We start from the raw sequence: 57,671 nt of genomic DNA on the forward strand, positions 1-57,671 counted from the left end.
GCAATTTCCTATCCTAAGCTTTAAAGTTTTGGGTAAAAATTCAATAGAAGTGGTGCCCATGGGCAGATTTGAACTGCCGACCTCTCCCTTACCAAGGGAGTGCTCTACCCCTGAGCTACATGGGCGGATTATACATATGGAGCGGGTGAAGGGAATCGAACCCTCACCGTAAGCTTGGAAGGCTTCTGCTCTACCATTGAGCTACACCCGCATACTTACCGTAATCTCTGCTCCAAGTAAGATTGGATTTGGTGGAGGGAGAAGGATTCGAACCTTCGAAGCTTTCGCAACAGATTTACAGTCTGCCCCCTTTGACCGCTCGGGAATCCCTCCAAAAGAGAAACGCAATCTTAGATAGTTCTCTAAAATACGTCAAGCTGCTTTTGTTGTTTTTTTAATATTTTTTTTTAACACAATCATTTTAAATGATTTTATTTTCCAGCAATAATCCGCTCATACTTAGCCTGCAACTCTTCTTGAGTTTCAGGATTCTCTTCATCTATCAAAATACAATCTACCGGACACACTTGCTGACATTGTGGCTCATCATAATGCCCCACGCACTGAGTACACAGATTAGGATTGATTTCATAAATCTCATCACCTTGAGAGATGGCATCATTAGGACACTCTGGTTCGCAAACATCACAGTTAATGCACTCGTCTGTAATAAAGAGCGACATTGTTTTTCCTTTACTTATTCCAAAACCGAATTTTATCGATTATAGCACACACTATTTCAGACACTTCGGCTCCATAACATCCATACACACTATAAATTTCATTATCAAATTCACAGGCCGTCTGAAATTTGCTTCAGACGGCCTACATTATTTATAAAACTTACTTAATAATAATCTCGTTTTAAAATTTATAGTTATATTGCACCCCTACAATGTGCGCATGGCTTTTGAATCGCGCAAAAGAAGAGACATTACTATCAACTGTATTAACTTCGGCATTGGAAGATTTTGCTTGCACATTTGCTTTGGCATTTTGCACATGAATATAGCTGTAAGCGGCATTAATACTATGCTTTTTAGCAAAATCATATTTACCGCCCAAAGAATACCAGATACGGTTGTTATCAGGCATAGTTACCAAACGATCGGTAGCATTTCGCACTGGTGATTGATCATAAGCCATGCCAAATCGAAATTGCAACGGATCACTATACTGATAGGTTGCGCCTAAAGCTACTTTATAAGTATCCCGCCAATTAGGTGTTATAACAGTTTGATTCGAAGGCTGCCCACTTACTGTACGCTTAGCATTTTCAAAATTCAACTCTGCTCGGCTGAAACGCGAATGACGCGTCCATGTTACATCACCGAAAAGATTCCATTTTTGCGAGGCTTGATACATACCATGCAAAGATAGGGACTCTGGCGTTGTAATCTTTAAATTGGCTTTTTCATGAGGAACATAACCCAAACCGCCCTCTGCAATGGTCTTGCCAATCCGTCCTGCATAAATTTGTTTTGCAGCAGCACCATCTGCAGTCCAATCTGCCGTTCCTTCCAAGTTATGTTTTACCCGAGAACGGTAATTAACACCTACACGAGTACGATCATTGATATCCCACATCCATGCCAAATGATAACCATACCCCCAATCTTTCCCCTTTACTTCGGCATGGCCATCCATTAAACCGACACCATTAGGATCAATAGGCATACTGGGGCGAAGAGATGCAGCCCAATCCGCATATTTACGCAATCCCGCGGTACTGTACTGTGCAATAGCACCTACTGCGACCGAATGTTTTTCATTTAATTTAAAGGCAATGGCCGGTTCAACAGCAATAGTTGTAAGTTCGGTTTTATTTAAGTTATAACGCAACGCTGAATCAGCTGCATATTCGGTTTTTGAACCAAATGGTACATACACTCCCAAACCGGCTGTTACATTATCATTAACTTTATATGCACCATAAAGATGGGGAGCAAAAACAAGATCTTTAGCAATTTTGCCACTACTACTGCTGTTGGCGACCGTTGTACCGCCATTATATTTAGCTTTACCTTCACTGTATTTCACGCTTGGAGAAACCAGATTTAATGAGGCAGAAATTTCATGCCCATCCAATTTCGTTAAACCGGCCGGATTATAAAATAATATAGAAGCGTCTGATGCTTCAGCAGCAGATGAATTTGCTGTTCCCTGTGCAGCTACGGATTGTGTACCAAAATGATAACCGGATGCTTGGGCTGTTTGAACAGCTAACGCCGTACTAACAAATAAAACGAGATAACGAAATGTGTGTTTCATATAATCAAAACTTAGGTAAAAAGTGAGGAATATTCATTCAAAAGGCTGCCTAAAAGCAGCCTATGAACACTAAAATATTTAATCAACATTTAGTACATATACTCAATTTTACAATACTTCACTTTAATAGTTGTAATATTTTTTATTAGCAACAACCTTACTGTGCAAAATATGTTGCTTTTTAAGCCTATTTTCCAATTTTGCTAACAAAGTTGGATTTTATTGCTTTCAAGTAACCCATATAAAAAGGCCGTCTGAAAAAGCGTTTTCAGACGGCCCGATAAATCTAACTTGATGGCTCATCCCCATTTTTATCCCCGCCTCTTCGGGAAAAATTAATGCCGAGTTGTTTAAGTTTACGATATAAGTGTGTACGCTCTAAACCTACTTTTTGCGCTACGCGACTCATATTGTGATTTTCTTGGACAATATGGTATTCAAAATAACGGCGCTCCAACTCCTCGCGCAATTCACGCAACGGCATATTAAAGTTAAACCCTCCAACCATTTCGGAAACAGGCATCCGAGTCATTTGACCTAAAATATTATTAACCGCCTGTTCTTCCACTTCACTGTTGTCTGTGGTCAACGCAAGGTTTTTCACAACGCTGCGTAATTGTTCCAAATTACCCGGCCAATCATATTGACGGAGGATATTCAATGCTGCCGTACTAAATTTGACCATGGGGATCTTTTGGGTTTCAGCCAATTCGGTCAGTATTTGGTTTACCAAGAATACAATATCATCCGGTTGGCTGCGCAAAGGTGGAATTTGAATGGTAAAAGCAGAGAGTAAATCAATTAACTTAGCATCCAGCATGGTATTTTCAGCCGGATCAGTTTGCGGATGGCTGGTAGCGCATACGATACGTACATTATTACGCTCGGCTTTACTCAACAAAAAAGCAATGCCTTGCTGGATACTCTTACTATATTGTGCAATATCACCCAGATACAGAATACCGCCAGTAGCCTTCTGCAACAATTCAATAGGGATATCGACGATATGTTCGGTTTTACCGGGTTCTACCCATGGAGTACCGTTTTTATGGAAATAACGGGCCACTAATTCAAACGGAGAGCCGGGCTCACCACTCAATAAAACAGGCTTACTCTGCTTAACAGCAGCTTCCAATGTACGGTTAAGTTCTTGAATGGAGGGGCTATTACCTAACTTATCAAGTGACAAACCTGAAGCCGCCTGCATTTCACCATATTTTAAAGCACGATCAACTGTACTTAAAAGCTTCTGTAATGCAATCGGTTTTTCCAAAAAGTCTAATGCACCGATTTTAGTGGCTTCGACCGCAGTATCAATACTGGCATGTCCGCTCATCATTACCACAGGCATGTTGAGCTGACCGTTTTTAGCCCACTCTTTCAAAAGGGTAATACCGTCACAATCAGGCATCCATATATCAAGCAGCACCATTGCAGGGCGTGTTTGATGGCGAAGTTGGCGGGCTTCTTCGGCATTCTCGGCAAGTGTTACTGTGTAGCCTTCATCTTGAAGGATTTCCGATAATAAATCACGGATACCAACTTCATCATCTACGATTAAAATATCACTACTGCGCATAAGCTTCTACCAGTTCGGGTAAGACTATTCTGACACACGCGCCGCCTTCCGCAGGATTACTCAAGCTGATCCGGCCGCCGTGCTCTTCAATGATTTTTTTCACCACCGGCAAGCCTAAACCTGTACCTGTAGGTTTGTCGGTTACATAAGGCTCGAATGCGTGATGCAGCATTTCTTTGCTGAAACTTTTACCGTTATTGCTAACGATTAAGACGGCCTGCCCGTCATCAGACTGCCGCGTATTCACTTGAACATGTGGTGAAGGCGCATCTTCCGCTGCTTCTGATGCATTTTTGAATATATTATGCAATACCTGCCTCATGGCAGTAGTATCGGCAGCGATGAAAATGGGTATATTACTCAAATCGGCGGTAAATGTACACTTACTGCCCTCATATAACAGCAAAACTTCTTCGACAATCTTGTTCAAATCATGCCGCTCCAATTTAAGCGAAGGGGCGCGGGCATAATTGCGGAAAGCTTCCACCATTTCTTTCAACGCAGCAACCTGTTTGATAATCGTATCGGTAGATCGGGTTAAAATCTGCGCATCTTGCTCGGCGAGTTTATCATGCAATTTCCATGCCAATCTTTCCGCAGAAAGCTGAATAGGTGTGAGCGGATTGCGGATTTCATGCGCCAACCGCTTAGCCACTTCCCCCCATGCGGCTTCTTTTTGGGCGCGCACCAATGCGGTAATATCGTCAAACACCATCACAATGCCGTTATCGTTATCATCAGGTAACAACGTTGCTTTTGCCAGCAGAATACGGGCATCATCAGGAGCCGCATAGCTAAGCTGAACGGGTTTGTCGGCCAACGCCGTATCCACGATTGCAGCAAAAGTTTCGGCCAGCACCGCTTGCTGTGGTTCCTGCTTCGGCCAATCATACCAGTTACTGCCAATCAAATTTTCCAAAGTAATGCCCAAAATACGCTCGGCACTCTTATTATAAGTTTTCAGACGGCCTGTATCATCTAAGGTGATCACGCCGGTAGTCAAACTTTCCAGCACACACTCTAAATAATGGCGCGCCGCTTCTTGTTGCTGGCGGTTTCGCTCAGACGCTGCTTGTGCGATGCCAAGCTGTTCGGTCATATGATTAAACAGATGAGTCAACCGGCCAAACTCATCATTACGGAAAATCGGCCGCTTTTGCGAAAAATCGCCTTGCGCTACCGCGCGGGCTCCCTCGGCTAATGACAAAACCGGTTCGACAAAACGACGTGCGAAATATAAAGCCATTACCAATGCCAGCATGATTGCCAACAGCGTTGCCACCAGTAACGTAACCAAGAAGAATGTCTGCAAACCTTGTTTGGCGTAACTTAATTCAGCATATTTAGCCCGCGCCGCTTCAATCAGCGTGGCATCTTTTGCTACATTTTCAGGAATAGGTTGTCTGAAAAACAGCGCACGGCGTTGGTTTTGCCGACTATCCAACATCAACCAGCCTTGCGCATAGAGAATATTGTTCAGATTTTCTATATCGCGGGCAGATCCTGATTGCTCAAGCACTTCACGGGTAGCATCATCCAACACCGGCGGAGGCAATTTGCGCGGATTACGTACGACATTGCTTCTTTTACTATTGAAATCATAAATGGCAAGCTGAGTGAATTCTTTAGCATGTGGTGAAGACGTTAAGGCTTTATGCAGACTGTTGCCTAAAGATGCGGTACTAATCAAATCTACCTGAATCGGTGTAGCATTGCGCACTGCATTATCCAAAGCCAGATTCAAAGCGGACTTACTCAGATTCAAACCGCGCTCAAGCGCCTCGTGTGTATCGTTTCCAAACCAAGAGTTGATGCTATTAGAAATAAACTGTGCCGACACACCGAAAAGAAACAATCCCGGCAGAACCGCTACCAATGTGAACATTCCGGCCAAACGGCGGGCAATTTGCGAACCGAAAATCCGGCGACGGCTGTCACGCAGCAAAAGCCACAGATAACGCAACAATACTGCCAACAATAAACCGATTAATACGGCACACGCTGCAATAATCCACCAGAAATAATCACCCAAGCTGCTGGTATAACCGGTTGCGACGGTAAGCGTGTAGAGAAAAACTACTGCGAGCAGGCCGGCAACAAGGAGAAAAGACCGCATAAGGCTTACTCCTTCGAGATATCCAAAGGTTTCCAGCCCGAATCAAGCTGCCAGCTTTTTGAAGTCAATGCATTGATTTGAAAAGGCTTCGGCAATTGTGAAGTACTTAGCTCCAAGCGGATTTCAGCCTTAGCTTCGGTGGCGGGCACCCCTCTCAGCGTACCGCCGCCCAATACTTTCCAATTGGCGATCGCTCCGATACCGCGCAAAGCCGTTTCGAGCGAATTGTATTCGGTAGAAAATGTGCCGACCGTTACGCGGTAACGGTTGGTTAACGGATGATATGACAATTTGTACTGTATGGAATTATCGTTGCCGACAATTTGACCAAGTTTGAAACGGTAAGCAGCTACCGTTGGTGCAGAAAGCTGGTAACTCAACGTGAAATTCAACGGCACCCCTTGGGAAAGTACTTCTTTAAGCTGATCAGGCAAATTAATTTGAAAGCGGCTGCTAACCGACAACTGGCCCGACGATGTGAGTTTAGCCTGCGCACGGGTTGCACTGATGCCTTCTGCGGCCGTCTGAAAAGACACGGCCAGCAAAATAGGCAACAGCAGCAATCTACTGTTTCTGAATAAGCGCGTAATAAAAGCCATCTTGGTGTTTATTCGGTAAAAGCACATGTGTTTCCAAACATTTGGCATCAACATGGCGGTTTAAAAATTTCTGTAATTGTTGTTCGTTTTCTTCCACAAAAATAGAACAAGTCGCCAACAGCATCCTGCCGTTTTTCGTCAAGGTATGCCAGAGTGCGTCTAACAGGGCTTCCTGCTGACGGGCCGTTTTGGCTGCATCGCCCGGACGGCGTAACCATTTGATATCGGGATTTCGCCGTACAACACCGGAAGCCGTACAAGGCACATCGGCTAAAATGGCATCAAACGGTTTTCCATCATACCATGCACCCAAGTTTTGCGCGTCGGCACAGCTCAAAGAGGCCGTCTGAAAACCCAAGCGATCAAGGTTGCTTTGCACTCGGGCAAGGCGGGTTTCATCAATATCCAATGCCGTAACATGACAGTCGGCCAACTCTAAAATATGGCCTGTTTTTCCGCCGGGTGCTGCGCAAGCATCAAGAATCCGCTCGCCGTTTTGCGGATTCAAAAGATAAGCAGCCTGCTGCGCACCGAAATCTTGTACGGAGACGAGGCCGTCTGAAAAACCGGGCAGTTTCCCAACCGGCACAGGCTCCAGCAACGTTACTGCATAATCATCCAATGCCTTGGCCTCAATGCCGACAGCATTCAAAACCGCCAAATAACTTTCAGCATTACCTCGGCGGCGGTTAACGCGCAGGGTCATCGGTGGATGTTGTTGCAACACAGCGGCAATATTGTGCCAATGTTTCGGATAATGGCTTTGCAGATAATCTATCCACCATTCAGGAAGATTATGCTTGGCTGTTGCATTTTTGTTACACAAAGCCGTCAATTTTTCACGTTCGCGTAAAAAGCGACGCAAAATAGCATTGGCAAACGAGCGGTATTGCCCCTTCCCTATTTTTGCAATGGCATCCACCGCTTCGTTTACAACAGCATGGGGCGCATTGCGGGTGTAATGCAGTTGGTACAGCGCTGCCAACAATAAACTTTCAAGCTGTGGATCGGTAATCGGTTTATTGAGCATTTTGCCAAGCATAAAACGCAAACTGCCGCCGTAACGCTGGCAACCATAGGCAATATCTTGCAACGTACCGCTTTCCTGCGAGCTCAGATCGGGACACCTGTCTCGGATTTCAGCCAATACGTCTTGCAAATTCCGACCGGCAGCAACTGCGGCAACGCTTTCTGCGGCAAGCTTTTGCGCCAGCGCCATACTCATAAAAAAGTTCCTTCTTCAATTCGGTTTCCGGCAGCAAAAGCCGCCACTGCCATCCGTTTGCTGCCGGCAGGCTGCAATTCTGTAATACGCAAGGCTTTTTCTCCGCAAGCTACCACCAGGCCGTCTGAATTACATGACAACACTTCTCCAGCCTTACCGTTTTGCGATACCACTTCCGCTTGCCAGATTTTCATCGGTTTACCTTGATACTCCGTCCAAGCTGCCGGAACGGGATTGAAAGCACGAATTTTGCGTTCGATGGTTTCGGCAGATTCGTTCCAATTGATTCTTGCCTCTTCTTTGCTTAATTTTTGTGCATAAGTTACGCCGTTTTCAGGCTGTGGTACGCTTTTCAGACGGCCTCTCTGTTGAAGTTGTTGCAAATCAGCAACAATCGCTCGTGCTCCCAATTCGGCCAATGCATCATGCACATTTTGAGCCGTATCCGTTTTCTGAATCACATAACGATGCTCGCTAACCACACCTCCCGTGTCCAATCCGGCATCCATTTGCATGATACACACGCCGGTTTCTGCGTCGCCTGCCTCAATCGCACGCTGGATGGGTGCCGCACCGCGCCAGCGCGGGAGCAAAGAAGCATGGATATTCAAACAGCCGTAGCGCGGGATATTTAAGACGGCCTCAGGCAGAATCAGCCCGTAGGCGGCCACGACCATCACGTCTGCATGCTGTTCGCGCAGCAATGCCTGTGCTTCTTCATGCCGCAACGAAGGCGGTTGGGCGACAGTCAGCCCCAACACTTGCGCCGCCTGCTTTACAGGGCTGGCCTGAAGCTGCATTCCCCGTCCTTTCGGACGGTCGGGCTGAGTTAACACCAGCGGAATTTCAAATCCAGCAGCGGCAATAGCTTCCAATGCGGAAGCTGCAAAATCGGGAGTTCCTGCAAAAATAACTTTCATATCAATACAATAGGCCGTCTGAAAAATTACAGATTGTGCTTGGCACGCTTTTTCAATTTAGTTTTGATGCGGTTTTGCTTCAATGTGGACAAATACTCCACAAACACTTTGCCTACCAAATGATCCAGTTCATGCTGAATACAGATCGCCAGCAACCCATCGGCCTCCAAAGTGAATTTTTGACCTTTTTCATCAAGGGCTTCCACAGTAACCCGCTCGGCACGGGTTACCGTATCGTAAATGCCCGGCACCGACAGGCAGCCTTCTTCATAAGTAGTTTGTCCATCTTTATGGGTAATGATGGGATTAATGAACACACGAGGTTCATTTTGTTCTTCCGACAAGTCCATTACCACAACCCGCTCATGCACATTAACCTGCGTGGCAGCAAGGCCGATGCCGCGGGCTTCATACATGGTTTCAAACATATCGGCAACCAACGTCCGGATACGCTCGTCAATTTCTGCAACGGGCTTAGCAACGGTATGCAAACGCTCGTCGGGATACTGGAGAATATTCAATAAAGCCATAAAATTGTCTCGGTAATAACTGTTATGTGTGTTTAATGCTATGATGGTAGCAACATTCAATGGTAAAATAATGTAGTTATTTTTTAGGATATATGAAGAGCTTAAAGTTAATTCATTAACTTGGAAGCTCAACCGTTAATTAACGCTAAATTGATTCGATTTCAAGGGGAACGATCATGCAAAAACACATTATAACCCTGCTTTGTGCCGTTGGTTTGGCAATTTCCGCCCAAACCGTTGCTGCTGAGCTTAAAATCCGCCCCAACGCTCCTACGCGTTATGTTGTAAAACAAGGGGATACATTATGGGGTATCTCTGGCAAATACCTTTACAGCCCGTGGCAATGGAACCGTTTATGGGGGGCAAATCGTAATGCGATACGCAACCCTCATGTGATTTATCCGGGCCAAGTGTTGGTATTACGATACGTTAACGGACAACCTCAACTGGGATTTGAAAATAATTCAACCGATAACGGCGGCATTCCCGTTATCAAACTGACTCCGCGCGTGCGTGAAGTGTCGGCCGGTTATGGTATTCAAACCGTTAACGTCAACTTCTACCGCATGTTTATGCAACACCCACAAGTTATTCCGCAACAGCAAACCCAAAATGCGCCGAAATTGATTGACGGCCCCGACAACCGGATGCTGTACAACAAAGGTGATCGAGTATACGCCTACGGTATTACCGAGCCGGGTCGCTACCTCGTTTACCGTGCACGCAAAGATATTTTGGATCCTGAAACCAAAAAATATTTAGGCCAAGAAGTTGTATTCAGCGGCATTGTAAGCACTCTGCCCTACACCAACAGCGCATTGGATGCCCGTAGCGAAAAAGATGCCCAATACCTGAAAGACGACGAATACTACACCCGCCTGAATCCTTTCGTAAAAATACCTACGAAAACAGCTCAGCCGATGGTAGTGGAAGAAACGGTTTCCGAAATCCGCAAAGGCGACTTCCTGCTGAAAATGAAAGATGAAGGCAACAGCTTCCATATGATGCCTCATGCACCCAGCCGCCATATCGATGCGAAAGTAGTGTCTATTTTCGATGGCGTAAGCGAAGCCGGACAATTCCAAACCATTACCTTAAACAAAGGTGAGGCCGACGGTTTAGACAAAGGTACCGTATTAAGCCTCTACAAACGCGGTCGTCAGGTTAAAGTAGACTTGGAAGAAGGTAAAAAAGGCAACCGCAGCGTGGTGAAATACGTTTCCATTCCCTCGGAAGAGGCCGGCTTGGCCATGGTATACCGCACCAGCGAACACCTTGCTTCAGCCATTATTTTGGAAAGCCTGACCAATATCACCGTTGGCGACATTGCCTCTGAGCCCGGTCAAGACTTAGATAATATGCCCAATGATGCTCGTCATGTGAAAAATGCGCCACAAGATTCGCACGACACCGAGCATAATGAATACAACATAAAAAGCAATATTACTCCTTATTAAAAAAGGATATTTTTAAAAGCACACCTCAAAGGTGTGCTTTTTAATTGCTTACGTCATAAGACAATCGATTACACAAAGGCTCTTTTCGTAAATATTTCTTGAAACGTGTTAACAAAGAATTACAAAGAAGATAGAATTGTGTATAAACAAAATATCACGAGCATTATTAAATGCCGATTAAAAAATAAATAGTCTTACTTCATTTAAGACACTACGGGGATTTGCCATGAATGATTCAGAACGATCCGCTTGGATACGGCTTGCGCTTACGCCATACGTCGGTGCTGAAAGCTTTTTGGCACTGATTCAACACTTCGGCAGTGCACAAGCTGCATTAGCAGCACCTGTCGGGACAGTAGCCAAGCTAGTTCGCCACAAACAGGCTTTGGCTGCGTGGGAAGGAAAAAGCCATCAGGCTGAAACCGCTATGGAAGCAGCTCTTGCATGGGAACAGCAGCAAAACTGCCGCCTCATGCTACTATGCGACAGCGACTTTCCTATTATGTTGACTGAAGGCATTACACCGCCGCCATTGTTGTTTTTACGCGGGTGGGCCGAATTGCTGCATCAACCTTCAGTTGCCATAGTAGGCAGCCGCCATGCCACTCCTCAAGCCATGCGTATCGCAAAAGATTTTGCACACGCTATGGGTGAAAACGGTATTGTGGTGGTTTCGGGGATGGCTGCCGGCATCGACTCTGCCGCCCATCAAGGTGCGCTACAGAGCAAATGCGGCACCGTTGCCGTGTGGGGAACCGGAATAGACCGCATCTATCCGCCATCGAATAAAGAGCTGGCCTATCGAATCGCCGAAACCGGCTTGATTGTGAGCGAGTTTCCTTTAGACACCCGCCCGCTGGCAGGCAACTTCCCACGCCGCAACCGTATTATCGCTGCTCTCTCGCAAGCTACTTTAGTGGTAGAAGCCGCACCTGAATCAGGTTCGTTGATTACCGCCAAATTGGCTGCCGAAATGGGCCGTGAAGTGATGGCCGTTCCCGGTTCGATCGACAACCCGCACAGCAAAGGCTGCCATAAGCTGATTAAAGAAGGTGCGAAGTTGGTCGAATGCTTGGACGACATTTTGCAGGAATGTCCGCAACTGTTGCAAAAATCCCCCTTGCCTCCATATCCTGTAAACAGGACACAGAAGGCAGAAACACAACAAGAGGAAAAAGCAGTACCGGTCCAAACTATACCGCAGCCAACAGACAGGCCGTCTGGACAGCCGCTTTTGGCCGCAATGGGGTATGACCCTATCCACCCCGACAGTTTGGCACAATCATTAAACCTGCCTGCCGCCGATATATACGCACAATTGCTGGAGCTTGAGCTTGACGGCATTGTGGCAGCAATGCCGGGCGGACGTTACCAACGAATCAAATAAAAACAAGGAAACATCATGGCTGAAGTAATTGCCTTTTTAATCAAACATTTTCATGATTTCGATGCCTGCCCGCCTCCCAGCGACTTAGGTCAGATTCTGGAGGACATCGGCTTTGACGACATCGAAATCGGACACGCCCTGATGCTTCTCGAAGTATTGGCCAACAGCCCCAGTGTTTCCACCACGCAATACCGCAGCGATGCCTTGCGCGTATACTGCCCCGAAGAGCTGGAAGCACTGCCGCAGGAAGTGGTGGACTTGCTATACTTCCTTGACAAGGCACAAGCCATTAACGGGGAACAGCGCGAATTTGTCGTACATGCCCTGTTGCACATGCCGCCGGAAGAAATTACCGTAGATATGGCAAAAGTTCTTACTTTGTTGATATTATGGGCGCACAAATCAGAGCCGCCTATTTTGATCGGCGATGAATTAATGATGGCTTTGCACGGCAAATCCATCATGCACTAACCCGAACAGATATGGCCGGAAACCCCGGCAACCATACCCATTCGGATGTAATCCAATATATGGCTGCATGCCATCGGGTGTGCATCACAGATACAACTGTATGCAGATTTAAAGCCAACAAAACCATATACTGCTTGTTCATTATGAATAACAGTATGGCTTTTTGGTTGGCTATACTTCTGAAAAAAGGCCGTCTGAAGCAGCAAATCCTGCTTCAGACGGCATATCCGCTTTAAGGCGGGCAATATAATAAGATAGCAATAGCATTTATCGCCGTATAACATACAAGTTTAAGATATTCAGCATAATAAAATTTCGGCATGAATTAATAAAATCGAGAAGAGATTTATCTGTTTTATATTGAGAGAAATATTAATAATGTGGGTGTTAGATAGATAATATGAAAAAATTAACCAAATTTTTATTATTTATACTAATTATTATTCCGCTTACTATACTGATCAGCTTGTTTAGATTTTCTATAACTTCCGGTAATGGTGGTGTAGGTAGTCTTGGGCTTATTGTTATTATTCCATTAGAATCTTTTGGAATGAGTGTTGTTCTAACATTATTAGCTTTTCTTATTGTTCCTAAATTACCAAGAATAAATAATACTCTATCACGTAAAAAAATTTAAAAAAGCCAGATAACAGAGAAGATCACCATCAGAATATTAAACGTTACTATACTGAATCTAATAAAGAACTGTCAGTTGCAAAAGAAAAAGAATTTAAATAAATTTAATAAATAAAAATAGCAAAATGAAATAATACATATTTTAATGGGTAAACCTTTTTACACTATTAACACTAGAATTACCTTTTACAAAAGCTGCAAAGAGGCCGTCTGAATAAAGTTTTCAGACGGCATCAGTTTCCCTAACACTGTATTAATATCAATAATTTTTCAGGAACCGACAATGGCAAAAAACCTATTGATTGTGGAGTCGCCCTCCAAAGCCAAAACGCTGAAAAAATATCTCGGAAGCGAGTTTGAAATCCTCGCTTCCTATGGTCATGTGCGCGATTTGGTGCCCAAAACCGGTGCGGTAGACCCCGACAATAACTTTGCCATGAAATACCAAATGGTCAGCCGCAATGCCAAGCACGTCGATGCCATTGTCGCCGCCGCCAAAGAAGCCGAAAAACTCTATCTGGCAACCGACCCGGATAGGGAAGGCGAAGCCATCTCTTGGCACTTGCAGGAAATCCTCAAATCCAAACGCGGCCTCAAAAACATCAAACCGCAGCGCGTCGTGTTCCACGAAATCACCAAAAACGCCGTGCTCGATGCCATTGCCCATCCGCGCGAAATCGAAATCGATCTGGTTGATGCCCAGCAGGCGCGCCGCGCGTTGGATTATCTGGTCGGCTTCAACCTTTCCCCCTTGTTGTGGAAAAAAATCCGCCGCGGCTTGAGCGCAGGCCGCGTACAAAGCCCCGCCTTACGCCTGATTTGCGAACGCGAAAACGAAATCCGCGCATTTGAAGCGCAAGAATACTGGTCGGTACATCTCGACAGCCACAAAGGCCGCAGTAAATTCACCGCCAAACTCGTGCAGTGGAACGGCGAAAAACTGGAGCAATTCTCCCTGCCCAACGAAGCCGCACAACAGGCCGTCTTAACAGGCTTGGCCGAGCAAGAAGCCCAAGTTGCCGCCATCGAAAAGAAAAAACGCAGCCGCAACCCCGCCGCACCGTTTACCACCTCCACCATGCAGCAAGATGCCGTGCGCAAACTCGGCATGACCACCGACCGCACCATGCGCACCGCCCAGCAGCTATACGAAGGTATCGACGTAGGGCAAGGCGCCATCGGTTTGATTACCTATATGCGTACCGACAGCGTAACCCTCTCCGACGAAGCGCTGACCGAAATCCGCCACTACATCGAAAACAAAATCGGCAAAGACTACCTGCCTTCCGCCGCCAAACACTACAAAACCAAGTCGAAAAACGCGCAGGAAGCCCACGAAGCCATCCGCCCGACTTCCGTGTACCGCACGCCCGAAAGCGTGAAGCCCTTCCTGACTGCCGACCAATTCAAGCTCTATCAAATGATCTGGCAGCGCACCGTAGCCTGCCAAATGAACCCCGCCAAATTCGACCAAACCACCGTCGATATCGCCGTGGGCAACGGCGTTTTCCGCGTAACCGGCCAAGTGCAAACCTTCGCAGGCTTCCTGAGCGTGTATGAAGAAGGCACCGACGACAACGACGAAGACGAAGACAACAAAAAACTGCCCGAAATGAAAGAAGGCGAAAAATTGCCCGTCGACAACATCTACGGCGAGCAGCACTTCACCACCCCGCCGCCGCGCTTCAACGAAGCAACGCTGGTGAAAGCACTCGAAGAATTCGGCATCGGTCGCCCTTCCACCTACGCCAGCATCATTTCCACCCTGAAAGAGCGCGAATACGTAACGCTGGAGCAAAAACGCTTCATGCCCACCGACACCGGCGACATCGTCAACAAATTCCTGACCGAACATTTCGCCCAATACGTCGATTACCACTTCACCGCCAAACTGGAAGACCAGCTCGACGAAATCGCCACCGGCAAACGCCAGTGGATTCCCGTGATGGACAAATTCTGGAAAGGATTCCACAAACAGGTTGAAGAAAAAGAAGGCATCGAACGCGCCAAATTCACCACCGAAGAGCTGGACGAAATCTGCCCGAAATGCGGCAACCACAAACTGCAAATCAAATTCGGCAGAATGGGCCGCTTCGTCGCCTGCGCAGGCTACCCCGAATGCAGCTACACCCGCAACGTCAACGAAACCGCCGAGCAGGCCGCCGAGCGCATCGCCAAAGAAGCCGCCGAACAAGCCGAACTTGAAGGCCGCGAATGCCCCAAATGCGGCGGCGGGTTAGTTTACAAATACAGCCGTACCGGCAGCAAATTCATCGGCTGCGCCAACTATCCGAAGTGCAAATACATCGAACCTTTGGAAAAACCCAAAGACACCGGCGTAGAATGCCCGCAATGCAAAAAAGGCCATCTGGTCGAGCGCAAATCACGCTACGGCAAACTGTTTTACAGCTGCAGCACCTATCCCGACTGCAACTACGCCACTTGGAACCCGCCGATCGCCGAAACCTGCCCGAAATGCCAATGGCCGGTGTTGACCATCAAAACCACCAAACGCTGGGGCGTAGAAAAAGTCTGCCCGCAGAAAGAATGCGGCTGGAAAGAACAAATAGAACCGCCTGCCCCGAAAGGCAGTAAAGAAGCGGAAGGGTAAAGATAGAGGCCGTCTGAAAAATTTTCAGACGGCCTTTGATTGAATAAATCAATTTAATAAAATAATTAAGGAGTAGGTGCATGAAAGAATCAAATGAAAATCATGTGAATAAACCTAAAAGAAAACCTTTTAAATGGACTCGAGAACTAGTAAAGCTAGCTTTACATGAAGGATGGACTCAGAAGGAAATCGCAGATAAATGTAGAACTCAGCAATCAATAGTAAGTGCATGGAGTAAAGGTGAAAAGCAAGGAACAGAGCAGCAGTTGAAGCCATTACTGGAGATATTTGGGTATAAACTGCGAAGAAATACATTTAAAGTGTATTGGGGTTTTGATTCAGAAACAAAAGAAAAAGTATTTTATAAAGTTGAAGGTACAGTTATTTTTTCGCAGGTATTTTATAAATTTCAACGAAATAATTCTTGTAGTAGTAAAAAAATAATTTCAAAAACTCCTGAATATAAAATTATCGTTCATCATCAAGGAAATAGCTTATTTCGGCTTGTATTCCAACAAAGAGCAATGTATAAAAATGAACAATTAAATAGGTATGAGGAATTTAACAGTACTGTTGATGATGCTGTTTGGGTTTCAGAAATTACAAAACCTTCCACTTCTATGCAATTAATCGAGCTAATTGAAACTGTAGTAATTAAAAATATTTGGAAAGATCGTTTGGATATAAGTGATCGAGAAACATTACTTTTTTAATTAGAAGAGCATTGCTGAATCATGGATTTTCAGTTGAAGGGATTAAGGAGTATCCTGCTTCATGGTAAGATATACAAAACTTAAGAAAACCCCAAAGGAAAAGAACCGCCTTAAAAGGTTCACATAGGACTATCGTCCAACTATTTGCGAACTAGATATAGTTAAGCCTTGTGAAATGCCTATTTGCATTCACAACGCGATAGCAAATAAATTTATGGCTTACAATTGCTTTTCTTGTGTATACAAGATAGGAGAAAGATAGCCCGATTATTCAAACATAGTCAAAATATCAATTACCCGAACAGCCGTTGTAAGAATCAAGGGTTAGGGGTGGGTTAAACCCAAGCCGCCAGCTTTTTGGCCGCTTGGGTTTTATTTTGTCTGAATTCTACAATTATCAGTAAATATCAAATTTTATCTTTGTTTTATTATAAATATATCACTTTGAAATATATAAATATTTTGTCAAAATATCTTTTATTTACGAAAGAAATGCAAAATGCAAAAATTCAGTACAAATGCAAAGATAAATAATTTGGTTGTTTCATTATTAGGCTTAGGATGGAAAGTAAAAAAAAGAAAAAAGCATAATATACTTATCGCACCTAATAACCGTAGAGTAGCGATACCTTCAACCCCGAGTGATTGTAGAGCTTTTTGGAGCTTCTCTTGCCAAATTAAATCACTATGCCCAGCGGTGATGAGGGAGGATTAAAGTCCAATATGAAAACCCAAACTCACGAATTAGTTGTTAACTGGCACATTACCGAAGCCTGCAACTACGTTTGCCGTTACTGCTTTGCCAAATGGGACAAACAAGGTAAAGAGTTGCTGCATTCTTCTGAAAATATTCAGGTTTTGATGGGGGAAATCAGTAAATTGCCTGAAATACTTAATCGAAAACAAGGGGCGGATTTCCGATCAATCCGTTTGAATTTAGTAGGTGGAGAGCCGTTTTTATATCGGCGGCAAGTCATGCAGATTATTAAAGCTGCTCAAGCATACGGCTTCTCTTTATCTGCTATTACTAACGGCAGTTTGCTGGATGATGAATTGGTTGCTTTGATTGCCCGTCATTTTGCGGTTATCGGTTTCAGTGTCGATTCATTAAACGGATCAACCAATTTAAAAATCGGTAGAAAAAGCAGCAAACAGGCTATGCAGAGTGATGAGGTATTGGCAAATATTCAGGCTATAAAGGCTCTGAATCCGGCTATTGGCATAAAAATCAATACTGTTGTGAATAGTTTGAATTATCGGGAAAACCTACATCAATTTATTGCTGATGTGCAGCCGGAGAAATGGAAGATTTTTAAAATGCTGCCTATGGTTACGGAAGATTTGAGTATCAGCGATGAACAGTTCCACGAGTTTTTAAACTGCCATGATGATTTTCGTCGCATCATTAGTTCGGAAGATAATGATGAAATGGTACATTCTTATTTGATGATAGATCCGTTGGGACGTTTTTTTCAAAATGACTTAACTCTATGTGGCGGCTATGTTTACAGTAGGCCGATTCATGAATGTGATGTTGAGAATGCTTTAGATGAAGTGTTATTTGATACGGGTAAATTCAAAACGCGCTATGTTCCAATTACGCATCCTTTAGCAGCATGAAACTGGAAAAACTTCACAACAGTTATACTCCAAGCTGCTTTCTCTTCTCAGAGGAATTAGTATATACATAAAAAAGATAAAAAACGGCCTAATCATCAGGGTAATCTTTAATCAGAATTGTTACCGATGAATAAAGAGGCCGTCTGAAACAATGTTTTCAGACGGCCTTTGCTTTACAATACAGCCCAAACCATTATCCGATTTCCGTACTCATGAAACATTCCAAACATCAAAATCAAATCCGCATTATCGGGGGCAGCCACCGAGGTAGGAAACTGCATTTCAACGATGCCGATGGCCTGCGCCCTACTCCCGACAGCGTGCGCGAACGTGTGTTTAACTGGCTTGGGCAGGATTTAACCGGAAAAACCGTGTTGGATTTATTCAGCGGCAGCGGTGCATTGGGCTTGGAAGCGGCTTCAAGAAATGCCCGCAGGGTCGTATTGGTGGAAAACAACCGTCGAACGCTTGAAACGCTGAAACAAAACAATCGGCTGTTGGATTTCCGGCAAACCGAAGTCGTGTTTTCAGACGGCCTGTCTTATCTGAAAAATAATCCCCTCTGTTTTGACGTGGTTTTTTTAGATCCCCCGTTTGCATGGAATCGTTGGCCGGAATTGTTCGAATTGTTGAAAGGCCGTCTGAAAACAGAGGCGGTTATTTATCTTGAAGCAGGTACTTTGCCTGATATACCGGAATGGCTGAACGTTTTCCGTGAAGGGAAATCCGGATTAAGCCAGTCCAAGCTGCTGGTACATTCAGCCGAATAAAGAACAGAAAAACATGAGGCCGTCTGAAAAGCTCTTTTCAGACGGCCTCGGTTTGATTGAAACGACACTAAGTTATTTGCTCGCTTCTTTAGCCTTACCGGCGGCTTCCCGAGCGGCAGCGGCGGCATCCTCGGCTGCTTCTTTGGCGGTATTCACAGCTTTACCGGCAGCATCTTTAGTGGCTTCGGCTGCTTTAGATGCGGCCTCTTTTACCGATTCTCCGGCTTTTGCCCCCATTTCCTTAGCATCTTTAACAGCGTCTTGAGTGGCTTCTTTGGCTTTGTCGGCAGCATTTTTTGCAGAATCCTCCGCTTTTGCACCGGCTTCTTTAGCCGCGGTTACCGCATCGCTCACGGCAGAAGAGGCATTTTCTTTAGCTTCTTTCACATCGGAAGCCACGGCCTGCGTAACATCTTTTGTTTCCTGCTTAACTTCTTGCGAACATGCGGCCAAAGCAGCAACAGACAGGATAACCGTAAGAAATTTTTTCATATTTTTCTCCATATTTAATATTTGAGTTGATACCAAGCAGGTTTTTCAATCATAACATAATTTAAGATGGGTTCCGGCTGCAAAGATTTTTGATGTGAAATTAAAATCCAAAAAAGGCTTGACATTACTTTTTATGGCAATTAAGATACGCAGCTTAACGGGTCGTTAGCTCAGCCGGTAGAGCAGCGGACTTTTAATCCGTTGGTCGAAGGTTCGAATCCTTCACGACCCACCAAATTAAAAAAAGCCAAGCGAATTGCTTGGCTTTTTCTTTTTGAATAACATGCGTAACAAGCATTCTTTTCCAATATATCTAACGCTACCCGCTGTTGGCAGCCGAATGAATAATATCTCCGCACAATAAACGGTTGCTATCATCAGAAAAATCAATCATCCGGCTTTCAATCCATAATCTTTGCTTAACGCAAGCTGTGCAGGAAATGCATGTGTTTATGGTATTGGTCGATAATATCGTTTATCACGCCTTCTTTGCTCCAGCCCATAATGTCATAATCTTGGCCCCCTTCTCCCAAATGCACTTCGGCACGATAGTATTTTTGGCCTTCTGTAATTTCCTGTGCGTTGCTATTGTCCGACTGAACAAAAGCCGGTTGGATATGTTCAGAAGCAACCACCTGGTAAGTAAAGTCGATTTCATTTTCATGATTGGTAGTCAGCATAATCTGGCCGGTTTCCGGATGAACGACGTTGGCTTCAATACCCAGATTGCGGAGTTCTTCCGCCACTTCGTTGCAGGCCTCCGCTACTAAAGTATCGACAAAACGGTAAACGGTTTTCTGGTCGGGGAAATCCATAATGACTTGCAAACGCTCACGCCACGCGCCTTTGGCACGCAGCATCGGCGCTGCCGTAGGTGCGGCGAGTTGTTGCACCAGCTGTTTCTGCATATCAATATCCAAGGCTTTAAACAAACCGTACATTGCTATCATCAACACGGTAACGAAAGGCAAGGCGCTGGCGATCGCCATGGTTTGCAGTGCACCCAAACCGCCTGCCAACAGTAAAACCACGGCAACCATGCCCGAGCCGACCGCCCAATAGATGCGGTAAGCAACGCCTTTGCTGGTTTCGCCGTGGGCGCACAGCATGTCCATAACCAAGGCTCCTGAATCGGCGGAAGTAACGAAAAAGACGACGACCATAAACAGGGCGACATAGATAAACAGCGTGGAAAACGGCAGTTGCTCCAAGAAAGCGAACAGTGCCAGAGATACATCTTGTGAAACAACGCCGCCCAACGAGATTAAGCCTTGGTTCAAGATCATATCGATGGCGGAATTGCCGAAGAACGTCATCCACATAAAGGTAAAACCGGTGGGCACCATTAACACGCCGATTACAAACTGGCGGATTGTGCGGCCGCGCGATACCCGTGCAATAAACAACCCGACAAACGGTGCCCAGCTTAGCCACCACCCCCAATAAAGAATAGTCCAACCGCCGATCCAATCGGTTTTTTGATAAGCAAACAGATTGAAAGTCATATCAACAATATTGGAAGCGTAGTGGCCGATATTTTGCACCAATGCCTGCAATAGAAATACGGTTGAGCCGGCAAACAACACAAACAGCAATAATATTACTGCCAAACTGAGATTGAGTTCGGAAAGCATCTTCACGCCTTTGTCCAAACCCGATGCCACGGATAGCGTGGCCAGCGCGGTAATGGCGGCAATCAGGACAATCTGCGTGGCGGTTGATACGGGAATGGCAGGAAACACATGATTTAAACCGGCATTAACCTGCAATACGCCGTAACCTAAAGAAGTGGCCACGCCGAAAAGTGTGCCAACGACAGCGAATACGTCGACCGCATGACCGATTGGACCGTTAATCTTGTCGCCTATCAGCGGGTAAAGTGCCGAGCGTAAGGTCAACGGCAGGTTATGGCGATAGCTGAAGAAAGCCAGAATCAACGCCACAATCGCATAGATCGCCCAAGCATGCAGCCCCCAATGGAAGAAAGTCAGCCTCATGGCTTCACGTACGGTGTTTACCGTGCTGCCGTCACCGACAGGAGGCGACAAGAAATGCATAACCGGCTCTGCCACACCGAAAAACATCAAGCCGATACCCATGCCGGCAGAAAACAGCATGGCAAACCAAGAAATATTGTTGTAATCAGGTTTGGCATGATCCGGGCCGAGACGGATATTACCGTAACGGGAGATGCCCAAATAAAGGGTGGCCAACAGAATAATAGCTACGGTTAATACATAGTACCAACTGCCGTTAGCCACAATCACCGCCTGAACGGCCTTAAATGTCCGGTCGGCAGCTTGCGGGGCGATAACGGCAAACAAGATGATGGAAATGATGACGGCGGACGAAGAATAGAAAACCGCCGGATTGATTTGACCGCCTGCGGCGGAGTGAGGTTTATGTTCAGACAATGTTCTTCCTTTCTTGGGTTTGGGATGCGTTGAAGGCTGTTTAAAGCCTACAGGCAGCCATTCTTACGATTGGAGATTGCTGAATCCTATCATCTTGAGGTTTATGTGTAAAATTTTCAATTAATATAAAGATCCCGCCATATAATGAAAACCAACCGCTTCCTTTAATCCTCTTTCCTTTACACAAATTAAATTTCACCTAATTTTTCTATAATTGAAACCCCTTATTATGTGTATGTCGGAATTATTCCAGCCTCGCAATTTCAAAAACATATAGGACTCATCCTCATGAAAATAAAAAATAAAATCTTAGCTGTTGTGATGTCTGCCGCTCTTTTGGCTCTTTCCGGACACGCCGTTGCCCAAAAAAACGGCTTGTCGCGTATCGAGGCTTTGGCACAAGTTAAAGTTTCTCCGGTTCAGGCTTTAAACATCGCCCAGAAACAGGTTAAAGGCAAAGCCACCGAAGTTCACTTGAAAAACCCTTACGGCAATCCCGCCTATGAAGTTGAAGTCCGCGACGGGCAACAAGAACATTCGGTCTTTGTAGACGCCGTAAACGGTAAAGTGTTGGGCAGCAAAACCAAGCATAAAATGAAACTTGCAGGCTCGCCGGCTGTTTCATTGGAACGTGCCATCCAGATAGCCCACGGCAAAGTGGGCGGGCAGGTTTTGGAAGCCGATTTGGATTACAAAGCAGGCCGTGCCTTATATGAAGTGGAAGTTTTATCCGCAGACCGCGTGCCTTATAAAGTGATTGTTGATGCGGAGAACGGCAGCGTGATCGATTCATATGTGGATTATGATTAAGCCGTAACAATATATCGGGAGGCCGTCTGAAAACTTTTCAGACGGCCTCGATATCATTACCTGCTTAACTCAAACCGAGAGTGCGAACACCACGAAAATGAAGCGGATAAACCTTTGTTGTGTTGTTTGTTTCTTCTTACTGCATATTCTATTATCTGTGTAATCATAGGGTTGATTAAGAAAGGGGACGAAGATGCGCGTGTTATTGGTTGAAGACGACAGAATGATCGGGCAAGCCGTTGAAGGCAGTTTGAAAGATGCCCGTTACACTGTGGATTGGGTGCGTGACGGTAAAGCCGCTCTGGATTCGCTAGCCTCGCAACCTTACGACGTGGTGTTATTGGATTTGGGATTGCCGCAGAAAGATGGTTTACAGGTGCTTGCGAGCCTACGTTCGCGCGGGTTGGGCGTACCTGTATTGATTCTAACTGCAAGAGACGATCTTGAAAGCCGTTTGCAAGGCTTGGATAACGGTGCCGACGATTACATTATCAAACCGTTTGATATGTCCGAAGTGCTAGCCCGCATCCGTGCTGTACTGCGCCGCCATGGAGGCAGTGCAATCAACCAATTGAATAGCGGCACATTGCAGCTTGATCCTTCTACTTATCACGTCAAACGTCTTGATACAGGGGAAACCATTTTCCTTTCCAATCGCGAATTCGCCATTTTACATGCCCTGATGCAGCGTCCCGGCACGATTTTTTCCCGTGCGGACTTGGAAGATAAAGTATATGGCTGGGGGGAAGAGCCCGAAAGCAATGCCGTTGACTACCTAATCCATGCTTTACGTAAAAAACTCGGACACGACAGCATTAAAAATGTACGCGGCGTAGGCTGGCTGGTTCCCAAGAAAGCGGATTAGTCTTTAGAATATACAGGCCGTCTGAAAAAACAATTAACAGGACTCTACACAAACATGCCCCGCCGCCCCTCCATACAGCTACGGCTGTCTATCTTTCTTACTCTGATTATCTTGCTAACGGCAGTGGTTGCAGGTATCGCCTCGTTTTTTACCATGTTCAGCGAGGCACGCGAGCTGCAAGACGACTTACTGCGCCAAACCGCCATTCTGATACAGCAACCGGCCGACGCAGGCTATGCCGATATCGACAGCGACATCCGCATTTACATACAACCGCTCGACGAGAAGCACCGTTTCAATTTGCCGAGCGATGCAGATGAAGGCTTCTATGACATTACCGACAAAAAGAAAAACGACCCGTACCGGGCTTATGTCCATACCTACCCCGACGGCCAACGGGTTGCCTTCATCCAAGAAACTGAATTTCGCGACGATGTAGCGGCCGACAGTGCTTGGTATGCCGTTATGCCCCTGTTGATACTCGCTCCGATCGCACTATTGCTGACCGCACTGATCATCTATTTGACACTGCGCCCCGTCAGACAACTTTCCGCACAAACTGAAAACCGCAACGAAAACGATTTATCTCCCCTACCCACCGAACAAATTCCCCGTGAAATTTACGGTTTCGCAGAAGCCGTTAACCGCCTTCTGGAACGGGTCGGAGAAGGCGTGCGTCAGCAACAACGCTTCATTGCCGATGCCGCCCATGAACTGCGCTCCCCGATGACTGCTTTATCATTGCAAGCAGAAAGACTTTCCACACGCGATCTGCCGGAAGGAACCGCTTTTTTGGTAGAAGACTTGCGCGAAGGCATCCGCCGCAACCGCCGCCTGCTCGAGCAATTATTATCTATGGCCCGTGCGCAAACCGAAGAAGAACGGACACGGGAAAACATCAATATCAGCCGCCTGTATCAACGGCTGATACAAGATTTATACCCGCTGGCCGAGGCCAAAAATATCGATATCGGCACAGATGATGGCAATGAAGATATTTATGTATTCGCCAACGAAACAGAAATCTACACCTTGATGAAAACGCTGACCGAAAATGCCATCTGTTATACCCCCGAAGGCGGACAAATCGATTTGCACGCCAGATGGAACAACAGCGGATGCGTTTTGGAAATCGAAGACAGCGGTAACGGCATCCCGCCTGATGAACGTACCCGCGTATTCGATCCCTTTTACCGTATCCTCGGCAACGATACAGAAGGCAGCGGTCTAGGTTTATCCATTGCACAAACCATCGTCAAACGTTACGGAGGCAAGATTACGTTAAGCGATGCCAAGCAATTTCCCAGCGGCCTGAACGTAAGCGTGTGGCTGCCTTTACAGGAAGCTCCGGAATAAAACCGAAGGCCGTCTGAAAACTTTTTCAGACGGCCTTTTTAAAAAACTATTGACATATAAAATCAACCTCTGTATTATCTCAATTCTTCGGGTCGTTAGCTCAGCCGGTAGAGCAGCGGACTTTTAATCCGTTGGTCGAAGGTTCGAATCCTTCACGACCCACCAAATAAATCAAAAATAAGCCGCAATTTTTTGCGGCTTATTTTTTTCGAGACTCAGCCTCCAAACAACTGCGGAAAATTCCCAATCGTCAACAAAACGATTCAAAAACATTGAAATTAACCCGTAGCCACACCGTGTGTATCGGGACGAATTTAGATTACCTACCTCTTTATGTATACGTTTTTACACACTATCTCATTTTTCACATGACACCGGCAGACAGATACAAGAATAAACCGATAATAACTTATTGTAATTTCATCAAAATAACAGCATAGTTTTTGAGTTATTTGCCTGAACCGGCCACCAGTGTGATGGCTCCTTGGCATTTGGAGAAACTCTATCATGTCGTTTTTTTACAAATTCCATTAAGTTAGCTGTTATTGTCCGACATACAAATTAATTTCTCTCTACAAAACCCGAAGCCGCCTGAAAAACTTTCCATCATTTTTCAGACGGCCTCTCTGTATAAAACGGTATGGCAATGAATTGGGAATTTACTTTTAATATGCAAATAATTCAATAAATAACAAATCATTGTCATAGAAATATCATCTCAAAAGTCTCAAATTTTCTACTGCATAAAAATAACCGGTCCGACATCGAACTGAGTATTTTTTTACATTATTTTCACTGCCTACCCATTTGGCAATATAACGGCTTTCCACAGTAATCAGGTGCAATTGCCCACCAGACGGCACGATCGCTCTGATAAATAGCAGGAATAAATATTTACAATAAAGGCATTTTTGATAAAATATAATAATTCTCATTAACATGATTAATAGGAGTATTAAATGTATTTCGCAAAAAAAATAGGTGTATTGATTTGTATTCCTTTCATTATTAGTGCCTGTGCAACCAATAAAGGCGATTTCGGGCTGAATGATGTGAATATACTGCCCCCCGGAAAGCGGAAACCTGAGATTAATGATGAAAAAACGCCACCCCGTACCGACGAGCAGGTGTCGGCATTCATGGAACCCAGCTTGGGTGTTTCAGTAGAAATTCCGCGCCGTAGTACGGGTGTGGCAGGTTCCGTTCTTGAAGAGCGTGTAGAACTGACACCTGAAAAAATCAAAAATATCGGCGGTAATTTGGAAATTCCGCATATCGATGAAATTAAAAAACATCCTCAACATTCCGGTTCAATTGCCCACTCACACGACGGTTTTATTGGTGATCACCGTAAACGCGATATGGAATATGTACGTTCGGGTTGGGTGGTAGACGATGCCGTCGGCTTGGAAATTATTAACGGCCCGTCTAAAAAAATATTGTCCGGCACGGTAGGCTATGTCTATTACAAAGGCATTAACCCCTCCCAATCTTTCCCTACAAGCGGCAAAGCAACTTATAAAGGTACATGGGATTTTACTACTGATGCGAGACAAGGTAGAAAAAAAGAAAGTTTCAACGGTAGCGCTCCGGGTATCGGTAACAACTATGGAGCAACCTCATTTGATGAAGCCGATACCATCAATACTGATAAGAGTTTGGGCGAAGTTGGCCACAGCAGCGAACTTGAAGTAGATTTTGCTAAAAAAAGTTTAACCGGCAAATTGTATAAGAACCATCGTGTTATTGCCGGTCAAACACAAAAACGTACCCTCCGCTATAACGTAGAAGCCTCTATTAAAGGCAATCGTTTCCAAGGCCGTGTGTTGGCGAACGATAAAAAAGATACCTACTTCGGCAAAGATGGCAGCTTGGAAGGTGGATTCTTCGGCCCTGCTGCCGAAGAATTGGCCGGTAAATTTTTGGCTGACGACAACTCATTATTCGGCGTGCTGGCAGGTAAACGCAGCAAAGAAAAAAACGAGAAGACTGAAAAAATCATTGATGCTTTCCATATCGGCCTTGGAACCTTGCAACCCTCTGAAGCCGATAATTTCGGCGATGCACGTAAGTTTGTATTCAAAGGCCAAACTTTTTCACTCTTGCCCACTACGGGGGCGGGTAAATCTTTCTTAGAAACCCTCAAATATGATTTAGGCAATAACCGCACCCTTTCTTTGGTTTCATGTTGCAGCAATCTGGACTACCTTAAATTTGGTACTTATCAGGTAACCGAGGGGGACAAAAAAGGTGATGCCGGATTCTTCTTCCAAGGCGAGCGCACCCCTGTAAGCGAGGTGCCAACCAGCGGAACCGCGCAATACAAAGGCAGTTGGCAAGCACAAATTATAAGTAAAAGCGGCCACACTTGGAGTGAATCACCCAACAACAACAGCGGTGGCAGCCGTGCAGTATTCAATGTAGATTTCGGCCAGAAAAAAATCAACGGTACATTGACTGCCGACAACCGAGTATCGCCAACCTTTACCATTGATGCCGATATTTCAGGCAACGGCTTTAGCGGTCGTGCTAAAACAGATGCAAAAGGATTTGTATTCGACCCGGGCAGTACCGGCAGGGAAACACGTGTTCATCTGGATGCTGAAGTTAAAGGCGGTTTTTACGGCCCGAAAGCATCCGAGCTGGGCGGCATCTTCCATAGTAATAAAGCAGGCGAAGACCAAGTAGGCGGCAGTTTCGGAGGCAAACGACAAGCACCCGGACAATAAAACCGACAACATGACACCTTCAGACATCATTCGGAGCAAATAATGAATATTGCAAAGCAATACCGTAAAAACGCCTTACCCTCACGCCTTACTGCGATATGCTTGGCCGTGCTCTCATGCGCGGCGGCAGCGCCCACTTTTGCGGCAACAGCGGAAACAAACGAACAACAGGAAGTGAAACTGAATGAAGTTGTTGTAAAAGGCAAGAAAAAGATACGCCGTAAAGACACAGAAATTACCGGTTTGGGTAAGATTGTCAAACATTCAGACGGCCTCGACAAAGAACAAGTCTTAGGGATCCGCGATTTAACCCGCTACGATCCCAGTATTGCCGTAGTTGAGCAAGGACGTGGTGCAAGCAGCGGTTACTCTATACGTGGCGTGGATAGAAACCGCATCAGCCTAACCGTAGACGGACTGCCGCAAATCCAGTCCTATACCATTAAAGGGACACCGGCCAGCAGCGGTGCCATTAATGAAATCGAATACGAAAATATCACTGAAATCGAGATCAATAAAGGGGCTAACTCAGCAGAACAAGGCAGTGGTGCATTAGGCGGTTCGCTTGCCTTCCGTACCAAAGAAGCCAAAGACATTATCAAGGAAGGCCAAAACTGGGGGCTAAATACCAAATCTGCATATAGCAGCAAAAACAACCAATTTACCCAATCTATTGCCGCTGCAGGTCGCTTAAACGGGTTCGAAGGCATGGCTGTATTTACTCATCGCAAAGGGCAAGCAACCCAAACGCATAGCCATGCCGGCCAGCATAGCCAAACCTTTTCACGCATTGCGGGCTATACAGAAAATCCTAACGACCCCAATACTAAATATGGTTGGTTTACAGTGGAAGGAGACTGCGCCGATCCGGAAAATTGCGATAAAGTACGTCTATTTTCAAAGGCCAGTAAAGCAAATAAATATTTGAAGACCGAAGAAGTACCTGCTGATCAATATACCGGCAACAAGCGTATCCTGCCTAATCCGATGGATTACCAAAGCCGTTCATGGCTGACAAACGTAGGCTATCATTTCTCACCCCGCCACTACTTAGGCGGTATTATGGAAAATACACGCCAACGCTACGATATCCAAGACATGAATTTTGAAAAATATTGGACCAACTCAAACCCTGAACTTCAATTACACATCACTAAGTCTAAAGGTATTTACCGTCACAACGAAGATATCCACGATGGCTTGGTAACACAAAGTGGTTCGGAAGGTCAGTGGCGCTATATCGGTTTGAAATATTCCCGTCTGCGTTATTTCGACGAGCGCCACCGCAAAACCCGCAACGGCCTGCTGTACCGCTATACAAACCCTGATCACGATACGGTTTTCGACCGCGCACAAATCAGCTTCAACCGTCAGAATATTGCTCTCGATACACGCCGTCATGATCTAAATTGTTCGGTCTATCCTGAAGTCGACAAAAACTGCCGCCCAAGCATTGATAAGCCTTGGTCTGCCTATCACTCTGAGCGCTCCGTTTATGGGGAAAGACACAATTTATTGCATTTGGAAGCGGAGAAAAAACTCTCATTTGCCAACACTTCGCACAAACTGTATTTCGGTTTAGGCTTTGATCGCTTCCGCTCCAAATTGGAACGTAAAGATATCTATGCGGAAAATGCACAGCGCGACGTCGAACTCATCAGGGGCGACTCCACGAAAGAATTTCCTGATATCTATCGTATTCAAAATCCCAAGTTAGTTACTTTCAATTTGTGCAGATATGACAATGTATACAGTGCTTATAATTGCAATGCACGGATTATCGACGGCCACAATCATTATATTGCCCTACGCGACCACATGAGTTTGGGCAAATATGTAGATTGGGGGATAGGTGGGCGTTATGATTACCATAAAATGACCACCGACGATCCTTGGACAGCTTCCGGTACTTTTCGAAACACTTCTTGGAATAGCGGCTTCGTCTTCAAACCAACCTCCCATTTGAGCCTCTTGCACCGTATTTCCAGCGGTTTCCGTGTGCCGAGTTTTCAGGAATTATTTGGCGATCGGATTCCCGGCTTTGAGAAAGGCAAAGACGATGATTTTCACTATGTTGGCAAATTCAAGCCTGAAAAAGCATTGAACAACGAGGTCGGCATACATCTGAAAGGAAACTTCGGCCATTTGGAAGCAAGTTACTTCCGAAATAAATATAAAGATCTCATCGGTCTTACGCACATCGATCCAAACGTTCCCGGCCTGAAAAACCGCGATACGGCAAGCGGCTACCGAAATATGTACAATGCCACAACCGACGGCATCAATATTATTGGCAAACTCGATTGGTACAATGTCTTTAACAAGTTGCCCGAAGGCTTATACAGTACTGTAGCCTATAACCATGTGAAGCTGAAAAAAGCCTCGCTGACAAAAAACTATTTCCAACACTCCTGCACAATGCTGTTTGATGCCATCCAACCGTCCCGCTATGTACTGGGTTTGGGTTACGATGCACCAAACGGTAAGTGGGGGGTAAATGGTGTGATGACATATTCGAAAGCCAAAAATCCGGATGAATTAAAAGGACAATGCCGATCAGGTATTACTCGTAATACATCCGCCACCAAGAAAGTTACCAAACCTTGGTATATTTTTGATGTCAGCGGCTACGTTACTCTAAAAGACAAACTAACACTGCGGGCAGGCATCTACAATCTGACCAACCGCCGTTACAGTCAATGGGAAAACGTACGCCAGTCAGCACTGGGGGCTGTTAACCGGCAAACCAATGTAGGAAACTACTCACGCTATGCCGCTCCGGGTAGAAACGTTACGGTTTCTATGGAAATGAAGTTTTAATCTATGAGAGGCCGGCAAAAACCTACTGTTTAAGCCAGTCGGAATTCAGTGATTCCATTGCATTTGAATAATCTAAAACAGTAATGTGAGACGAGAGGCCGGATGGCTACCATCTTGTTTGAAATGTTACTGTTTTAGAGAGGCTTTTCGGCTAATCATAAACCTAAACATTTAGAGGCCGTCTGAAAATCTGTTTCAGACGGCCTCTAAATGTTTACTTTTTATCAGAGCAATCTGCTGCCACAATACTGAAACTATGGTTATTAAATGTTGACAACGGTTTCAAGCAGCAAATTACAAACGACATTACAAGGCCGGAACATACTGTATATACGTTATCACCGTACACCTGCACAAACGGCAGCCTTAAGGCTGCCGTTTCATCTTTTTTAATACTACTGCTCTTACAAAGTATTTTCTAAAGCTTTCAAACACCAATCCATCATACTTTGCGGCATAACACCCCAAATCAGCAATAATCCCGCGTTTAATGATAAAAATACTTTAGTGGCAAAATTGCTGCCAATCGGATGATGGTTATTTGCATTATCGAAATAAATCACTTTTACCACTCGCAAATAGTAAAACGCACCTATTAACGACATAACCACTGCAAAAACCGATAACCAAATATAACCTTGCGACAATAATGCTTTAATAACGGCAAACTTAGCATAGAAACCCATTAACGGTGGGATACCGGCCATAGAGAACATTGCCAGCAACATTAGAAATGCATACCAAGCATTACGCTGGTTGAGCCCTGCCAGATCGTTGATATCCTCGCATTCATGTGCTTCATTAGACAGCAACATCAATACGCCGAAGCCTACCAAGCCCATAACCACATAAGTAATAGCATAATACAACCCGGCAGTAAAACCGATTGCTCCGGCCATAAACGCCAACAAAATAAATCCCATGTGGCTGATTGTAGAGTAAGCAAGCATGCGTTTGATGTTAGTTTGCATAATGGCAACCAAGTTACCGACTACCAACGATACAACGGCCAAAATAGCCAACATCGGAGCCCAATCCGCAGCAGTCGTTCCCAAGCCGGTAACTAGAATACGGAAAGCAAACACTACAGCAGCAACTTTAGGAGCGGTACCTACAAAAGCGGCAACGGAAGTAGGCGCACCTTGGTATACATCAGGCACCCACATATGAAACGGTACGGCACCGAGTTTAAAGGCTACAGCCACCACGATAAATACCAAACCCAGTTTTAACAACCAAGTATTCGCCTCGCCGTCGTAAGCATTTGCCAATACGGTGGCAAATTCGAGAGACCCTGTTGCCCCATACACCATTGAAATACCGTATAACAACAAACCGGAGGCCAGTGCGCCCAGTACGAAATACTTTAAGGCGGCCTCTGCGGCTTCTGCCGAATCGCGACGCAAAGCAATCATTGCATACAGCGCGAGAGACAAAAGTTCCAAACCGATATAGGCAGTCAGAAAATGGCCGGCACTTACCATTACGCTCATACCGGTTAATGCAAATAACGATAACGTATAAAATTCGCCTTTAAAAATATTGCGCACTTGGTTGTACGGTTTACTATACACAAATAAGGCAAACAACGCCGCATACATAACCATTTTCGACAACTGCGACATACCGTCGGCAATATACATTCCGCTGAATGCAGACATACTGCCGGAAACCCATACCGCCCATTGCGTAAAAGCAACCGCTACGAGTGAAAGCAGGCTGAGAATGTGAGTAATATAGCGATTTTTGTCACTTATCCACAGATCAATCAGCAGCACGGTAAATAATGCCGAAAGCAAAACGATTTCAGGCATGGCAGGAATTAAATTCAAATCAGTCCAGTTCATTCACACACCTCAAATCTTGCTTTGCGCCACATGGGTAATCAAATCGTTGGCAGCTTGGTGGATTACTTCAATAAAGGCTTGCGGATACAAACCCATGCCCAGAACCGCCAACGCCAAAATAGCCAAAATAGCAAACTCACGGCAATTGATATCTTGCAGTTTTTCTACTTCGGGATTGGTAATGGCACCAAAAATCACCCGCTTGTACATCCACAACGTATAAGCGGCACCATAAATCAAAGTTAAAGCAGCCAAAGCGCCCACCCAGAAATTAACTTCTACCGCACCCATAATAACCATAAATTCACCGACAAAACCCGAGGTTGCAGGTAAACCGGCATTAGCCATCGCAAACAACATCATAAACGCAGCAAATTTCGGCATTACATTTACCACCCCACCGTAATCAGCGATATTGCGCGAGTGCAGGCGGTCGTACATTACACCGATACACATGAACATGGCGGCAGAAACAAATCCGTGGGAAATCATCTGAATAACGGCACCTTTTAATGCCCAGTCATTCAAATAACCGCCCGCAAACAAAAACATACCTAAAGTGACAAATCCCATATGGCTGATGGAAGAATAAGCCACCAGTTTTTTCATATCGGTTTGCACTAACGCCACCATACCGATGTAAATTACCGCAATCAGAGAAAGCACTATGATTGCCGGAGCAAAGAAACGTGAAGCATCAGGCAGAATCGGCAAAACAAAACGTAAGAAGCCATATGCTCCCACTTTCAATGTAATTGCCGCCAACACCATCGAACCTCCGGTAGGCGCTTCGACGTGAGCATCAGGCAACCACGTATGTACCGGCCACATCGGTACTTTCACAGCAAATGATAGGAAGAATGCGATAAACAATAGCTGCTGCACACCCAACGGAATCTGCTTCAGATTCTGGAAGTCCACAATCGAGAAACTGCCGCCGGTTTGGTAAGACAGATAAACCAAACCTACCAACATCAGCAACGATCCGAGCAGGGTATAGAGAAATAGCTTCACTGAAGCATACACACGGCGCGGACCACCCCACATACCGATGATTAAATACAACGGAATCAGCATGCCTTCAAAGAATACATAAAACAGAATGGCATCTTGTGCAGAAAAGGCCCCATTAATCAAACCCGACATAATCAAAAACGCTGCCATATATTGCGCCGGGCGCTTCTGAATAACTTGCCATCCGGCCAACACCACCATCAACGTGATAAAGCTGTTCAAGATGACAAACAATGCCGAAATACCGTCCACACCCAAAGCATAGTTGATATTTAAAGCAGGAATCCAACTATGGAACTCGGTAAACTGATAGCCTCCGCTTAACCGGTCAAACCGAGTAAATAACGGCAGCGTTACCAAGAAACCGGCCAATGCGCCGATAAAAGCCAGCACACGGGCAATACCGGCTCGGCTGTCGGAGCCGGTTGCCAATACCAGCACACCCGCTGCTATCGGCACCCATACAGCTAAACTGAGTAAGTTATCTAACATATTCATAACCTGACATTCTTAAGATTGAATTCCCACTTAACCGGCAAACAAGTGCCAGAACGTCATACCGATCAACACCAACACACCAAAAACCATTGCGGCTGCGTAAGTGTAGATAAAGCCGGTCTGCATTTTGCGGATTTGGGCGGCAACGGCACCTACCAATTTTGCCGAACCGTTTACGATACCATTATCAATAATGGCGGTATCACCTACTTTCCAGAAGAAATTACCCAATGCACGGCTGCCTTTGGCAAATACATTAAAGTAAATCGTATCCAAGTAGTATTTGTTATCAAGCAGCTTGTAAACCAGGCTGAAAGCGGCAGCAATTTTCGCAGGCAGATGCGGCGCTTTAACATACAGAATCCAAGCACTAACTACACCGGCAACCGCTAAATACAACACCGGAGTGTGCAAACTATGTGCAACCATTGCCAACGGGCCGTGGAACTCTTCTTTCAAAAGGGCCATTGTCGGGTGGACTTCATGATTCACGAAAATCACATCTTTGAAGAAATCGCCATAGAGCATGGGTTCAATTGCAATATAACCAATGATTACCGACGGAATGGCCAGCAAAATCAACGGCAACGTAACCACCCACGGGCTTTCATGCGGGTTGTCGTTTTTCCCTAAACCGTGATGGTGCCTGTCATCGTGGTGTTCATTATGATGCTCAGAAAGTTCGCGCCATTTTTCTTTACCGTGAAATACCATAAAGTATTGGCGGAATGCGTAAAACGCCGTTACAAACACACTGGCAAGCACGGCGAAGTAGGCAAACCCGCTCCCCGGCAAAGTGCTGGCATGGGCTGCCTCAATAATAGAATCTTTAGAATAGAAACCGGCAAAAAACGGGGTACCGATTAACGATAAGTTACCAATTAACATGGTAATCCAAGTAATCGGCATGTATTTTTTCAAATTCCCCATATGGCGCATATCTTGATCGTGATGCATGCCGATAATGGCGCTACCTGCAGCCAAAAACAGTAAGGCTTTAAAGAAAGCGTGCGTCATTACATGGAACATAGCAATAGAATAAGCCGATGCGCCCAAAGCAACCGTCATATAGCCCAATTGCGACAAAGTAGAATAAGCAACTACACGTTTAATGTCGTTTTGAATCGTACCTAAGAAGCCCATAAACAGCGCAGTAATCGCACCGACCACCATGATTACGCTCAGTGCGGTTGAGCTCATCTCATACATCGGAGACATGCGCGACACCATGAACAAACCGGCGGTTACCATGGTTGCCGCGTGAATCAATGCGGAAATCGGTGTCGGGCCTTCCATAGAATCAGGCAGCCACACATGCAGAGGAAACTGTGCCGATTTACCCATTGCGCCTACAAACAGCAACAAGCAAGTAACCGTCATCAACGACCATTCCACTCCGGAAAACAGTTGGATAGTGGCATTCTGCACATTCGGCAGATAAGCAAACACATCTGCGTAACGCAAACTACCGCCGAAATAAGCTAATACCAAACCGATACCCAACAAGAAACCGAAGTCGCCCACGCGGTTTACCAAAAAGGCTTTCAGATTGGCAAAAATTGCGCTTTCCCGCTTGAAGTAGAAACCGATCAACAGATAAGACACTAAGCCGACGGCCTCCCATCCGAAGAAAAGCTGAATAAAGTTATTACTCATCACCAACATCAACATGCTGAAAGTGAACAATGAGATATAACTGAAAAAACGTTGGTAGCCGACTTTTTCACCATGCATATAGCCAATGGTATAGATATGCACCATCAAAGATACGCTGGTTACCACCACCATCATCATGGCAGTAAGGGTGTCTACCAAAAAACCGACTGAAAAATCCAAGCCGCCCATGGTCAACCATGTGTACACATTTTCATCAAAGCGGGTACGTGTACCATTGAGGAAACCATACAATACCCACCCTGATAAGACGGTGGAGATTCCCACACCTAAAATGGTTACGGTGTGTGCTCCGGCCCGGCCGATTTGCTTTCCAAACAGTCCGGCCAACAGCGATCCTGCCAACGGAATCAAGGCAATCGCCAGATATAAGTTCATCTCACTCATTATTGCTTATTCTCCCGATTAACCTTTCAGACTGTTCAAATCGGCCACATTGATTGTGTTACGGTTACGGAACACCAACACCATAATAGCCAAACCGATAGCAGATTCGGCAGCAGCTACCGTCAATACGAAAAATACGAAAATCTGGCCGGCGGTATCACCCAAATGCTGTGAAAATGCGATGAAATTAAAATTAACCGACAATAACATCAGCTCAATCGACATCAACAGAATCAGCACATTTTTACGGTTCATAAAAATGCCCATAGCACTGATACCGAAGAGAAGCGCAGCCAAAACCAAGTAATGCGTTAAGGTAATCATGCTTTGCCCTCCTCTTCTTCTTGGCCGTCTGAAACTTCTTTTTCTTCAGACGGCACTACAGCTTCCATTTTCACCATGCGGAAACGGCCTTCTTTGGCGCTTACTTTTACTTGATCGGCAGGATTGATATAACGCGGGTTGTAAGTTTTACGATGTACCAAAGCAATGGCGGCAATCATACCCAGCACCAACAAAACACCGGCCAACTCAAACGGCAGCAGATACGTCGTATAAATCTGGCTGCCCAAATCACGAATATTATTGTAATCGGCAGGAATATCCTTCATTGCGCCGAAAGAGGCCAAATTGGTTTTCGGGTTCACCAGAATCAAAATCAGCGCAACGGCCATCAATATGCCGACCAAACCGGCAACGGGAGCATGCCGCCAGAAGCCGGCACGCATTTCCTCAATATCGATGTTCAACATCATAACCACGAACAAGAACAACACCATTACCGCACCGACATACACCAGCACCAAAGTAATGCCCAAAAACTCTGCTTGCATCAGCATCCAAATCATGGCGCTCGTGCTGAAAGTCAGCACCAGATAGAGTGCGGCATGCACGGGGTTTTTTACCGTTACGGTTTTCAGCGCGCCGAAAAGCACGATCGCCGCCAACACATAGAACAGAATGGTAGTAAAAGTCATCTTTCTGCTCCTTTAACGATACGGTGCATCTGCTGCTTTACGCTTGGCGATTTCATTTTCGTATTTATCGCCAATCGCCAGCAGCATCGGTTTGGTGTAATACAGATCGCCACGTTTTTCACCGTGATATTCCAAGATGTGTGTTTCCACAATCGCATCTACCGGGCAGGCCTCTTCACAGAAGCCGCAGAAAATACACTTGGTCAAATCAATATCATAACGTGTAGTGCGGCGGGTGCCGTCTTCACGTTGTTCGGATTCAATATTAATGGCCATCGCCGGGCAAACCGCTTCGCACAGTTTGCAGGCAATGCAGCGCTCTTCGCCGTTCGGATAACGGCGTTGTGCGTGCAAGCCGCGGAAACGCACGGATTGCGGCGTTTTTTCTTCGGGGAACATAATGGTTTCTTTGCGGGCGAAAAAGTTTTTGAGCGTAACACCCATGCCTTTTACCAATTCGCCTAGCAGGAAGGTTTTGACTAAATTTGCCATAATTACACCCTACCCTATTGTTGCGGATAGCTTTCTTTTAATTAAAAATTTATCTTGGTTAATAAAAAACTGTTTATTAAACAAATCACTTCCATAATATTTCTTCAAAAATTTTTCTGCATAAAAATTCAACCGACTGCCGTCAAATGCTTCGTTCTATTCATCGTGCCAATTTCAATATTCTAATTGCACCTAAAATTACCCATGCAAATACAATGACACCAACAATCAAATCTGGATAGGGTGATTGCCACCATAATACCAAAGCACCTGCCACAATCACTCCCAAATTTACCAATACATCATTAGAAGTAAAAATCATACTAGCCTGCATATGTTCTTCTTGACTACCATTTTGGCGCAATAAATACAAACACACTACGTTAGCCATTAAAGCCAAACATGACACCCACATCATCATTTTAAAATCAGGTAACATCTCAAAATCCCAAAATCGTTTTAACACTTCTATAAGACCCATTACAGCTAAAGTTATCTGAAACCACCCAGCCCAATACGCAATATTTTTCTTATAAATCGTACTTTTACCCACAGCCAATAAAGCCATAAAATAAACTAAGCTGTCTGCCAACATGTCCAAACTATCTGCTATCAAACCTACTGAGTGTGACCACCACCCTGCAATACTTTCAATCAGAAAGAACACAAAATTAATGACTAACACCACATACAACAACTTTTTCTGTTGTTGCTCAACAGGAATCTCTACTGAATCAACCCGCGTGTGCTCAATACATTGAATGTCCCAACCCAATGTTTGTAGATGTTCTAAAACAGATTTACCACCATCTTCATGGTACACCGTTAAAGTTTTATTTGATAAATTAAACTGAAGTTTTTTAACTTCAACCACATCATCTAATTTCATGCGAATTAACTGCTCTTCACAAGAACAATCCATTTGTGCGATACGAAAAACAGTTTTTTGTAAAACCATACTTCCTCTCCACATGATAAATGACTAATCTATCAATACACAAAAGCACCTTCAGCTTTGTTATTTTGCAATCTTTTTCAATAGAAAAAAACACACTCTCTTGTCTCAAGATACTTATTACATACGATTAACGGTAAGCTTTCAAATTTCAATGTAATCTCATCAACTACGACCATAGGCTTAGGGGCGAAATCATCCACAAGCCGAGCAATACGATGCACACAAAGGTTACCGGAATCAGCACTTTCCAGCCCAAACGCATGATTTGGTCGTAACGGTAACGCGGGAAAGTGGCACGAATCCACAAATAGCCGTAAAGGATAAAGGCCATTTTCAAGAACATCCAAAATGCGCTCGGCGTACCGATCATGCCCCAGCTTTGCGGGAACGGAGACAGCCAACCGCCTAAGAACATGATGGCGGTAAGCGCACCGATCAGAATCATGAAAATATATTCGGCAAGGAAGAACAGGGCAAATGCAAAGCCCGAATACTCCACATGGAAACCTGCCACGATTTCCGACTCGCCTTCGGCAACGTCGAACGGTGCACGGTTGGTTTCGGCTACGGCGGAAATCAGATACACGATAAACACAGGGAACAATGCAAACCAGTTCCAAGAGAAAATCGAACCGCCTGCAATACCTTTGGCTTGGCTGGCAACAATTTCGTTGAAGTTCATACTTCCTGAAACCATAACCACACATACCAAAGCCGCACCCATGGCGATTTCATAGGAAATAGTTTGTGCAGACGAACGCATCGCCCCCAAAAACGAATATTTGGAGTTGGATGCCCAACCTGCAATGATCACACCGTACACAGACAAAGAAGTAATCATCAAAATATACAGCAAGCCCGCATCAACATTGGTCAGCAACCATTCGTCAGAAAACGGAATCACAGCCCAAGCCGCAAAAGCCGGCATCAGCGACATCATCGGACCGATATAAAACAAGGCCTTATTCGACAGTTTCGGACGGGTTACTTCTTTAAACAACAGCTTTAACACGTCGGCAAACGGCTGAATCAAACCGAACGGGCCGGTAACGTTGGGGCCGACACGCAGCTGCATATAGCCGATCACTTTGCGCTCGAAATAAGTCAGATAAGCCACGGTCAGAATCAGCGGGGCCAAAATCAAGACGATTTTGACCAGAATCGACACAACCAAGCCGATATCATTCCCCAATAAGGATTGGAACCACTCTTGCATCATTAAGCTCCCGCCAATTCAATCGTGTTCATCAACGCACCCAACGCGGCATTTTCAGTATGCAGCGGCAGATACACCACATTTTCAGACAGGCCTGCGTCCGCAACCACAGTGACCCGGATGCGCTCGGCACCCTGCCCTGCTTGCGCGCTTGCACCATCTTGCAAGCCCAAAGCTGCCAACGTATTGGGATGCAGACGGGCAGCAGGCACTTGTGCATGGCTGGTTGCCTGCAGCGGAGCCGAACGGCGCACAATCGGATCGGTATGGTAAATACCGACGCCGCCTACACGCACCAATTGACCCGCAGCTTGATTCGCCTGCACTTGAATATCGGCAGCGTTATTCAGTTTTTCAGACAGGCCTTCTTTATTGACGGCTTCTTTCAGCACTTGCTCGCTGCTGTCGAACTCAAAGCCTTCCAGCTCGAACACATTGCCCAACACACGCAGCACTTTCCATAAGGGGCGTGAATCGGCAAAGCCTTTTACCACGCCGTGGAACGATTGCACGCGGCCTTCCATGCTGATAAAGCTGCCTGAAGTTTCGGTGAACGGCGCAATCGGCAGCATCACATCGCACACTTCGCGCAAGGTTTCGCTTTCAAACGGCGTAAATGCCATCACGCTCTGAGCTTGTTTTAAGACGGCCACAGCTTTACCGCCGTTTGCCACATCGATTTCAGGCTCTACATTCAGCAGCAACACGGCTTTTTTCGGTTGCGCCAACATTTCCTGAATGCTGTTGCCGCTGTTCACGCCCAAGATATCCGCGCCCACGCTGTTGGCAGCTTGCGGCAGAATGCCCAAAACCGCGCCGGTAGCCGCAGCCAATTCCTGAGCGGCAGCATAAACCGCGGCATAATCAGGGTGGTTTTGTACTTCGGCGCCCAACACAATCGCGGCTTTTTCAGCATTTTTCAGGCTGGCGGCTACGCCTTGTTCCAAATCCTGCGCCAAGTTTTTCAGACGGCCTGCCCATTCATTCGGGTGTACCGCTTCTTGCGCCAGCAACGGCATGTGCAATTCTTCTTTGCTGCCGGCAATAATGCTCAAGGCCATATAAGATTTGGCGGCACGGCGCAAACGGGCGGTTAACAGCGGCTGTTCTTTACGCAGGTTGGCACCTACGACCAGCACTGCATCGCTGTTGCCTAAATCTTCAATGCTTTGACCCAACCATTGCGCACCTTTCAGACGGCCTGTTAAACGGTTGTCTTGCTGTTGCAGGCGGGTATCGAAATGTTTGATGCCCAAACCGTTGGCCAGTTTTTTCGCTAAGTACAGCTCTTCTACGGTATTCATCGGGTTCGCCCAAATACCGATTTGCTCTTTGCCGTCTTCTTTGGCAATGCAGTCTAAAGTTTTGCGCACATATTCCAGCGCAGTCGGCCAATCCACTTCATGCCATTCGCCGCCATGCTTGATTTTCGGTGTTTTCAGACGGCTTTCGTGATACAGGCCTTCGTAGGCGAAACGGTCGCGGTCGGAAATCCAGCATTCGTTAACGGCTTCGTTTTCCAACGGCAACACGCGGCGCACGGTATGCTCTTTGGTTTGCACGATTAAGTTGCTGCCCAACGCATCATGCGCAGAGATGGTTTTACGGCGGCTCAATTCCCAAGAACGGGCATCGTAGCGGAACGGTTTGCTGGTTAACGCACCTACCGGACACAAATCAATCACGTTACCGGACAGCTCGGTTTCCACCGCTTTGCCGATAAACGGCATGATTTCGGAAAACTCGCCGCGGTTGGCCATAGCGATTTCCTGCATACCGGCGATTTCTTCGGTAAAGCGCACGCAGCGGGTGCAGTGGATACAGCGGCTCATTTCTTCCGCAGACACCAACGGCCCCATATCTTTGCCGACAACGGAACGTTTTTCTTCCTGATAACGGCTGGAAGATTTGCCGTAACCCACGGCCAAATCTTGAAGCTGGCACTCACCGCCCTGGTCGCAAATCGGGCAATCCAACGGGTGGTTGATGAGCAGAAACTCCATCACCCCTTCTTGCGCTTGCTTGGCCTTTGGAGAATGTGTGTGTACCACCATACCGTCCGTTACCGGCGTAGCGCAGGCAGGCAGCGGTTTGGGCGCTTTCTCCACCTCCACCAAGCACATGCGGCAGTTGGCAGCAATAGACAATTTTTTGTGGTAGCAGAAATGCGGGATATACGTGCCCAGCTCGTGCGCCGCTTCCATCACGGTCGCGCCCTGCTTGACTGCAATCTGTTTACCGTCGATTTCAATTTGTAACATGGTGTGTTTCCTAGTTACGGATTTTTAAGAATTTTACTTAAGCCGTCTGAAAGAAAAAATTTTTCATACCGACATTTTATACTTTGCTTTTAAACAGCCTGTGTTATTCAGGCGGTTTGTTGCAAATCGTTTGAGGCCGTCTGAAACGCCGGAAATTTCTATCGCCTGCTCCCTCTTTTGAGGAAGCGTACATCTTTGTAAGCAGGCAGCCTTTGTGGTTGCTATAACAAACTTGGTTTCAACATATACAAGGGTATGTGGCGAAGCCATGCACACAGACTTCAAAATGTAGGCAACATGTGCCTATCGGTAGTACAAACCCTACATTTAACGTTCTAATCTACCCAACCACGCCAGATAATCCGCCGCACTTTTCTCTATTACCTGCAAGGCTTCTTCGGTATAGCCTGCATTGCTGTCTATGGTATGGAAAGCAAACATCGGCCGGTAGTCCGCACTACAGTAATTCATCGTCAGTTCAAACGGACGTAGGGCTTCAGCCACGGTGTAACCCACCGCGCCACCTGCCTGATAGTCGGCAGCAGGTGTGCCAAGCGAAACAGCGATAGCCGTTTTCTTGCCTGCCAATGCCTTACCCATCGAACCGTATGCCCAACCATAAGTCAGCACTTCATCTACCCACTGCTTCAGCAACGGCGGGCAGTTAAACCAGTAAACAGGGAATTGCAATACGAGGTTTTCGTGCGCTTCCACCCGTTTCTGTTCAGCACCCACATCAATTTTGCCGTCGGGATAAGTACGGTAGAGTTCATGAACGGTAAAGCGTTCGGGGTATTTTTTCAGTTCTTCTACCCAACGTTTATTTACTATAGATTGGGTAATATCGGGATGGGTAACAATAATCAAGGTTTTACTCACAGCAACCTCCTTCAACTGTTTAACACCACTTATGCGCCTTCATCGGTCCGCCGTGCTCAATATAGTGTTCAAACTCATGACGGAAATGCTTGGTAAAGCTGCGCACGGGGAACACAGCGGCATCGGCCAAGGCGCAAATGGTGCGGCCGGCCATGTTGTTGCCAACGGAATCCAGCAAATCCAAATCTTCGGGGCGGCCTTTACCTTCGGCAATGCGGTGAACCACTCGGTACAGCCAGCCGGTACCTTCGCGGCACGGCGTACATTGGCCGCAGGATTCTTCATAGTAGAAATAGCTCAAGCGCTCCAGCGCTTTTACCATGCACACGTCTTCGTCCATCACGATAATCGCACCCGAACCCAACATAGAACCTGCTTTAGCGATGGAATCGTAGTCCATATTCAAGCCCATCATGATGTCGGCAGGGAGTACGGGGGCAGACGAACCGCCCGGAATCACGGCTTTAAGTTTCTTGCCGTCTTTCATGCCGCCGGCCATTTCCAACAGTTTGGCAAACGGCGTGCCTAACGGCACTTCGTAGTTGCCGGGGCGCTCAACGTGGCCGGAAATGGAAAACAGCTTGGTACCGCCCGCGTTTTCAATGCCTTTATCGGCAAACGCCTGACCGCTGTCGCGGATAATAAACGGCACGGAAGCAAAGGTTTCGGTGTTGTTGATGGTGGTAGGTTTGCCATATAAACCGAACGAAGCCGGGAACGGCGGTTTGAAGCGCGGCTGGCCTTTTTTACCTTCCAGCGACTCCAGCAAAGCGGTTTCTTCACCGCAGATATATGCGCCGTAACCATGATGGGCAAACAGCTCGAATGAAAAGTCCGTACCCATGATGTTTTTGCCTAAGAAACCTGCATCACGCGCTTCTTGCAAGGCAGCTTCAAAGCGTTGATAGCCTTCGAAAATCTCGCCGTGGATATAGTTATAACCCGCTTCGGCACCCATCGCGTAACCGGCAATAATCATGCCCTCAATCAAAGAATGCGGGTTGAAGTTGATGATGTCGCGGTCTTTGAATGTGCCGGGTTCGCCTTCGTCGGTGTTGCAGACAACATATTTCGCACCGGGAAAAGAACGCGGCATAAAGCTCCACTTCAAACCGGTGGGGAAGCCTGCACCGCCACGACCACGCAAACCCGAAGTTTTCACTTCGGAAATCACGTCGTCTTGCGACATGTTTTCAGTCAGGATTTTACGCAGCGCTTGGTAGCCGCCGCGCGCTTGGTATGCTTCCAAGTGCCAACAGTCGGGATTGCGGGTATCGACGTTTTCAAAAATCACGCCTGATTGGAAAATAGCCATTTGCTTAGCCCTAATCGGTTAATCTTCTTCAATCTTTTGTTTTGCCGCCCAACCGCCTGATGCGGTTATGCGCTGATATTTTTTACATGCCTGTCTGAAGGGTTTTCAGACGGCCTTTCAGGTAGCCTTGTTGAGGCCGTCTGAAAAGGAATTTTTTAAAATGTTTAAAATGCTTCGCCGTATCGGATTCAAATGCCTTTAACGTTTTGTAGGTCGGATTCTTGAATCCGACATTTACTTTGGCTCGACAACAGTCGGATTCAAGAATCCGACCTACGACTCGCTGAAGTCAAAATATTTCTTGCGCGACCCCATAGATAATTTAGGGCCATATCTAAAACTTCCATATTTCTCAAGAAATTTCTTTAAATCTTCACGTCTTTTCCAAGCATCTTCCAACAAACTCCGCTTTCTTAATCCGGAAATAATTTCATCGATTCCACTAAGCCCTAAATCTTTTAAGGCTGATCGTATGTCTTCTTCCACAATTTCTTCCCTAAGTTTAATTTAGATGCCATAAAGCACAATAAAATTACAAGCCAAATTTCTAGGTAGCCCTTACTGCAACTCCGCCAATTTTTTCTCAATGGCTTCTTCAGTCATAAAGCTGCACATTTTGTGGTTGTTCACCAACATCACGGGGGCATCGCCGCACGCGCCCATGCACTCGCCTTCCACTAAGGTGTAGAGGCCGTCTGAAGTGGTTTCGCCGAAACCGATGCCGAGTTTCTGTTTCAGGTATTCGGCGGCATTCACTCCGCCGCGCAGGGCGCAAGGCAGGTTGGTGCAGACGGTCAGCTTGTATTTGCCTACCGGATGCAGGTCGTACATATTGTAGAAAGTGGCCACTTCGTAGGCGGCAGCCGGTGCGATGCCGACATAGTTGGCAACAAATTCAATGATTTCAGGCGTCAACCAGCGTTTTTCTACTTGGGCGATACGCAATGCACCCATGATGGCGGAACGGCGTTGGTCGGCCGGATATTTCGCCAGCTCGACGTCGATTTGTTTTAAAGATTCTGCGGATAACATTATCGGTCTACCTCCCCGAATACGATGTCTTGCGTACCGATGATGGCCACCACGTCGGCCAACATGTGGCCGCGTGCCATTTCGTCCATGCCTTGCAGATGGGCAAAGCCGGGTGCGCGGATTTTCAGGCGGTAGGGTTTGTTGGCGCCGTCTGAAATCATGTAAATGCCGAACTCGCCTTTGGGGTGCTCGACGGCAGTATAGGTTTCACCTTCGGGCACGTGCATGCCTTCGGTAAACAGTTTGAAATGGTGGATCAAGTCTTCCATGCCCATTTTCATTTCGGTGCGTTTGGGCGGCGCGACTTTGTGGTTTTCGACAATCACGGGGCCTGGGTTGGCTTTGAGCCATTGCACGCATTGCTTAATGATGCGGTTGGATTCGCGCATTTCGTTGATACGGCAGAGGTAACGGTCGTAGCAGTCGCCGTTTACGCCGACGGGAATGTCGAAATCAACATTGGCATAGGCATCGTACGGTGCTTTTTTGCGGATGTCCCACTCCACGCCTGAACCGCGAAGCATCACGCCGGTAAAGCCTTTTTGCAGCGCGCGCTCGGGAGAAACCACGCCGATGCCGACGGTACGCTGCTTCCAAATACGGTTGTCGGTAAGCAGGCTTTCGTATTCATCTACGCAAGAGGGGAAGCGTTCGGTAAAGGCTTCGATAAAGTCGAGCATCGTGCCTTCGCGCGATTCGTTCAGCTTTTTCAACACTTTGGCATTGCGGAATTTGCTGGATTCATACTTAGGCATAAAATCGGGCAAATCGCGGTACACGCCTCCGGGGCGGAAGTAGGCCGCGTGCATACGCGCACCGGATACGGCTTCGTATAAGTCCATCAGCTCTTCACGTTCGCGGAAGGCATACAGGAATACGGTCATCGCGCCGATATCGAGCGCGTGCGAACCGATACCCATCAGGTGGTTCAAAATACGGGTAACTTCGGCAAACATCACGCGGATGTATTGGGCACGGATCGGCACTTCGACACCGGTCAGTTTTTCTACCGCCAAACAATAGGCTTGTTCGTTGACCATCATGGAAACGTAGTCCAAGCGGTCCATATAAGGCAGGGTTTGCAGATAAGTGCGGGTTTCGGCCAGTTTCTCAGTACCGCGGTGAAGCAGGCCGATATGCGGGTCGGCGCGAACGATGGTTTCGCCTTCCAGCTCCAGAATCATACGCAGTACGCCGTGCGCGGCAGGGTGCTGCGGGCCGAAGTTGATGGTGTAGTTTCTTAATTTATTAGCCACCGTAGTTCTCCTCGCGGACGATGCGCGGGGTAATTTCGCGCGGCTCGATGGTTACGGGTTGGTAAATCACGCGTTTTTCGGCTTCGTCGTAACGCATTTCTACATAGCCGGAAATCGGGAAATCTTTTCGGAAAGGATGGCCGACAAAACCGTAATCCGTCAGGATACGGCGCAAATCGGGGTGGTTGTTGAACATGATGCCGAACAAATCAAATGCTTCGCGCTCATACCAATCGGCACTGTTATAGATTTCGACCACGGAATCGACAATAGGAAAATCATCGTCATCCGCCCACGCCCGCACGCGGATACGCTGGTTGTTTTTGATAGACAGAAGCTGGCTGACTACGGCAAAACGTTTGCCTTCCCAAACTTCGTTTTTATATGTGCTGTAATCCACTCCGCACAAATCAACTAATTGCTCGAAATGCAGTTCTTCATGGTCGCGCAGAATGTTCATTATTTCTGAATAATCTTTTGCAGCACATTCGACCGTTACTTCATTCAAAGTCAGAATAACTTTGGAGGCTTTGTCGCCCAGAATACGGGTAGCGGTTTCGTGCAAGGTTTTTACATTTGCCATAACACCCTCCTAATCCCGTGCAATCGTTGATGTGCGTTTGATTTTTTGTTGAAGCTGAATCAAACCGTAAATCAATGCTTCGGCTGTCGGCGGACAACCGGGCACATAAACGTCTACCGGCACAATGCGGTCGCAACCGCGCACCACCGAATAGGAATAATGATAATAACCACCGCCGTTGGCACAAGACCCCATCGACAACACCCAGCGGGGCTCGGCCATCTGGTCGTATACGCGGCGCAGGGCGGGGGCCATTTTGTTGCACAAGGTACCGGCCACAATCATCAAATCGGACTGCCGCGGAGAGGGTCGGAAAATAATCCCGAATCGGTCGAGGTCGTAACGCGACGCGCCGGCCTGCATCATTTCAACCGCGCAGCAAGCCAAACCAAATGTTACCGGCCACAGTGAGCCGGTACGCATATAGTTGAGCACAGTATCTGCACTGGTGGTAATGAAACCTTTTTTCAAAACGCCTTCTATTCCCATTCTAAAGCGCCTTTTTTCCATTCATAAACAAAACCTATCGTGAGAATCACGATAAACACAAACATCGACCAGAAACCGAATGCTCCCAATTCTTTGAACACGACTGCCCACGGAAACATGAAAGCGATTTCCAAATCAAAAAGAATAAATAATATTGCAACCAGATAGTAACGCACGTCGAATTTCATACGCGCATTTTCAAAAGCTTCGAAGCCGCATTCAAACGGCGCATCTTTTTCCGCATAGTGCCGTTTCGGACCGAGCAGATTGCCCAGAGCGAGAAACACTACACCGGCAATCAGGCCGATGAGGATAAAGACAAATACGGGAAAATAATTAGCCAACATGGTTTGTACCTGAAAGTGTTAACATGAAAATGCTGGTAAAACGCTTTTTCATTGTAGCGAATTTCAGGAATGTTTAAAAGTTGGAGCATTAAAAAAATCCTTGAAAAACCTAATAATTTCAAACTCTTAATGATAACGATTATCATTAATTCGATTTAATCACTAACAAAACTGCATCATTTTAAAGTTTACAAATCGTTATTTCGACCTTAATAGCCTTTACTGTGATTAAAATATAATTAACTTTTCTTAATGCTTGAATTCATGCCTCAAATCTTTGTTTTAACGGAATTTAATTGCAATGTAGCATTATGTAGTAAAAGCCGCTTTCTGCCATTGTTAACAACCATCTCTAAAATTAAAGAAATATATAAAAATCAAAATGTTGAATTATTAACATCTTAATTGGCGCAATATAAAACCAAAAGGCCGCCTGAAACTTTTATTCAGACGGCCTTCTTTTCACTACTTCTTATTACTGCCGATTATTCTATGTGCCCTGCCAAGAATCCGCCGCTTTGGTGCGCCCACAGTTTGGCATACAAACCGTTTTTCTCCAGCAGTTCGGCATGGCTACCCTCTTCGACGATACGGCCTTTGTCGAGCACAATCAGCCTGTCCATGGCGGCAATGGTGGATAAACGGTGGGCGATGGCGATCACGGTTTTGTTTTCCATCATTTTATCTAGGCTTTCCTGAATCGCCGCTTCCACTTCGGAATCCAGCGCGCTGGTGGCTTCATCGAGCAGCAGAATCGGCGCATCTTTCAGCATCACGCGGGCGATGGCGATACGCTGGCGCTGGCCGCCTGAAAGTTTCACCCCGCGCTCGCCCACATGGGCATCGTATCCTTTGCGGCCTTTGGCATCAGAAAGGTTGGGAATGAAATCGGCGGCTTCGGCACGGCGGGCGGCCTGCATCATTTCTTCTTCGGTGGCATCGGGGCGGCCGTAGATGATGTTGTCGCGCACGGAGCGGTGCAGCAGGCTGGTATCTTGGGTGACCAAGCCGATTTGGGCGCGCAGGCTTTCTTGAGTGATGTCGGTAACGTTTTGGCCATCAATGGTAATGCTGCCGCTTTGCGCTTCATAAAATCTGAGCAGCAAATTCACGATGGTGGACTTGCCGGCACCGGAACGCCCGATCAAGCCGACTTTTTCGCCGGGTTTGATATACAGGTTAAAGCCGTTGAGCAACGGTTTGCCTGCTTCATAAGAAAAATCGACATGTTCGAAACGGATGTCGCCGTGCGCCACTTTCAGCGGCAGGGCATTGGGCTTGTCAACAATCGTGTGCGGCTTGGAAAGCGTACCCATGCCGTCGCTCACCGTGCCGATGTTTTCAAACAGGCGGGCGGATTCCCACATGATGTATTGCGACAAACCGTTCACGCGCAAAGCCATAGCCGTGGCGGTGGCAATCGCGCCGACACCGACCTGCCCGTGATGCCACAGCCAAATGCCCAATGCGGCGGTGGACAAGGTGAGCGACGTATTCACAATAAAATTACAAGTATATAAAGTGGTGGCCAAACGCATTTGCGCATGCACCGTTACCATAAATTCCTGCATGGATTGCTTGGCATAGCCCGCCTCGCGCGCACCGTGCGAAAACAGCTTGACCGTCGTAATGTTGGAATAAGCATCGGTGATGCGGCCGGTCATCAGCGAACGCGCATCCGCCTGCCGCTTCGCCGTTTGCGCCAGCTTGGGAATCAGCACGCGCATCACGGCACCGAATGCGATAATCCAGCATACGAACGGCAGCAGCAGCCAACCGTCAAACGCCGCCAGAATCACGCCCGAGCTGATGAAATACACCAGCACATACACCACCATATCGGCCAGCGTCATCACCGTATCACGCACCGCCAGTGCCGTTTGCATCACTTTTGCGGAAACCCGCCCGGCAAATTCGTCCTGATAAAAACCGAGGCTCTGCCCCAGCATCAGGCGGTGGAAATTCCAACGCAACCGCATCGGAAACACGCCTTGCAGCGTTTGCAGGCGCACGTTTGATGCAATGAAATGCCACAGCACGGCAAACGCCATCAACGCCGCCATGCCCGACAAAGCCCAGCCCTTTTCCGCCCACAAGGTTTGCGGCGTATATTGGCCCAGCCAATCGACCACTTTGCCCATAAACTGAAACAGCAAGGCTTCCATAATGCCGATGCCGACCGTCATCAACGCCAACACCGCAATCCAACCGCGCATGCCTTCCATGCTGCTCCACAAAAAACGCCACAAGCCTTTTTCAGGCGTTTTCGGCAACGTATCGGGATAGGGGTCGATACGGGATTCGAACCAATCAAATATTTTCTTCATCATGCTTTCACTGCTTAATCATAACGGCTTGCAACATTTTCAGACGGCCTCGGAGGGTTGCACACCCTAAAGAGGCCGTCTGAAAACTATTTCAACAAATTCTTCAAAGCCAAACGCACGCCTTCACCCACATCGGTTCCCGCTGGAATACCTTTCACTGCGGCTTTGGCCTCGCGTTCGTTGTAGCCCAAAGCCAGCAGCGTGCTGACCATATCGTCGGTTTCGTCCGGCGCGGCGGCGGGAGCGAACAGACCGGCGGCGGTTTGCTCCGATACCAGCTTGCCGCGCAGCTCCAGCACCATACGTTCGGCGGTTTTTTTGCCGATGCCGGGCGCGGAAGAAAGCCGTTTCACATCTTCCTGCGCCACGGCCTGCGCCAATTCGTCCGAAGTCATGGCCGACAAAATACCCAATGCGGTTTTGGCTCCGATACCGCTCACCTTCACCAACTGGCGGAACGTGGCGCGTTCGGCGGCCGAGGCAAATCCGAACAGCAGATGCGCATCTTCGCGCACCACAAGCTGGGTATAAAGCTGCACGGTTTCGTTAAGCGGCGGCAGCAGATAAAAAGTCTGCATCGATACATCGACTTCGTAACCCACCCCGCCGACATCAATCACGATTTGCGGTGGTGTTTTTTCGATGAGTTTGCCGGTGAGTCTGCTGATCATGGTTGCTTCCGTTCGGTATTGTGGGATATGGCTGTGGAACTGAACTTTCCACAGTTACCGCAAATAAACTTAACTACGGCGTTGCTGCCTTGCATCGAAAATAAGTTTATTTGCCATATAAAAATCATGGAGGCCGTCTGAAAAGGTTTTCAGACGGCCCCGCATTATACACCGCGCAAACAAAACGGCCTGCATCGCGCAGGCCGTCTGAAAAACAATTTTAAATAGCCGTCAGCATTTGGCTTTTGGCATCGTCGGCATGTTCCTGACGGTTGAACGGGCCCATTTTGACAACATATTCGCCGGCCTGTTTTTCCATCACCACTTTTTGCTCCATAGCGGCCGATTTCAAACGGCTGCCGGCGCGTTTCACATAATCGCGGGCTTCGGCTTTGGTATCGAAACTTTTCAGATTCACATAGATATTGCGGGCATCTGCCTGTGCAAAGTTTTCGGCTTTTTGGCCGCCCGGCAGGATTTGCTCCACACGCACCTTTGCCGTGCCTTTGTGGATGAAGCCCAATTTTTGGGCGGCGGCTTTGGACACGTCCACCACACGGCTGGCGTGGAACGGACCGCGGTCGTTGATGCGCACTACCACGCTTTTGCCGTTGGATAAATTGGTGATGCGGGCATAACTGGGAATCGGCAAGGTTTTATGTGCGGCAGTCATGGCGTTCATATTGTAACGCTCGCCGCTGGAGGTTTTACGGCCGTGGAATTGGCCGCCATACCATGACGCTTTACCGGTTTGGCTGAACGAAGATACTTTTTTTAACGGGGTGTAGCGTTTGCCGGCCACTTTGTAGCTCATATTGGCGGCACGATTCAGTTTTTCGGCTTTTACAACGGCATCGGCATTGGCGTTGCCGCTGAAAACCAGTCCTAATGAAAGAGCGGCAAATACGCCGGTAAAGAAAGTATTTTTGGCTTGGGTCAAAACAAATTCCAATTCTCGAGTTGATAACGCTGTGCTTCGGGAATCCGAAGCATTTTCAGACGGCCTGTTACAAACCGCCCTGATAGTCGTGCTGCCGCCACGCTTCAAACAACATCACGGCAACGGTATTCGATAAATTCATGCTTCTGCTGCCGGGCATCATCGGCAAGCGCAATTTTTGTTCCGCAGGCAGGCTGTTGAGAATTTCAGCCGGCAGGCCGCGGGTTTCGGGGCCGAACAAAAACACGTCCCCCGCTTCAAACTCCGCTTGGTCGGGGCGGGTGCTGCCTTTGGTGGTTAGCGCGAAAATGCGCCGCCCTGCCAGAGTTTTCAAACAATCGTCGAAATTTTCATGAACGGTCAGCTTGGCAAACTCATGGTAATCCAGCCCTGCCCGTTTCATCTTGCTTGAGTCCAGCGGAAAACCGAGCGGCTTGACCAGATGCAGATCCGCGCCGGTATTGGCGCACAAGCGGATAATGTTGCCCGTATTGGGCGGTATTTCAGGCTGGTATAAAACAACCGTAAACATTGGGAACCTTTTATTATTTATTTTGTCTTCTTTTGTAAATGTCTGTTGCGCCTGCTCTTAAAGATTCGGAAATACTGTTCCCTTTGAAAGCCGTTCCGTATGCCGCACAAAAAGCGCAACCGACGACAAAATGACAGATAGGTTCTATAAATCAAATATTTAAGAGCACGCACTATGCCTCAAACGGTAGGCATAGTCAAAAATCTTTGGTTATTTTTTCATTCGCGGATGTGCCAGTGCCCAGCAAAAAACTGCGGCAGCCCCCGCGCTTTTTAGCGTTCGCGCCAATTCTTCAATCGTTGCGCCTGTTGTAGTAACGTCGTCAATCAATAGTATCTTACGATTCTTAACACCGTGATTTTTCACTGTAAACACGTTCCGTACATTTTTACGGCGTTCGTTCCGTTTCAGCGTGCTTTGCGGCCGATGATGCCGTCTGAATATCGTATGATGCGGCAAAATTTCCCAACCGTAAACCCTGCCTACAATTTCAGCCAATTCGTCGCTCTGATTGAAACCGCGAAACAAACGCCTGTCTTTGCTTAACGGCACGGCCAGCACGGAATCGATTTCCGCACCGGCCAGCCACGGCGGCGCATGATCGAGCATCAGTGCCGACAAGGGGTTCAGCATACTCAAATCGGCCCGATGCTTAAACGCATGAATCATAGTGCTGACGGGCGGCTCGTAATAAACCGATATCCACAACTTTTCAAACGGCGGCGGCTTCCGCTGGCATTGCCCGCATATCGTGCCACCCGTGCTGACATTGGTGCAGCAAGGGCAGATATTGGCCGCATCGGTGCGCAATGCGGCCAAATCCGCCGCGCAACCTGCACACAGGCCGTCTGAAACGGCGGAAGCATGGCATAATACACAGCATTTCACGCCTGATAATTTACGCCACCACGAGAGTATGTTCATGCAGCATCCTGCCAAAAAAGTTTATCTGATCCACGGCTGGGCGGCGAACCGCCATATTTTCGACGACTTAACCCCGCGCCTGCCTGCCGGATGGGAAATCCGCACCGTCAATCTGCCCGGCCACGGCGATGCGCCGTTTAACGGCGAATTCGATGTCGCCGCGACCGCCGATATGATCGCCCGCCAAATCGATGAGCCGGCCTATCTGCTCGGCTGGTCGCTCGGCGGGCTGATTTCGCTTTATCTTGCGGCCAATTACCCTGAAAAAGTCCGCTCCCTCTGCCTGACCGCCAGCTTCGCCCGCTTCCAAGCCGCACCCGACTATCCGGAAGGCTTAACCAATCCGGCACTGGCGAAAATGATAGCGCTGTTTCAGCAAGATTATCATAAATATATGAAACAGTTTCTCCAGTTGCAATTTTTATATGCCAAAGAACAGCAACCCATCTTGGAAAAAGTGCTGCCCGACATCGTCAAACACGGCGCACCGGCGGCAATGCAGGCCGCGTTGGATGCCGTGGCCAATGCCGATGCCCGCGTGTTTTTGCCGGATATCGCCACCCCCACGCTGCTGATATTCGGCGGCAAAGATTCCATCACGCCCCCGCGCATGGGCGAATACCTGCACCGCCACTTGCCCGAAAGCGAGCTGTACATCATTCCCAAAGCCGCCCATGCGCCGTTTTTAACGCAGGCAGATGAATTTGCGGCCTTGTTGGCTGAATTTTTTGAACGGCACTAGCCGCTTTTTCAGACGGCCTGAAACTTTATTTGCCCGATTAAAACCTTTCCCAAATCCGCTGATACGAATGCCGCTCGGAAATTTGCAGAATCCTTCAACCGTTCGATGCGCGGCAACATATAAACAGGCCGTCTGAAAGATTTCAGACGGCCTGTTTAACCATTTGAATATGGAAATGCCGTTTACTTCAGCACCACCCGTATCCAACGGCTGACCCATATTTTCTGCTTTTGGGTGATCTGAGCCGTATCCGGCGTGTAGTGGCGGTCGGGCAGTTGGGCAAAATCGAACACTTTGGGCAGCGGCGTGCCTTTTACCGCCGGATAAACCCACATTTCAGACGGCAATGCTTTCTGCACTTCGCCGCTTTGCAGATAGCTCACCAACTTGGCCGCCAACGCAGGCTGTTTGGCACCGCGCAATACCGCCGCGCCTTCTACCTGACGGAAAACCGCGCCTTTCAAAAACAGGTTGCCGGTGGGCGGTGTTTGATACTTACCCTTACCGAAATGCACTTCGGCGGCCGGGCTGGTGGCATAGCTGACGATCAGCGGGCGCGAACCGCCGTTTTGCGTGAAATCGGTATAATAGCCGTCGCTCCAGCTTTTCGAGATTTTCACGCCGTTTTTACGCATGTCGGCCCACCACTTGAATGCCTGCTCTTCCCCCATGCCGGCAATATTGGCCATCAGAAAAGCCAAGCCGGGCGCGGAAGTGCCGGGGTTCGGGGCAACCAGCAGGTTTTTATATGCGGGTTTGGCTAAGTCGTCCAACGACTTCGGCAGCGGCAGGTTTTTCTGGTCGAACCATTTTTTATCGTAGTTCAACACCACATAAGCATAATCCACTGCCGCCGCACCGGGCAGCGTAACGTCCGTAGCGGCCGAGCGCGGCTGCTGCACCGCCAAAATGCCGCTTTGGGCGGCCTTGCCGATGTTTACATTATCCAAACCATATACCGCATCAGCAATCGGCTTGGCACGGCTGAGAATCAGTTTGTTGAGCATTTCATTGCCGCTCCCCGCCTTGATAACGGTTACTTTGGCCTTGTTTTCACGCTCGAATTTAACAAACGCATTTTTAGGCAAACTGAACGAATTGTGCACCACCAAACGTACTTCGGTTTGTGCCCACGCATTCAAGCTGAACAGCAACGCTCCCAAACTAAAAACAAATTTCTTATTCATTGTCATTTCCATCTTAATAAGATAATCAAGTGTGTTAATATTTTTTGTTATATACGGCTAACTTCTTCAATATAAAATATTTTAAATGTTATGGATTGTCAAACGATTTGGTTGTTCGACCTCGACAACACCCTCCATCATGCCGACAACGGCATCTTTTATTTAATCAACCGCCACATGACGGATTATCTTGCCCGCAAACTGGATTTGAGCACCGAAGCGGCATCGGCGCTGCGGCAGGATTACTGGCACCGCTACGGCGCAACGCTGGCGGGGTTGCAAAAACACCACCCCGAAATCTGCGTGGAAGAATTTTTACGACAAAGCCACCCTTTGCCTGAAATTCTGGCCGTACTGGTGCCGATGGAAAACACGATAGAAACTTTAGGCCGTCTGAAAGGTCGAAAAGCAATATTCTCCAACGGCCCCTCGTTTTACGTACAGGCGCTGGCCGATGCGCTGAATATCACGCCGTATTTCGATGCCCTCTTCGGCACCGACGATTTCGGCCTTTGCTACAAACCCGACGAACGGTCGTACCTCTCCGTTTGCCGCCGGCTGGATGCCCGCCCCGAAAACTGCATTATGATCGACGACAGTGCCGACAACCTTCATGCCGCCAAAGCCCTGAACATGCGCACGGTGTGGTTCGGCAGGCAGGCGCATCCGCTGCCGTTCGTCGATTTTGCCGCACCCGACATGGCGGCTCTGGCACGATGGGGCAAAGAAACGGACGAGTCGGATTCGTATGCTATCAATCAGTAAACAAATTGATTAAAATGACGGTCGGATTCCACATCAAATCTTTCAAAGGAAAAATCATGCGTTCTATCGTCTTACTGCTGGCCCTCTCCGCTTTGGGCGGCTGCTCTTGGGAAACCTACCAAACCGCCGACGGCCATACCTCGCTGCGTCAAAAATACGAACCCGGCACGCCCGTGTATTATCAAGACGGTTCATATTCCCGCAACATGAAATACAACCAATTCCGCCCCGAACAACGCGCCATCACGCGCAGCAGCGATGCGACCGAAGTGCGCGGCACAAACTGGAAAAAACCCGGAGCGCCGACACAGGAAGCCTCCGCTCCCGAGCCGACGGAACAAGTGCCTGCCGACATACAGCAGCAATAATTCCGAACATGCCGCCGTAAGGCATATTCCTTAACGTATCCGACAGGCCGTCTGAAAAGTTTCAGCCCCGCAGAAACTGCGTGGTGCCGGTTTTCAGACGGCATCTGCACAATCCACCTTTATAGAATAAGGCACAATCATGAGCCAATCCCCCTTACACGTCGTTATCCTCGCAGCCGGCAAAGGCACGCGCATGTATTCCAAACTTCCCAAAGTGTTGCACGAAATCGGCGGCGAACCGATGGTGCAGCGGGTAATCGACACCGCCGGAAGCCTTAATCCGCAAAGCATCAACGTGGTGATCGGCCACGGTAAAGAGCAGGTTTTGGCGCGGGTAAAACGCGATGTGAACTGGGTGGAACAAACCGAACAGCTCGGCACCGGCCACGCCGTCAAAACGGCCCTGCCGCACCTGCCTAAAGAAGGCCGCACGCTCGTGCTTTACGGCGACGTGCCGCTTACCGATGCCGACACCCTGCACAAACTGCTCGAAGCCGCCGGCAACGAAGTCGGCCTGCTGACCGACGTGCTGGACGACCCCACAGGCTACGGCCGCATCATCCGCGAAGGCGGCAAAGTGGTGGCGATCGTCGAAGAAAAAGATGCCGATACCGCCCAAAAAGCCGTGAAAGAAACCAACACCGGCATTCTCGTACTGCCCAACGCCAAGCTCGAAGGCTGGCTGAACGCCCTGCAAAGCAACAACGCCCAAGGCGAATACTACTTAACCGACCTGATCGCACTCGCCAATTCAGACGGCATCGCCGTCCACCCCGTGCAGGTTGCCGCCTCTTACTTGGCGGCGGGCGTAAACAACAAAGTGCAGCTTGCCGAGCTGGAGCGCATTTTCCAAAACAATCAGGCGCAAGCCTTGCTCAAAGCCGGCGTTACCCTGCGCGACCCCGCACGCTTCGATTTGAGAGGCCGTCTGAAACACGGCCAAGATGTCGTGATTGACGTAAACGTAGTGATTGAAGGCGATGTCGAACTGGGCGACGACGTAGAAATCGGCGCCAACTGCTTGATTAAAAACGCCAAAATCGCTTCCGGCACCCAAATCGCTCCCTTCTCGCACCTCGAAGGCTGCGAAGTCGGCGAAGATGCCCGCATCGGCCCGTTCGCCCGTTTGCGCCCCAATGCCAAACTCGCCGCCGACGTACACATCGGCAACTTCGTCGAAGTGAAAAACACTGTGATGGGCAAAGGCAGCAAAGCCAACCACCTCACTTACTTGGGCGATGCCGAAATCGGCAGCAAAACCAATATCGGCGCGGGCACCATCACCGCCAACTACGACGGCGTGAACAAACACAAAACCCACATCGGCGACGACGTGCGCATCGGCTCCAACGTCGTGCTCGTGGCTCCGGTGAAACTGGGCAACAAAGTTACTATCGGTGCAGGCAGCTCGATTACCAAAACTTGCGCGGACAACACCCTCGTCCTCGCCCGCGCCCGCCAAACCGTGATTGAAGGCTGGATACGGCCGGAGAAAAGCGATAAGAAAACTTCTTGAAATTTCTACAGTCTCTTTTTCAGACGGCCTCAAGCCTTCTATACAGGCCGTCTGAAAAACATAAAGCGAAATGAATTTAAAGA

The 57,671-nt window shown here is 47.4% G+C and carries 50 protein-coding genes and 5 tRNA genes; 19 read left to right on the forward strand and 36 right to left on the reverse strand.

What is annotated here, in order from left to right:
- Positions 1–50: 50 nt before the first annotated feature.
- From Q0X97_RS09790 to def, 11 genes are all read right to left on the reverse strand, one after another.
- Positions 51–125 (reverse strand) — tRNA-Thr (locus Q0X97_RS09790).
- A gap of 12 nt (positions 126–137) precedes the next feature.
- Positions 138–211: transfer RNA gene (locus Q0X97_RS09795), tRNA-Gly, on the reverse strand.
- A 38-nt stretch (positions 212–249) separates the two neighbouring features.
- A tRNA-Tyr gene (locus Q0X97_RS09800) sits at positions 250–333 on the reverse strand.
- 98 nt (positions 334–431) lie between these two features.
- Positions 432–683 carry a YfhL family 4Fe-4S dicluster ferredoxin gene (locus Q0X97_RS09805; RefSeq protein WP_302067268.1) on the reverse strand — a complete coding sequence of 84 codons (252 nt, stop codon included), beginning with the start codon at positions 681–683 and terminating at the stop codon, positions 432–434.
- 181 nt (positions 684–864) lie between these two features.
- The gene (locus tag Q0X97_RS09810; protein ID WP_302067269.1) at positions 865–2,271 is read right to left on the reverse strand and encodes an OmpP1/FadL family transporter; all 1,407 of its coding nucleotides are present in this window, start codon (positions 2,269–2,271) and stop codon (positions 865–867) included.
- A gap of 286 nt (positions 2,272–2,557) precedes the next feature.
- Positions 2,558–3,850 (reverse strand): sigma-54 dependent transcriptional regulator, encoded by a 1,293-nt coding sequence (locus tag Q0X97_RS09815; RefSeq protein ID WP_302067270.1) that lies wholly within the window; start codon positions 3,848–3,850, stop codon positions 2,558–2,560.
- A complete protein-coding gene (locus Q0X97_RS09820; protein WP_302067271.1) occupies positions 3,840–5,966 on the reverse strand; it encodes a PAS domain-containing sensor histidine kinase in 2,127 nt (708 codons plus the stop codon). Before Q0X97_RS09820 ends, Q0X97_RS09815 begins: the two co-directional genes overlap by 11 nt.
- A gap of 5 nt (positions 5,967–5,971) precedes the next feature.
- Complete coding sequence (locus tag Q0X97_RS09825) at positions 5,972–6,565, reverse strand: DUF4390 domain-containing protein (protein WP_302067274.1); 594 nt, start codon at positions 6,563–6,565, stop codon at positions 5,972–5,974.
- Positions 6,531–7,790, reverse strand: a complete 1,260-nt coding sequence (gene rsmB, locus Q0X97_RS09830) for a 16S rRNA (cytosine(967)-C(5))-methyltransferase RsmB (RefSeq protein WP_302067275.1) — start codon at positions 7,788–7,790, stop codon at positions 6,531–6,533. Before rsmB ends, Q0X97_RS09825 begins: the two co-directional genes overlap by 35 nt.
- A complete protein-coding gene (gene fmt, locus Q0X97_RS09835) occupies positions 7,787–8,710 on the reverse strand; it encodes a methionyl-tRNA formyltransferase (RefSeq protein ID WP_302067718.1) in 924 nt (307 codons plus the stop codon). The genes rsmB and fmt overlap by 4 nt, the downstream gene beginning before the upstream one ends.
- A gap of 26 nt (positions 8,711–8,736) precedes the next feature.
- Entirely contained in the window at positions 8,737–9,240 is a 504-nt protein-coding gene (def, locus tag Q0X97_RS09840; RefSeq protein ID WP_302067277.1) for a peptide deformylase, read from the reverse strand.
- A 176-nt stretch (positions 9,241–9,416) separates the two neighbouring features.
- Here def and Q0X97_RS09845 point away from each other — a divergent pair, with 176 nt between their 5' ends.
- The 8 genes from Q0X97_RS09845 to rsmD all read left to right on the forward strand — a co-directional run bounded on the left by Q0X97_RS09845 (position 9,417) and on the right by rsmD (position 18,905).
- On the forward strand, positions 9,417–10,697 hold the full coding sequence (locus Q0X97_RS09845; protein WP_302067278.1) for a LysM peptidoglycan-binding domain-containing protein: 1,281 nt from the start codon (positions 9,417–9,419) through the stop codon (positions 10,695–10,697).
- A gap of 226 nt (positions 10,698–10,923) precedes the next feature.
- On the forward strand, positions 10,924–12,084 hold the full coding sequence (dprA, locus tag Q0X97_RS09850; protein WP_302067279.1) for a DNA-processing protein DprA: 1,161 nt from the start codon (positions 10,924–10,926) through the stop codon (positions 12,082–12,084).
- A gap of 15 nt (positions 12,085–12,099) precedes the next feature.
- Complete coding sequence (locus Q0X97_RS09855; RefSeq protein WP_085390728.1) at positions 12,100–12,555, forward strand: DUF494 family protein; 456 nt, start codon at positions 12,100–12,102, stop codon at positions 12,553–12,555.
- Positions 12,556–12,955: 400 nt separating this feature from the next.
- A complete protein-coding gene (locus Q0X97_RS09860) occupies positions 12,956–13,192 on the forward strand; it encodes a hypothetical protein (RefSeq protein WP_302067281.1) in 237 nt (78 codons plus the stop codon).
- A 282-nt stretch (positions 13,193–13,474) separates the two neighbouring features.
- Positions 13,475–15,802, forward strand: coding sequence for a type I DNA topoisomerase (gene topA, locus Q0X97_RS09865; protein WP_302067282.1), 2,328 nt, complete (start codon positions 13,475–13,477; stop codon positions 15,800–15,802).
- 80 nt (positions 15,803–15,882) lie between these two features.
- The gene (locus Q0X97_RS09870) at positions 15,883–16,515 is read left to right on the forward strand and encodes a hypothetical protein (RefSeq protein WP_302067283.1); all 633 of its coding nucleotides are present in this window, start codon (positions 15,883–15,885) and stop codon (positions 16,513–16,515) included.
- A 723-nt stretch (positions 16,516–17,238) separates the two neighbouring features.
- The gene (locus Q0X97_RS09875; protein WP_302067285.1) at positions 17,239–18,135 is read left to right on the forward strand and encodes a viperin family antiviral radical SAM protein; all 897 of its coding nucleotides are present in this window, start codon (positions 17,239–17,241) and stop codon (positions 18,133–18,135) included.
- A gap of 212 nt (positions 18,136–18,347) precedes the next feature.
- Positions 18,348–18,905 carry a 16S rRNA (guanine(966)-N(2))-methyltransferase RsmD gene (rsmD, locus tag Q0X97_RS09880; RefSeq protein ID WP_302067286.1) on the forward strand — a complete coding sequence of 186 codons (558 nt, stop codon included), beginning with the start codon at positions 18,348–18,350 and terminating at the stop codon, positions 18,903–18,905.
- Positions 18,906–18,977: 72 nt separating this feature from the next.
- Here rsmD and Q0X97_RS09885 read toward each other — a convergent pair whose 3' ends face one another.
- A complete protein-coding gene (locus Q0X97_RS09885) occupies positions 18,978–19,397 on the reverse strand; it encodes a lipoprotein (protein ID WP_302067287.1) in 420 nt (139 codons plus the stop codon).
- A 159-nt stretch (positions 19,398–19,556) separates the two neighbouring features.
- Between Q0X97_RS09885 and Q0X97_RS09890 the strand changes: the two genes are divergently transcribed.
- Positions 19,557–19,632, forward strand: a tRNA-Lys gene (locus Q0X97_RS09890).
- 184 nt (positions 19,633–19,816) lie between these two features.
- Here Q0X97_RS09890 and Q0X97_RS09895 read toward each other — a convergent pair.
- Entirely contained in the window at positions 19,817–21,811 is a 1,995-nt protein-coding gene (locus Q0X97_RS09895) for a choline BCCT transporter BetT (protein WP_302067288.1), read from the reverse strand.
- A 288-nt stretch (positions 21,812–22,099) separates the two neighbouring features.
- Here Q0X97_RS09895 and Q0X97_RS09900 point away from each other — a divergent pair, with 288 nt between their 5' ends.
- From Q0X97_RS09900 to Q0X97_RS09925, 6 genes are all read left to right on the forward strand, one after another.
- Positions 22,100–22,621 (forward strand): PepSY domain-containing protein, encoded by a 522-nt coding sequence (locus Q0X97_RS09900; RefSeq protein ID WP_302067289.1) that lies wholly within the window; start codon positions 22,100–22,102, stop codon positions 22,619–22,621.
- Positions 22,622–22,814: 193 nt separating this feature from the next.
- Positions 22,815–23,486, forward strand: coding sequence for a response regulator transcription factor (locus Q0X97_RS09905; RefSeq protein WP_302067290.1), 672 nt, complete (start codon positions 22,815–22,817; stop codon positions 23,484–23,486).
- Positions 23,487–23,540: 54 nt separating this feature from the next.
- Positions 23,541–24,842 carry an ATP-binding protein gene (locus tag Q0X97_RS09910; protein ID WP_302067291.1) on the forward strand — a complete coding sequence of 434 codons (1,302 nt, stop codon included), beginning with the start codon at positions 23,541–23,543 and terminating at the stop codon, positions 24,840–24,842.
- A gap of 89 nt (positions 24,843–24,931) precedes the next feature.
- Positions 24,932–25,007, forward strand: a tRNA-Lys gene (locus Q0X97_RS09915).
- Positions 25,008–25,801: 794 nt separating this feature from the next.
- On the forward strand, positions 25,802–27,571 hold the full coding sequence (locus Q0X97_RS09920; RefSeq protein ID WP_302067721.1) for a transferrin-binding protein-like solute binding protein: 1,770 nt from the start codon (positions 25,802–25,804) through the stop codon (positions 27,569–27,571).
- A 42-nt stretch (positions 27,572–27,613) separates the two neighbouring features.
- Positions 27,614–30,391: a lactoferrin/transferrin family TonB-dependent receptor gene (locus Q0X97_RS09925; RefSeq protein WP_302067722.1), complete on the forward strand. Its 2,778-nt coding sequence runs from the start codon at positions 27,614–27,616 to the stop codon at positions 30,389–30,391.
- A gap of 404 nt (positions 30,392–30,795) precedes the next feature.
- Here the strand turns inward: Q0X97_RS09925 and nuoN are convergent, their stop codons facing one another.
- From nuoN to Q0X97_RS10035, 22 genes are all read right to left on the reverse strand, one after another.
- The gene (gene nuoN / locus Q0X97_RS09930; RefSeq protein WP_302067294.1) at positions 30,796–32,238 is read right to left on the reverse strand and encodes an NADH-quinone oxidoreductase subunit NuoN; all 1,443 of its coding nucleotides are present in this window, start codon (positions 32,236–32,238) and stop codon (positions 30,796–30,798) included.
- Between the two features lie 9 nt (positions 32,239–32,247).
- On the reverse strand, positions 32,248–33,744 hold the full coding sequence (locus tag Q0X97_RS09935) for an NADH-quinone oxidoreductase subunit M (protein ID WP_302067726.1): 1,497 nt from the start codon (positions 33,742–33,744) through the stop codon (positions 32,248–32,250).
- Between the two features lie 36 nt (positions 33,745–33,780).
- On the reverse strand, positions 33,781–35,811 hold the full coding sequence (nuoL, locus tag Q0X97_RS09940; protein ID WP_302067723.1) for an NADH-quinone oxidoreductase subunit L: 2,031 nt from the start codon (positions 35,809–35,811) through the stop codon (positions 33,781–33,783).
- Positions 35,812–35,829: 18 nt separating this feature from the next.
- Positions 35,830–36,135 carry an NADH-quinone oxidoreductase subunit NuoK gene (nuoK, locus tag Q0X97_RS09945; RefSeq protein ID WP_302067724.1) on the reverse strand — a complete coding sequence of 102 codons (306 nt, stop codon included), beginning with the start codon at positions 36,133–36,135 and terminating at the stop codon, positions 35,830–35,832.
- Positions 36,132–36,788 carry an NADH-quinone oxidoreductase subunit J gene (locus Q0X97_RS09950; RefSeq protein WP_302067725.1) on the reverse strand — a complete coding sequence of 219 codons (657 nt, stop codon included), beginning with the start codon at positions 36,786–36,788 and terminating at the stop codon, positions 36,132–36,134. Before Q0X97_RS09950 ends, nuoK begins: the two co-directional genes overlap by 4 nt.
- 12 nt (positions 36,789–36,800) lie before the next feature.
- A complete protein-coding gene (nuoI, locus tag Q0X97_RS09955) occupies positions 36,801–37,280 on the reverse strand; it encodes an NADH-quinone oxidoreductase subunit NuoI (RefSeq protein ID WP_085365827.1) in 480 nt (159 codons plus the stop codon).
- A gap of 160 nt (positions 37,281–37,440) precedes the next feature.
- A complete protein-coding gene (locus Q0X97_RS09960) occupies positions 37,441–38,238 on the reverse strand; it encodes a cation transporter (RefSeq protein WP_085356624.1) in 798 nt (265 codons plus the stop codon).
- A gap of 166 nt (positions 38,239–38,404) precedes the next feature.
- Entirely contained in the window at positions 38,405–39,454 is a 1,050-nt protein-coding gene (gene nuoH / locus Q0X97_RS09965; RefSeq protein WP_302067330.1) for an NADH-quinone oxidoreductase subunit NuoH, read from the reverse strand.
- Positions 39,455–39,456: 2 nt separating this feature from the next.
- Complete coding sequence (gene nuoG / locus Q0X97_RS09970) at positions 39,457–41,715, reverse strand: NADH-quinone oxidoreductase subunit NuoG (RefSeq protein WP_302067298.1); 2,259 nt, start codon at positions 41,713–41,715, stop codon at positions 39,457–39,459.
- Positions 41,716–42,042: 327 nt separating this feature from the next.
- Positions 42,043–42,594 carry an NAD(P)H-dependent oxidoreductase gene (locus Q0X97_RS09975; RefSeq protein WP_302067299.1) on the reverse strand — a complete coding sequence of 184 codons (552 nt, stop codon included), beginning with the start codon at positions 42,592–42,594 and terminating at the stop codon, positions 42,043–42,045.
- A 19-nt stretch (positions 42,595–42,613) separates the two neighbouring features.
- Positions 42,614–43,909 carry an NADH-quinone oxidoreductase subunit NuoF gene (gene nuoF, locus Q0X97_RS09980; RefSeq protein WP_302067300.1) on the reverse strand — a complete coding sequence of 432 codons (1,296 nt, stop codon included), beginning with the start codon at positions 43,907–43,909 and terminating at the stop codon, positions 42,614–42,616.
- Positions 43,910–44,182: 273 nt separating this feature from the next.
- Positions 44,183–44,395, reverse strand: coding sequence for a hypothetical protein (locus Q0X97_RS09985; protein ID WP_302067301.1), 213 nt, complete (start codon positions 44,393–44,395; stop codon positions 44,183–44,185).
- A gap of 72 nt (positions 44,396–44,467) precedes the next feature.
- On the reverse strand, positions 44,468–44,941 hold the full coding sequence (gene nuoE, locus Q0X97_RS09990) for an NADH-quinone oxidoreductase subunit NuoE (protein ID WP_302067302.1): 474 nt from the start codon (positions 44,939–44,941) through the stop codon (positions 44,468–44,470).
- Complete coding sequence (gene nuoD / locus Q0X97_RS09995; protein ID WP_302067303.1) at positions 44,941–46,197, reverse strand: NADH dehydrogenase (quinone) subunit D; 1,257 nt, start codon at positions 46,195–46,197, stop codon at positions 44,941–44,943. The genes nuoE and nuoD overlap by 1 nt, the downstream gene beginning before the upstream one ends.
- Positions 46,190–46,780, reverse strand: a complete 591-nt coding sequence (locus tag Q0X97_RS10000; RefSeq protein ID WP_302067304.1) for an NADH-quinone oxidoreductase subunit C — start codon at positions 46,778–46,780, stop codon at positions 46,190–46,192. Before Q0X97_RS10000 ends, nuoD begins: the two co-directional genes overlap by 8 nt.
- Before the next feature lie 9 nt (positions 46,781–46,789).
- Complete coding sequence (locus Q0X97_RS10005; protein ID WP_085390618.1) at positions 46,790–47,269, reverse strand: NADH-quinone oxidoreductase subunit B family protein; 480 nt, start codon at positions 47,267–47,269, stop codon at positions 46,790–46,792.
- A complete protein-coding gene (locus tag Q0X97_RS10010; protein WP_302067307.1) occupies positions 47,260–47,616 on the reverse strand; it encodes an NADH-quinone oxidoreductase subunit A in 357 nt (118 codons plus the stop codon). Before Q0X97_RS10010 ends, Q0X97_RS10005 begins: the two co-directional genes overlap by 10 nt.
- Positions 47,617–48,101: 485 nt before the next feature.
- Positions 48,102–49,946, reverse strand: coding sequence for an ABC transporter ATP-binding protein (locus Q0X97_RS10015; RefSeq protein ID WP_302067308.1), 1,845 nt, complete (start codon positions 49,944–49,946; stop codon positions 48,102–48,104).
- A gap of 83 nt (positions 49,947–50,029) precedes the next feature.
- The gene (ruvA, locus tag Q0X97_RS10020; protein WP_115134092.1) at positions 50,030–50,614 is read right to left on the reverse strand and encodes a Holliday junction branch migration protein RuvA; all 585 of its coding nucleotides are present in this window, start codon (positions 50,612–50,614) and stop codon (positions 50,030–50,032) included.
- A 220-nt stretch (positions 50,615–50,834) separates the two neighbouring features.
- Positions 50,835–51,497, reverse strand: a complete 663-nt coding sequence (locus tag Q0X97_RS10025; protein WP_302067332.1) for a septal ring lytic transglycosylase RlpA family protein — start codon at positions 51,495–51,497, stop codon at positions 50,835–50,837.
- 124 nt (positions 51,498–51,621) lie between these two features.
- Entirely contained in the window at positions 51,622–52,086 is a 465-nt protein-coding gene (trmL, locus tag Q0X97_RS10030) for a tRNA (uridine(34)/cytosine(34)/5-carboxymethylaminomethyluridine(34)-2'-O)-methyltransferase TrmL (protein ID WP_302067309.1), read from the reverse strand.
- A 210-nt stretch (positions 52,087–52,296) separates the two neighbouring features.
- A complete protein-coding gene (locus Q0X97_RS10035; RefSeq protein ID WP_302067310.1) occupies positions 52,297–53,010 on the reverse strand; it encodes a ComF family protein in 714 nt (237 codons plus the stop codon).
- Here Q0X97_RS10035 and bioH point away from each other — a divergent pair.
- Complete coding sequence (gene bioH / locus Q0X97_RS10040) at positions 53,009–53,752, forward strand: pimeloyl-ACP methyl ester esterase BioH (protein WP_302067311.1); 744 nt, start codon at positions 53,009–53,011, stop codon at positions 53,750–53,752. The genes Q0X97_RS10035 and bioH overlap by 2 nt on opposite strands.
- A 182-nt stretch (positions 53,753–53,934) precedes the next feature.
- On the opposite strand, the gene Q0X97_RS10045 is transcribed toward bioH, so the two are convergent.
- The gene (locus Q0X97_RS10045; protein WP_302067312.1) at positions 53,935–54,939 is read right to left on the reverse strand and encodes a thiamine ABC transporter substrate binding subunit; all 1,005 of its coding nucleotides are present in this window, start codon (positions 54,937–54,939) and stop codon (positions 53,935–53,937) included.
- A 90-nt stretch (positions 54,940–55,029) separates the two neighbouring features.
- Between Q0X97_RS10045 and Q0X97_RS10050 the strand changes: the two genes are divergently transcribed.
- The 3 genes from Q0X97_RS10050 (at position 55,030) to glmU (ending at position 57,588) form a co-directional block, all read left to right on the forward strand.
- Complete coding sequence (locus Q0X97_RS10050) at positions 55,030–55,704, forward strand: pyrimidine 5'-nucleotidase (protein WP_302067313.1); 675 nt, start codon at positions 55,030–55,032, stop codon at positions 55,702–55,704.
- A gap of 56 nt (positions 55,705–55,760) precedes the next feature.
- Positions 55,761–56,072, forward strand: coding sequence for a spore cortex protein (locus Q0X97_RS10055; RefSeq protein ID WP_302067315.1), 312 nt, complete (start codon positions 55,761–55,763; stop codon positions 56,070–56,072).
- Between the two features lie 139 nt (positions 56,073–56,211).
- The gene (gene glmU / locus Q0X97_RS10060) at positions 56,212–57,588 is read left to right on the forward strand and encodes a bifunctional UDP-N-acetylglucosamine diphosphorylase/glucosamine-1-phosphate N-acetyltransferase GlmU (protein ID WP_302067316.1); all 1,377 of its coding nucleotides are present in this window, start codon (positions 56,212–56,214) and stop codon (positions 57,586–57,588) included.
- Positions 57,589–57,671: the final 83 nt, after the last annotated feature.

Source organism: Neisseria sp. MVDL19-042950 (genome assembly GCF_030504625.1).
In the GTDB taxonomy this organism is placed as follows: Bacteria; Pseudomonadota; Gammaproteobacteria; order Burkholderiales; family Neisseriaceae; genus Neisseria.

Excerpts from the sequence above, each read along its gene's own strand:
- rsmB (WP_302067275.1), bottom strand. The coding sequence starts at position 7,790 with ATGAGTATGGCGCTGGCGCAAAAGCTTGCCGCAGAAAGCGTTGCCGCA.
- ruvA (WP_115134092.1), bottom strand. The coding sequence starts at position 50,614 with ATGATCAGCAGACTCACCGGCAAACTCATCGAAAAAACACCACCGCAA.
- Q0X97_RS10050 (WP_302067313.1), top strand. The coding sequence starts at position 55,030 with ATGGATTGTCAAACGATTTGGTTGTTCGACCTCGACAACACCCTCCAT.
- Q0X97_RS09885 (WP_302067287.1), bottom strand. The coding sequence starts at position 19,397 with ATGAAAAAATTTCTTACGGTTATCCTGTCTGTTGCTGCTTTGGCCGCA.
- Q0X97_RS09855 (WP_085390728.1), top strand. The coding sequence starts at position 12,100 with ATGGCTGAAGTAATTGCCTTTTTAATCAAACATTTTCATGATTTCGAT.
- nuoI (WP_085365827.1), bottom strand. The coding sequence starts at position 37,280 with ATGGCAAATTTAGTCAAAACCTTCCTGCTAGGCGAATTGGTAAAAGGC.
- Q0X97_RS10005 (WP_085390618.1), bottom strand. The coding sequence starts at position 47,269 with ATGGGAATAGAAGGCGTTTTGAAAAAAGGTTTCATTACCACCAGTGCA.
- Q0X97_RS09875 (WP_302067285.1), top strand. The coding sequence starts at position 17,239 with ATGAAAACCCAAACTCACGAATTAGTTGTTAACTGGCACATTACCGAA.
- Q0X97_RS10015 (WP_302067308.1), bottom strand. The coding sequence starts at position 49,946 with ATGATGAAGAAAATATTTGATTGGTTCGAATCCCGTATCGACCCCTAT.
- Q0X97_RS10035 (WP_302067310.1), bottom strand. The coding sequence starts at position 53,010 with ATGAACATACTCTCGTGGTGGCGTAAATTATCAGGCGTGAAATGCTGT.
- Q0X97_RS10055 (WP_302067315.1), top strand. The coding sequence starts at position 55,761 with ATGCGTTCTATCGTCTTACTGCTGGCCCTCTCCGCTTTGGGCGGCTGC.
- rsmD (WP_302067286.1), top strand. The coding sequence starts at position 18,348 with ATGAAACATTCCAAACATCAAAATCAAATCCGCATTATCGGGGGCAGC.
- Q0X97_RS09825 (WP_302067274.1), bottom strand. The coding sequence starts at position 6,565 with ATGGCTTTTATTACGCGCTTATTCAGAAACAGTAGATTGCTGCTGTTG.
- Q0X97_RS09860 (WP_302067281.1), top strand. The coding sequence starts at position 12,956 with ATGAAAAAATTAACCAAATTTTTATTATTTATACTAATTATTATTCCG.
- Q0X97_RS09810 (WP_302067269.1), bottom strand. The coding sequence starts at position 2,271 with ATGAAACACACATTTCGTTATCTCGTTTTATTTGTTAGTACGGCGTTA.
- nuoH (WP_302067330.1), bottom strand. The coding sequence starts at position 39,454 with ATGCAAGAGTGGTTCCAATCCTTATTGGGGAATGATATCGGCTTGGTT.
- nuoG (WP_302067298.1), bottom strand. The coding sequence starts at position 41,715 with ATGTTACAAATTGAAATCGACGGTAAACAGATTGCAGTCAAGCAGGGC.
- Q0X97_RS09935 (WP_302067726.1), bottom strand. The coding sequence starts at position 33,744 with ATGTTAGATAACTTACTCAGTTTAGCTGTATGGGTGCCGATAGCAGCG.
- dprA (WP_302067279.1), top strand. The coding sequence starts at position 10,924 with ATGAATGATTCAGAACGATCCGCTTGGATACGGCTTGCGCTTACGCCA.
- Q0X97_RS09845 (WP_302067278.1), top strand. The coding sequence starts at position 9,417 with ATGCAAAAACACATTATAACCCTGCTTTGTGCCGTTGGTTTGGCAATT.
- Q0X97_RS09905 (WP_302067290.1), top strand. The coding sequence starts at position 22,815 with ATGCGCGTGTTATTGGTTGAAGACGACAGAATGATCGGGCAAGCCGTT.
- fmt (WP_302067718.1), bottom strand. The coding sequence starts at position 8,710 with ATGAAAGTTATTTTTGCAGGAACTCCCGATTTTGCAGCTTCCGCATTG.
- nuoN (WP_302067294.1), bottom strand. The coding sequence starts at position 32,238 with ATGAACTGGACTGATTTGAATTTAATTCCTGCCATGCCTGAAATCGTT.
- Q0X97_RS09920 (WP_302067721.1), top strand. The coding sequence starts at position 25,802 with ATGTATTTCGCAAAAAAAATAGGTGTATTGATTTGTATTCCTTTCATT.
- def (WP_302067277.1), bottom strand. The coding sequence starts at position 9,240 with ATGGCTTTATTGAATATTCTCCAGTATCCCGACGAGCGTTTGCATACC.
- Q0X97_RS09870 (WP_302067283.1), top strand. The coding sequence starts at position 15,883 with ATGAAAGAATCAAATGAAAATCATGTGAATAAACCTAAAAGAAAACCT.
- Q0X97_RS09925 (WP_302067722.1), top strand. The coding sequence starts at position 27,614 with ATGAATATTGCAAAGCAATACCGTAAAAACGCCTTACCCTCACGCCTT.
- Q0X97_RS10010 (WP_302067307.1), bottom strand. The coding sequence starts at position 47,616 with ATGTTGGCTAATTATTTTCCCGTATTTGTCTTTATCCTCATCGGCCTG.
- topA (WP_302067282.1), top strand. The coding sequence starts at position 13,475 with ATGGCAAAAAACCTATTGATTGTGGAGTCGCCCTCCAAAGCCAAAACG.
- Q0X97_RS10000 (WP_302067304.1), bottom strand. The coding sequence starts at position 46,780 with ATGGCAAATGTAAAAACCTTGCACGAAACCGCTACCCGTATTCTGGGC.
- Q0X97_RS09820 (WP_302067271.1), bottom strand. The coding sequence starts at position 5,966 with ATGCGGTCTTTTCTCCTTGTTGCCGGCCTGCTCGCAGTAGTTTTTCTC.
- Q0X97_RS09950 (WP_302067725.1), bottom strand. The coding sequence starts at position 36,788 with ATGACTTTTACTACCATTCTGTTCTATGTGTTGGCGGCGATCGTGCTT.
- bioH (WP_302067311.1), top strand. The coding sequence starts at position 53,009 with ATGCAGCATCCTGCCAAAAAAGTTTATCTGATCCACGGCTGGGCGGCG.
- glmU (WP_302067316.1), top strand. The coding sequence starts at position 56,212 with ATGAGCCAATCCCCCTTACACGTCGTTATCCTCGCAGCCGGCAAAGGC.
- Q0X97_RS09805 (WP_302067268.1), bottom strand. The coding sequence starts at position 683 with ATGTCGCTCTTTATTACAGACGAGTGCATTAACTGTGATGTTTGCGAA.
- nuoL (WP_302067723.1), bottom strand. The coding sequence starts at position 35,811 with ATGAGTGAGATGAACTTATATCTGGCGATTGCCTTGATTCCGTTGGCA.
- Q0X97_RS10045 (WP_302067312.1), bottom strand. The coding sequence starts at position 54,939 with ATGAATAAGAAATTTGTTTTTAGTTTGGGAGCGTTGCTGTTCAGCTTG.
- Q0X97_RS09900 (WP_302067289.1), top strand. The coding sequence starts at position 22,100 with ATGAAAATAAAAAATAAAATCTTAGCTGTTGTGATGTCTGCCGCTCTT.
- Q0X97_RS09815 (WP_302067270.1), bottom strand. The coding sequence starts at position 3,850 with ATGCGCAGTAGTGATATTTTAATCGTAGATGATGAAGTTGGTATCCGT.
- trmL (WP_302067309.1), bottom strand. The coding sequence starts at position 52,086 with ATGTTTACGGTTGTTTTATACCAGCCTGAAATACCGCCCAATACGGGC.
- nuoK (WP_302067724.1), bottom strand. The coding sequence starts at position 36,135 with ATGATTACCTTAACGCATTACTTGGTTTTGGCTGCGCTTCTCTTCGGT.
- Q0X97_RS09960 (WP_085356624.1), bottom strand. The coding sequence starts at position 38,238 with ATGGTTTTACAAAAAACTGTTTTTCGTATCGCACAAATGGATTGTTCT.
- nuoF (WP_302067300.1), bottom strand. The coding sequence starts at position 43,909 with ATGGCTATTTTCCAATCAGGCGTGATTTTTGAAAACGTCGATACCCGC.
- Q0X97_RS09910 (WP_302067291.1), top strand. The coding sequence starts at position 23,541 with ATGCCCCGCCGCCCCTCCATACAGCTACGGCTGTCTATCTTTCTTACT.
- nuoE (WP_302067302.1), bottom strand. The coding sequence starts at position 44,941 with ATGTTATCCGCAGAATCTTTAAAACAAATCGACGTCGAGCTGGCGAAA.